This window comes from Streptomyces sp. NPDC058525 (assembly GCF_042719495.1).
Classification (GTDB): Bacteria; Actinomycetota; Actinomycetes; order Streptomycetales; family Streptomycetaceae; genus Streptomyces.
Genome location: NZ_JBHXNP010000003.1, coordinates 1 through 54,695 on the forward strand (window position 1 = coordinate 1; position 54,695 = coordinate 54,695).

General features: G+C 70.9%; 54 protein-coding genes, 1 tRNA gene and 4 pseudogenes (1 of these 59 running past the window's edge). 29 read left to right on the top strand and 30 right to left on the bottom strand.

Annotation, left to right across the window (positions count from 1 at the left end; all coding sequences use genetic code 11):
* Window position 1 precedes the first annotated feature (1 nt).
* Window positions 2-78, top strand: a tRNA-Met gene (locus tag ACFWP3_RS02175).
* 102 nt (window positions 79-180) lie between these two features.
* Here ACFWP3_RS02175 and ACFWP3_RS02180 read toward each other — a convergent pair.
* Window positions 181-579 carry a heavy metal-responsive transcriptional regulator gene (locus ACFWP3_RS02180; protein WP_384215511.1) on the bottom strand — a complete coding sequence of 133 codons (399 nt, stop codon included), beginning with the start codon at window positions 577-579 and terminating at the stop codon, window positions 181-183.
* Between the two features lie 82 nt (window positions 580-661).
* Here ACFWP3_RS02180 and merB point away from each other — a divergent pair, with 82 nt between their 5' ends.
* The 4 genes from merB (at window position 662) to ACFWP3_RS02200 (ending at window position 4,188) form a co-directional block, all read left to right on the top strand.
* Window positions 662-1,744, top strand: coding sequence for an organomercurial lyase (merB, locus tag ACFWP3_RS02185; protein ID WP_384215512.1), 1,083 nt, complete (start codon window positions 662-664; stop codon window positions 1,742-1,744).
* A gap of 526 nt (window positions 1,745-2,270) precedes the next feature.
* Entirely contained in the window at window positions 2,271-3,323 is a 1,053-nt protein-coding gene (locus tag ACFWP3_RS02190) for a TerC family protein (RefSeq protein WP_384215513.1), read from the top strand.
* Window positions 3,324-3,517: 194 nt separating this feature from the next.
* Entirely contained in the window at window positions 3,518-3,775 is a 258-nt protein-coding gene (locus ACFWP3_RS02195; protein ID WP_384215514.1) for a hypothetical protein, read from the top strand.
* Between the two features lie 185 nt (window positions 3,776-3,960).
* Entirely contained in the window at window positions 3,961-4,188 is a 228-nt protein-coding gene (locus ACFWP3_RS02200) for a hypothetical protein (RefSeq protein WP_384215515.1), read from the top strand.
* Window positions 4,189-4,250: 62 nt separating this feature from the next.
* On the opposite strand, the gene ACFWP3_RS02205 is transcribed toward ACFWP3_RS02200, so the two are convergent.
* Entirely contained in the window at window positions 4,251-4,361 is a 111-nt protein-coding gene (locus ACFWP3_RS02205; protein ID WP_384215516.1) for an RICIN domain-containing protein, read from the bottom strand.
* Window positions 4,362-4,598: 237 nt separating this feature from the next.
* Between ACFWP3_RS02205 and ACFWP3_RS02210 the strand changes: the two genes are divergently transcribed.
* Window positions 4,599-5,189, top strand: coding sequence for a hypothetical protein (locus ACFWP3_RS02210; protein ID WP_384215517.1), 591 nt, complete (start codon window positions 4,599-4,601; stop codon window positions 5,187-5,189).
* Between the two features lie 87 nt (window positions 5,190-5,276).
* On the opposite strand, the gene ACFWP3_RS02215 is transcribed toward ACFWP3_RS02210, so the two are convergent.
* The 5 genes from ACFWP3_RS02215 to ACFWP3_RS02235 all read right to left on the bottom strand — a co-directional run bounded on the left by ACFWP3_RS02215 (window position 5,277) and on the right by ACFWP3_RS02235 (window position 11,192).
* Window positions 5,277-5,531 carry a hypothetical protein gene (locus ACFWP3_RS02215; RefSeq protein ID WP_384215518.1) on the bottom strand — a complete coding sequence of 85 codons (255 nt, stop codon included), beginning with the start codon at window positions 5,529-5,531 and terminating at the stop codon, window positions 5,277-5,279.
* A gap of 129 nt (window positions 5,532-5,660) precedes the next feature.
* On the bottom strand, window positions 5,661-6,845 hold the full coding sequence (locus ACFWP3_RS02220; RefSeq protein WP_384215519.1) for a hypothetical protein: 1,185 nt from the start codon (window positions 6,843-6,845) through the stop codon (window positions 5,661-5,663).
* Between the two features lie 227 nt (window positions 6,846-7,072).
* Window positions 7,073-7,963, bottom strand: a complete 891-nt coding sequence (locus ACFWP3_RS02225; RefSeq protein WP_384215520.1) for a DUF4436 family protein — start codon at window positions 7,961-7,963, stop codon at window positions 7,073-7,075.
* Between the two features lie 28 nt (window positions 7,964-7,991).
* Window positions 7,992-9,608: an alpha/beta fold hydrolase gene (locus tag ACFWP3_RS02230; protein WP_384215521.1), complete on the bottom strand. Its 1,617-nt coding sequence runs from the start codon at window positions 9,606-9,608 to the stop codon at window positions 7,992-7,994.
* A 12-nt stretch (window positions 9,609-9,620) separates the two neighbouring features.
* On the bottom strand, window positions 9,621-11,192 hold the full coding sequence (locus ACFWP3_RS02235) for an alpha/beta fold hydrolase (RefSeq protein ID WP_384215522.1): 1,572 nt from the start codon (window positions 11,190-11,192) through the stop codon (window positions 9,621-9,623).
* 343 nt (window positions 11,193-11,535) lie between these two features.
* Between ACFWP3_RS02235 and ACFWP3_RS02240 the strand changes: the two genes are divergently transcribed.
* The 4 genes from ACFWP3_RS02240 (at window position 11,536) to ACFWP3_RS02255 (ending at window position 14,251) form a co-directional block, all read left to right on the top strand.
* Entirely contained in the window at window positions 11,536-11,853 is a 318-nt protein-coding gene (locus tag ACFWP3_RS02240) for a hypothetical protein (protein ID WP_384215523.1), read from the top strand.
* A 118-nt stretch (window positions 11,854-11,971) separates the two neighbouring features.
* Window positions 11,972-12,604 (top strand): NAD(P)-dependent oxidoreductase, encoded by a 633-nt coding sequence (locus tag ACFWP3_RS02245; RefSeq protein ID WP_384215524.1) that lies wholly within the window; start codon window positions 11,972-11,974, stop codon window positions 12,602-12,604.
* Between the two features lie 251 nt (window positions 12,605-12,855).
* Window positions 12,856-13,557 carry a 2-phosphosulfolactate phosphatase gene (locus ACFWP3_RS02250; protein ID WP_384215525.1) on the top strand — a complete coding sequence of 234 codons (702 nt, stop codon included), beginning with the start codon at window positions 12,856-12,858 and terminating at the stop codon, window positions 13,555-13,557.
* Between the two features lie 115 nt (window positions 13,558-13,672).
* Window positions 13,673-14,251: a dienelactone hydrolase family protein gene (locus ACFWP3_RS02255; protein ID WP_384215526.1), complete on the top strand. Its 579-nt coding sequence runs from the start codon at window positions 13,673-13,675 to the stop codon at window positions 14,249-14,251.
* A 39-nt stretch (window positions 14,252-14,290) separates the two neighbouring features.
* Here ACFWP3_RS02255 and ACFWP3_RS02260 read toward each other — a convergent pair whose 3' ends face one another.
* Complete coding sequence (locus ACFWP3_RS02260) at window positions 14,291-14,797, bottom strand: DinB family protein (protein WP_384215527.1); 507 nt, start codon at window positions 14,795-14,797, stop codon at window positions 14,291-14,293.
* A 155-nt stretch (window positions 14,798-14,952) separates the two neighbouring features.
* Here ACFWP3_RS02260 and ACFWP3_RS02265 point away from each other — a divergent pair, with 155 nt between their 5' ends.
* Complete coding sequence (locus ACFWP3_RS02265) at window positions 14,953-15,300, top strand: PRC-barrel domain containing protein (protein ID WP_384215528.1); 348 nt, start codon at window positions 14,953-14,955, stop codon at window positions 15,298-15,300.
* Window positions 15,301-15,374: 74 nt separating this feature from the next.
* On the opposite strand, the gene ACFWP3_RS02270 is transcribed toward ACFWP3_RS02265, so the two are convergent.
* The 3 genes from ACFWP3_RS02270 to ACFWP3_RS02280 form a co-directional block, all read right to left on the bottom strand.
* Window positions 15,375-17,717 carry a polysaccharide lyase 8 family protein gene (locus ACFWP3_RS02270; RefSeq protein ID WP_384215529.1) on the bottom strand — a complete coding sequence of 781 codons (2,343 nt, stop codon included), beginning with the start codon at window positions 17,715-17,717 and terminating at the stop codon, window positions 15,375-15,377.
* Entirely contained in the window at window positions 17,702-17,935 is a 234-nt protein-coding gene (locus tag ACFWP3_RS02275) for a hypothetical protein (RefSeq protein ID WP_384215530.1), read from the bottom strand. Before ACFWP3_RS02275 ends, ACFWP3_RS02270 begins: the two co-directional genes overlap by 16 nt.
* 61 nt (window positions 17,936-17,996) lie before the next feature.
* Window positions 17,997-20,435 (bottom strand): polysaccharide lyase 8 family protein, encoded by a 2,439-nt coding sequence (locus tag ACFWP3_RS02280; protein WP_384215531.1) that lies wholly within the window; start codon window positions 20,433-20,435, stop codon window positions 17,997-17,999.
* 218 nt (window positions 20,436-20,653) lie between these two features.
* On the opposite strand from ACFWP3_RS02280, the gene ACFWP3_RS02285 reads away from it, so the two are divergent.
* Both ACFWP3_RS02285 and ACFWP3_RS02290 read left to right on the top strand, forming a co-directional pair.
* Window positions 20,654-21,127 carry a GNAT family N-acetyltransferase gene (locus tag ACFWP3_RS02285; RefSeq protein WP_384215532.1) on the top strand — a complete coding sequence of 158 codons (474 nt, stop codon included), beginning with the start codon at window positions 20,654-20,656 and terminating at the stop codon, window positions 21,125-21,127.
* 89 nt (window positions 21,128-21,216) lie between these two features.
* A pseudogene (locus tag ACFWP3_RS02290) lies at window positions 21,217-21,709 on the top strand (FAD-dependent oxidoreductase); the annotation flags it as partial.
* A 150-nt stretch (window positions 21,710-21,859) separates the two neighbouring features.
* On the opposite strand, the gene ACFWP3_RS02295 reads toward ACFWP3_RS02290, so the two are convergent.
* On the bottom strand, window positions 21,860-24,889 hold the full coding sequence (locus ACFWP3_RS02295; protein ID WP_384215533.1) for a LuxR C-terminal-related transcriptional regulator: 3,030 nt from the start codon (window positions 24,887-24,889) through the stop codon (window positions 21,860-21,862).
* A gap of 375 nt (window positions 24,890-25,264) precedes the next feature.
* Here ACFWP3_RS02295 and ACFWP3_RS02300 point away from each other — a divergent pair, with 375 nt between their 5' ends.
* The 4 genes from ACFWP3_RS02300 (at window position 25,265) to ACFWP3_RS02315 (ending at window position 28,631) form a co-directional block, all read left to right on the top strand.
* The gene (locus tag ACFWP3_RS02300) at window positions 25,265-27,007 is read left to right on the top strand and encodes a putative Ig domain-containing protein (RefSeq protein WP_384215534.1); all 1,743 of its coding nucleotides are present in this window, start codon (window positions 25,265-25,267) and stop codon (window positions 27,005-27,007) included.
* 126 nt (window positions 27,008-27,133) lie between these two features.
* Window positions 27,134-27,304: a hypothetical protein gene (locus tag ACFWP3_RS02305; protein ID WP_384215535.1), complete on the top strand. Its 171-nt coding sequence runs from the start codon at window positions 27,134-27,136 to the stop codon at window positions 27,302-27,304.
* A 179-nt stretch (window positions 27,305-27,483) separates the two neighbouring features.
* Window positions 27,484-28,368: a lipase family alpha/beta hydrolase gene (locus ACFWP3_RS02310; protein ID WP_384215536.1), complete on the top strand. Its 885-nt coding sequence runs from the start codon at window positions 27,484-27,486 to the stop codon at window positions 28,366-28,368.
* Window positions 28,369-28,451: 83 nt separating this feature from the next.
* Window positions 28,452-28,631 (top strand): hypothetical protein, encoded by a 180-nt coding sequence (locus ACFWP3_RS02315; RefSeq protein ID WP_384215537.1) that lies wholly within the window; start codon window positions 28,452-28,454, stop codon window positions 28,629-28,631.
* Between the two features lie 39 nt (window positions 28,632-28,670).
* Here the strand turns inward: ACFWP3_RS02315 and ACFWP3_RS02320 are convergent, their stop codons facing one another.
* Window positions 28,671-29,981 carry a hypothetical protein gene (locus tag ACFWP3_RS02320; RefSeq protein WP_384215538.1) on the bottom strand — a complete coding sequence of 437 codons (1,311 nt, stop codon included), beginning with the start codon at window positions 29,979-29,981 and terminating at the stop codon, window positions 28,671-28,673.
* Between the two features lie 155 nt (window positions 29,982-30,136).
* On the opposite strand from ACFWP3_RS02320, the pseudogene ACFWP3_RS02325 reads away from it, so the two are divergent.
* A pseudogene (locus tag ACFWP3_RS02325) lies at window positions 30,137-30,226 on the top strand (DUF6191 domain-containing protein); the annotation flags it as partial.
* Between the two features lie 82 nt (window positions 30,227-30,308).
* On the opposite strand, the gene ACFWP3_RS02330 reads toward ACFWP3_RS02325, so the two are convergent.
* The 5 genes and pseudogenes from ACFWP3_RS02330 to ACFWP3_RS02350 all read right to left on the bottom strand — a co-directional run.
* The gene (locus ACFWP3_RS02330) at window positions 30,309-31,211 is read right to left on the bottom strand and encodes a hypothetical protein (protein ID WP_384215539.1); all 903 of its coding nucleotides are present in this window, start codon (window positions 31,209-31,211) and stop codon (window positions 30,309-30,311) included.
* A 238-nt stretch (window positions 31,212-31,449) separates the two neighbouring features.
* On the bottom strand, window positions 31,450-31,941 hold the full coding sequence (locus ACFWP3_RS02335) for a 2'-5' RNA ligase family protein (protein WP_384215540.1): 492 nt from the start codon (window positions 31,939-31,941) through the stop codon (window positions 31,450-31,452).
* 159 nt (window positions 31,942-32,100) lie between these two features.
* Complete coding sequence (locus tag ACFWP3_RS02340) at window positions 32,101-33,111, bottom strand: TauD/TfdA family dioxygenase (protein ID WP_384215541.1); 1,011 nt, start codon at window positions 33,109-33,111, stop codon at window positions 32,101-32,103.
* Window positions 33,112-33,152: 41 nt separating this feature from the next.
* A complete protein-coding gene (locus ACFWP3_RS02345) occupies window positions 33,153-34,022 on the bottom strand; it encodes a hypothetical protein (RefSeq protein WP_384215542.1) in 870 nt (289 codons plus the stop codon).
* A 386-nt stretch (window positions 34,023-34,408) separates the two neighbouring features.
* Window positions 34,409-34,579, bottom strand: a pseudogene (locus tag ACFWP3_RS02350) (esterase); the annotation flags it as partial.
* A 1-nt stretch (window position 34,580) separates the two neighbouring features.
* Here ACFWP3_RS02350 and ACFWP3_RS02355 point away from each other — a divergent pair.
* A pseudogene (locus ACFWP3_RS02355) lies at window positions 34,581-34,871 on the top strand (MarR family winged helix-turn-helix transcriptional regulator); the annotation flags it as partial.
* A gap of 21 nt (window positions 34,872-34,892) precedes the next feature.
* On the opposite strand, the gene ACFWP3_RS02360 reads toward ACFWP3_RS02355, so the two are convergent.
* Window positions 34,893-35,234, bottom strand: a complete 342-nt coding sequence (locus ACFWP3_RS02360; RefSeq protein ID WP_384215543.1) for an antibiotic biosynthesis monooxygenase family protein — start codon at window positions 35,232-35,234, stop codon at window positions 34,893-34,895.
* 170 nt (window positions 35,235-35,404) lie between these two features.
* Here ACFWP3_RS02360 and ACFWP3_RS02365 point away from each other — a divergent pair, with 170 nt between their 5' ends.
* Window positions 35,405-35,908, top strand: a complete 504-nt coding sequence (locus tag ACFWP3_RS02365; RefSeq protein WP_384215544.1) for a hypothetical protein — start codon at window positions 35,405-35,407, stop codon at window positions 35,906-35,908.
* Window positions 35,909-36,006: 98 nt separating this feature from the next.
* Here the strand turns inward: ACFWP3_RS02365 and ACFWP3_RS02370 are convergent, their stop codons facing one another.
* The 5 genes from ACFWP3_RS02370 to ACFWP3_RS02390 all read right to left on the bottom strand — a co-directional run bounded on the left by ACFWP3_RS02370 (window position 36,007) and on the right by ACFWP3_RS02390 (window position 40,602).
* Window positions 36,007-37,167 carry an MFS transporter gene (locus ACFWP3_RS02370; protein ID WP_384215545.1) on the bottom strand — a complete coding sequence of 387 codons (1,161 nt, stop codon included), beginning with the start codon at window positions 37,165-37,167 and terminating at the stop codon, window positions 36,007-36,009.
* Window positions 37,164-37,796 carry an HAD-IA family hydrolase gene (locus tag ACFWP3_RS02375; RefSeq protein WP_384215546.1) on the bottom strand — a complete coding sequence of 211 codons (633 nt, stop codon included), beginning with the start codon at window positions 37,794-37,796 and terminating at the stop codon, window positions 37,164-37,166. The genes ACFWP3_RS02370 and ACFWP3_RS02375 overlap by 4 nt, the downstream gene beginning before the upstream one ends.
* Window positions 37,777-38,673, bottom strand: coding sequence for an alpha/beta hydrolase (locus ACFWP3_RS02380; protein WP_384215547.1), 897 nt, complete (start codon window positions 38,671-38,673; stop codon window positions 37,777-37,779). Before ACFWP3_RS02380 ends, ACFWP3_RS02375 begins: the two co-directional genes overlap by 20 nt.
* On the bottom strand, window positions 38,666-39,688 hold the full coding sequence (locus ACFWP3_RS02385; RefSeq protein ID WP_384215548.1) for a glycosyltransferase: 1,023 nt from the start codon (window positions 39,686-39,688) through the stop codon (window positions 38,666-38,668). Before ACFWP3_RS02385 ends, ACFWP3_RS02380 begins: the two co-directional genes overlap by 8 nt.
* 401 nt (window positions 39,689-40,089) lie before the next feature.
* Window positions 40,090-40,602: a ricin-type beta-trefoil lectin domain protein gene (locus ACFWP3_RS02390; RefSeq protein WP_384215549.1), complete on the bottom strand. Its 513-nt coding sequence runs from the start codon at window positions 40,600-40,602 to the stop codon at window positions 40,090-40,092.
* Between the two features lie 291 nt (window positions 40,603-40,893).
* Here ACFWP3_RS02390 and ACFWP3_RS02395 point away from each other — a divergent pair, with 291 nt between their 5' ends.
* Window positions 40,894-41,802, top strand: coding sequence for a ricin-type beta-trefoil lectin domain protein (locus tag ACFWP3_RS02395; protein WP_384215550.1), 909 nt, complete (start codon window positions 40,894-40,896; stop codon window positions 41,800-41,802).
* A gap of 32 nt (window positions 41,803-41,834) precedes the next feature.
* Here ACFWP3_RS02395 and ACFWP3_RS02400 read toward each other — a convergent pair whose 3' ends face one another.
* Complete coding sequence (locus ACFWP3_RS02400; protein WP_384215551.1) at window positions 41,835-42,806, bottom strand: DUF4185 domain-containing protein; 972 nt, start codon at window positions 42,804-42,806, stop codon at window positions 41,835-41,837.
* Window positions 42,807-43,236: 430 nt separating this feature from the next.
* On the opposite strand from ACFWP3_RS02400, the gene ACFWP3_RS02405 reads away from it, so the two are divergent.
* On the top strand, window positions 43,237-43,968 hold the full coding sequence (locus ACFWP3_RS02405) for a hypothetical protein (protein ID WP_384215552.1): 732 nt from the start codon (window positions 43,237-43,239) through the stop codon (window positions 43,966-43,968).
* Between the two features lie 102 nt (window positions 43,969-44,070).
* Here ACFWP3_RS02405 and ACFWP3_RS02410 read toward each other — a convergent pair whose 3' ends face one another.
* The gene (locus ACFWP3_RS02410; RefSeq protein WP_384215553.1) at window positions 44,071-44,403 is read right to left on the bottom strand and encodes an amidase family protein; all 333 of its coding nucleotides are present in this window, start codon (window positions 44,401-44,403) and stop codon (window positions 44,071-44,073) included.
* 201 nt (window positions 44,404-44,604) lie between these two features.
* On the opposite strand from ACFWP3_RS02410, the gene ACFWP3_RS02415 reads away from it, so the two are divergent.
* Together ACFWP3_RS02415 and ACFWP3_RS02420 are read left to right on the top strand one after the other, a co-directional pair.
* On the top strand, window positions 44,605-45,165 hold the full coding sequence (locus tag ACFWP3_RS02415; RefSeq protein WP_384215554.1) for an RNA polymerase sigma factor: 561 nt from the start codon (window positions 44,605-44,607) through the stop codon (window positions 45,163-45,165).
* The gene (locus ACFWP3_RS02420; protein ID WP_384215555.1) at window positions 45,158-45,469 is read left to right on the top strand and encodes a hypothetical protein; all 312 of its coding nucleotides are present in this window, start codon (window positions 45,158-45,160) and stop codon (window positions 45,467-45,469) included. The genes ACFWP3_RS02415 and ACFWP3_RS02420 overlap by 8 nt, the downstream gene beginning before the upstream one ends.
* A 336-nt stretch (window positions 45,470-45,805) precedes the next feature.
* Here ACFWP3_RS02420 and ACFWP3_RS02425 read toward each other — a convergent pair whose 3' ends face one another.
* From ACFWP3_RS02425 to ACFWP3_RS02440, 4 genes are all read right to left on the bottom strand, one after another.
* Window positions 45,806-46,621 carry an RNA polymerase sigma factor gene (locus ACFWP3_RS02425; protein WP_384215556.1) on the bottom strand — a complete coding sequence of 272 codons (816 nt, stop codon included), beginning with the start codon at window positions 46,619-46,621 and terminating at the stop codon, window positions 45,806-45,808.
* Between the two features lie 139 nt (window positions 46,622-46,760).
* Window positions 46,761-47,807 (bottom strand): hypothetical protein, encoded by a 1,047-nt coding sequence (locus ACFWP3_RS02430; protein ID WP_384215557.1) that lies wholly within the window; start codon window positions 47,805-47,807, stop codon window positions 46,761-46,763.
* Window positions 47,795-49,222 carry a M48 family metallopeptidase gene (locus ACFWP3_RS02435; RefSeq protein ID WP_384215558.1) on the bottom strand — a complete coding sequence of 476 codons (1,428 nt, stop codon included), beginning with the start codon at window positions 49,220-49,222 and terminating at the stop codon, window positions 47,795-47,797. Before ACFWP3_RS02435 ends, ACFWP3_RS02430 begins: the two co-directional genes overlap by 13 nt.
* A 236-nt stretch (window positions 49,223-49,458) precedes the next feature.
* Complete coding sequence (locus ACFWP3_RS02440; protein WP_384215559.1) at window positions 49,459-50,082, bottom strand: TetR/AcrR family transcriptional regulator; 624 nt, start codon at window positions 50,080-50,082, stop codon at window positions 49,459-49,461.
* A 123-nt stretch (window positions 50,083-50,205) separates the two neighbouring features.
* On the opposite strand from ACFWP3_RS02440, the gene ACFWP3_RS02445 reads away from it, so the two are divergent.
* From ACFWP3_RS02445 to ACFWP3_RS02465, 5 genes are all read left to right on the top strand, one after another.
* Window positions 50,206-51,156 (top strand): alpha/beta fold hydrolase, encoded by a 951-nt coding sequence (locus ACFWP3_RS02445; RefSeq protein WP_384215560.1) that lies wholly within the window; start codon window positions 50,206-50,208, stop codon window positions 51,154-51,156.
* Window positions 51,157-52,560: 1,404 nt separating this feature from the next.
* Window positions 52,561-53,400 (top strand): NAD(P)H-binding protein, encoded by an 840-nt coding sequence (locus ACFWP3_RS02450; RefSeq protein WP_384215687.1) that lies wholly within the window; start codon window positions 52,561-52,563, stop codon window positions 53,398-53,400.
* Window positions 53,401-53,443: 43 nt separating this feature from the next.
* The gene (locus ACFWP3_RS02455; RefSeq protein WP_384215561.1) at window positions 53,444-53,980 is read left to right on the top strand and encodes a hypothetical protein; all 537 of its coding nucleotides are present in this window, start codon (window positions 53,444-53,446) and stop codon (window positions 53,978-53,980) included.
* Between the two features lie 74 nt (window positions 53,981-54,054).
* Window positions 54,055-54,414 (top strand): hypothetical protein, encoded by a 360-nt coding sequence (locus ACFWP3_RS02460; protein ID WP_384215562.1) that lies wholly within the window; start codon window positions 54,055-54,057, stop codon window positions 54,412-54,414.
* Window positions 54,411-54,695: the 5' portion of a hypothetical protein gene (locus ACFWP3_RS02465; protein WP_384215563.1), read on the top strand. 147 nt of this gene lie beyond the right edge of the window; only the first 285 of its 432 coding nucleotides appear in the window; its start codon is at window positions 54,411-54,413; the stop codon falls past the right edge of the window. Before ACFWP3_RS02460 ends, ACFWP3_RS02465 begins: the two co-directional genes overlap by 4 nt.

Below are 54,695 nucleotides of genomic sequence, written 5' to 3' on the forward strand. Positions count from 1 at the left end.
ACGCGGGGTGGAGCAGCTCGGTAGCTCGCTGGGCTCATAACCCAGAGGTCGCAGGTTCAAATCCTGTCCCCGCTACCACTCGGAAGGGCCCGGATTCTCAGCAGTTGTTGAGAATCCGGGCCCTTCTGCTCTCGCGCCGGCCGCGTACGCCTGTGACGGGTGACGGCGTCCGGCACCGCGTCAGTGCGGCGACAGGATGGTGCAGATGCCGTTCTGGCCGCAGGTGTCCGGGTCGGTCTGGGACGCCCGCTGGGCCAGATCGCGCAGTGCGGTGCGGGTTTTGCGGAGTTCGGCCAGGCGTCGTTCGATGTCGGCGAGGTGCTGGCCGATCAACGCGGTGACGTGCCCGCAGGGGGATTCGCCGTCGTCGCGCAGGGCGAGGATCGAGCGGATCTCGGCGAGGGTGAGACCGGCGCCCTGGGCGTCGCGGATGAAGGCGAGCCGGTTGACGGCGTCGCCGCCGTAGTCGCGGTAGCCGCCCGCCGTACGGGGCGGCTCGGGCAGGAGTCCGGCCTGCTCGTAGAAGCGGATGGTCTTGGCCGTCAGCCCACTGGTCGTGGCAAGGTCGCCGATGCGCATGGCTCCAGGCTACGCCTTGACCTTCCAGCGCACTGGAACGTCTAGCGTCGGTGGCACAGAGTCTGACCTGGAAGGACACGACATGCGCATCACCGTACTGACCGTCCCGGACTGTCCGAACCTGCCGCTCGCACAAGAACGGATCGCGGCCGCGCTGGACGGCCGGGCGGCGGACGTGGAACTGGTCGAGGTACGGGACGAGGCGGAGGCCGCGCGGTGGGGCATGGCCGGCTCGCCGACGATCCTGCTCGACGGAGTCGACCCGTTCGCACCCGAGGGCGCGGCGCCGAGCGTGTCCTGCCGCCTGTACCGGGACGCGGACGGCTCGGTGTCCGGGGCGCCGAGCGTGGCCGCCCTGCGCCGGGCGCTCGCGGGGGCGGGGCGGGCCCAGCCCGCCGTAGCGGGCGGCTGCTGCGAGAGCGAGGCCCCCGACGCCCCCGACGCCCCCGACGCCCCCGACGCCCTCGACACCCCCGATGCCCTCGACGTGGTCGGCCGGGGCGGCCGGGGGCGGCTGGCACCCGCCGAGCGGGGGCTGCGGGCGGTGCACCAGGCCGTGCTGCGGCACTTCGCCGCGACCGGGGCCGCGCCGGAAGCCGTCGTACTGGAGCCGGCGGCCGCCGAGGCGGGGCGCTCGGCCCGGCAGGTGCTGACCGAGCTCGCCGCCGAGGACTTCCTGACCCTCGACGACCAGGGGCGCATTCGCGCGGCCTACCCCTTCTCCGCCGTACCGACCCGGCACCGGGTGCGGATCGACGGCGGAGCCGACGCGTGGTCGATGTGTGCCATCGATGCGCTCGGTATCGCCCCGATGCTCGGCCGGGACGTGGTGATCTCCTCCACGGACCCGGTGACCGGCGACGCGGTCACCGTCACGACCCGGGGCGGCGCGTCCGTCTGGGAACCCCCGGGCGCGGTCGTGTTCGTCGGGCAGCGCCCCGGCGGTGGCCCCGCGGAGACCACGTGCTGCGAGGCATTGAACTTCTTCACCGGCGACACCTCGGCCGGCGCTTGGGCCGAGAACCACCCGGAGGTCCCCGGCTGCGTCGTCGGCCAGGCCGGCGCCGAGGAGATCGCCCGGCGAATCTTCGGCCCGCTGCTCGTCGACCAGACCGCGTGCTGCGGCACCGCTGCCGATCCGGCCCCGGGTTCCTGCGCCTGTTGAGTCGCGGGCCAAAACGACTTCAAATTCGGGCAAAGCAGACGTAAAGTCGGTGTATGTACGGAGAAAAGCACCCTGCGGGGACTCGTCCGGGGCACCTGTGCCCGTCCTGCAAGCAGCCGCTGCCGGCAACGGTCCAGCGGTCCAAGACGATGGGGGTCTACGTTCCCCTGTACGCCGATGCCCGCTGCACGAACCCCGACTGCCCCGCAGCCGCCGCGCCTGCGGACCGGAGCATGCCGGAGGCCGGCCAGCGTGAGCGGAGTCAGGGGTAGTGCCCCATCGCACAACGTTGATCTACGGCGCCGCGGCCCTGGCGTGCGTGGCGATGGCCTTGGCTTTCGCCGCTCGCGTCGGCCGCGGCAGCGCTGAGTCGCCCTCCCGTTGCGTTCGGTTGCGGTCGGGCATGGGGATCAGCGCGCCGATGGACCTGCGGGGCCGCGCACGACGTGCTCGCGGAGGCTCCGTCCTGGACACTGCGACATAGGGGCCGGCTCGTTCCGTATGGCCCACGGTGAGGGTGTTCCGCGTGCTTGAAGTCCCGCTCTGGCTGTGGGGGGCGTTCGCCGCGACGGTGGTGGTGTCGCTGGCGGTCGACCTGCTGGCCCACCGCGACGTGCACGTCATCGGCTTCAAGGAGGCGGCCGCTTGGAGCGCCGTGTGGGTCAGCCTCGCCCTGATCTTCGGTGCGGTCGTGTTCCTCATGCTGGGGGTGACCGCGGGCACCGAATACACGACGGCGTGGCTGCTGGAGAAGAGCCTGTCGGTCGACAACCTGTTCGTGTTCGCGGTGATCTTCGCCTATTTCAAGGTGCCCCGCGCCTATCAGCACCGAGTGCTGTTCTTCGGCGTCATCGGCGCCCTCGTCTTCCGCGGCATCTTCCTCTCGCTCGGCGTTGCCGTCGTGAGCCGCTTCACCGCCGTGCTGTTCGCCTTCGCGGCCGTGCTGTTCTACAGCACCTACAAGCTCATCAAAGACGAACAGGACAGCTTCGACCCGGGGAAGAGCTTCGCCGTGCGCATGCTCCGCAAGGTGATCCCGGTCCGGGACGAGTACGCCGGAGCCAAGTTCTTCGTCAAGGAAGCCGGAAAACGGGTGGCGACCCCGTTGCTCGCGGTCGTCGCCGCCATCGAAGCGGCCGACCTGATCTTCGCCGTCGACAGCGTCCCCGCCGTCCTCGCCGTCAGCGACGACGCCTTCATCGTCTACACCAGCAACGCGTTCGCCATTCTCGGCCTGCGGGCCCTGTACTTCATGCTCGCGGGACTCCTGGACCGGTTCCACTACCTGAACAGGGGCCTGGCGATCATCCTGGGCTTCATCGGCGTCAAACTCATCCTCCAGGCATCCCACAAACTCATCAGCCCCGACATCCCGGAGATCCCCTCACCGGTGAGCCTGGCCGTCATCGTCGTCGTCCTGGCCGGATCCGTGGTGCTCAGCATCAGAAGGCCGACGCCCGCAGCCCAGTCGGCACCGGCCGCCGACGAGGCCGGCACCCGCACCCCGGCCCCTGATCCACCCGACGCGCCCGCCGCGCCACCGGCCGTGGACGACCCCGAGCACCCAACCGGGACCTGAAGTCCGACGACGCGGTCCGACGACGCGGTCCGACGACGCGGTCCGGCAGTGCGGTCCGGCAACACGGTCCGACAACGCGCACTCGACTCGGCGCACGGCGGGGAGGCAGACTCGGCGCCGAGGAAGGGATCTCCGAAAATGAGCGCACAGTCCGCAAACCTGCAACACTCCCCGCCGGCCCCTTCGACCCGTCGGTGAGCGACACCTGGCCCGCCCGGCTGGCACCGCAGGCCGCCGCCTACCTCGCCGCGCTCGACCCGCCCGTCCAGGAGATGGTCCGCGACCTCCTCGACATCGCCTCCCGGTCCCCGTGGTCCTGGCCCGAGTGGGACCACACCGACCCGGAGGGGGAGGACGTACGGCGTGCGTCCGTCGGCCCGCTCACCGTCGTGTACTGGGTCAACCGCAGCCTCGGACACCTGCGGGTCCTTTCCATCGTCTGGATGGGATGAGAGTGGCCCCCATCGATACCTGACGGCCTGCCCGCATGCCTGTTTCGGTCACATGAGAGCTGGTTCGCGCCGGTAATGGCGAATCAGGGGGTTCTCGGGTGGTCCGCTCGTCAACGTAGTTGGACGGCAGGGACCGTGCCCGTGGGGGGCGAGCGCCCGGGCAGCAGAAACAGGGGGCTCCAACGGTGGCTTCTCTTGTTTACGACATCCTCAGCGACCCTGCTCCGCTCCAAGTACCGGAGGCGGGCGAGGAGTCCTTGGGGGCTGTGTACATCGACGCCGAGGGCGAGGTGAACGCCAACCGGCAGCTGTCGGTCCGCACCGACGGCGCGTGGATCATGCACGTCAACGACGACCTGGTGGCGATCCAGGGCAACCTGCGAGTCCACGGGGCGTTCCGCTCCGACAGCTGACCCCCTGATGTGACGGCCGCCCGGCCAGGGCAACGAGCCCGGCAGGGCGGCCGTCACGCGAACTACAGCACGTAGATCGACCAGTTGTGGTCGTCGGAGGGCCCGTCCATGCAGGGGTACAACTGCAGCCTCGCGTCATTGCCCGCGTTCAGCCCCGCAACGTCCAGGCACATGCCACTGACTTCGTTCCGGATCCAATGACGTCCGCCGGGCAGGGGCTGAAGGTAGAAGCGCTGGTTGTCCACCGTCGACGTATCGCAGGCCAGTACCGACCGTGGGTGATGAGCGCCCGAGATGTCACATCCGCCCCGTCTCCCACCCCGTTCACGACCTTGGAGGAATCGGATGACAGCCCCCTGACTCCGTGGCACGTTGTACGCCGTCAGCACGACGGAGGGGGACACCCGTTCATGCCCAAGTACGCCGAGAACGACGAAGACGCCAACCAGAGCCTTCTGGAGTACTGCGAATCGATCGGATTCGACCCCGAGTGGATCACGCCGGAGACCTGGGCCACGACGATCCGGATCGCCCGGTCGAAGGACAAGGGCTACGTCGAGGCATACAAGTCCATCGACACCGACCGCACCGAAATGATCAAGTCCGGGGCGCGGGAGGTCCGGAAGCAGAAGCTCGACGGTGACGCCGCCAACCTGCTCGGCAAGATCAAGACCCACTACCTGCTCAAGGACTCGCTGGTCCTGACGGTCCTGCAGCAGTGCGCGGCCACCTATGTGGGCGGGGAGCGCGTCAACCTGGGCCTGGGCGGCTCTCCGATGGACCCCGAGGCCTATGCGGAGCTGCGCGAGGAGTGGGGCAAGGCGGCCCCGCTGGCCACGGGCGGGATCTTCACCGACTTCCACAGTTTCCCGCCGCAGAACAAGGCCGCGCTGGGCAAGGGCAACGTGGGCGGCACCCTGGCCAAGCGCAAGGTGCAGGGCAACCTGCTGGTGAAGGTCGCCGGGGTGCGGTTCAACATGCACATCGACATCGCCGAGTAGCAGGCCTCCCCCTCGTCCGGCGTGTGCGCATGCCCGTGCTGGACGAGGGGGAGGTGGCAGTGGGAGCGCCGAGCCGTACCGACCGGGCTAAGGGTTGCGACTGCAGAAGGCTTCCACCCGTTCCCTGCATTCCCTGACCTCTTCTTTGGCTGCCAGGAGCTGGTTATGGGCGCTTTCGACCGCGATCTCTTCGGCTGCGATCGCCTTCGGGTCCGGGGGCTGTGCCGCCCGCAACTCGGTGAGCGCCGCCTTGGCCTCGCCCCATGCCGTCTGACGGCGATTCTTCAGCTGCTTGGCACGCTCGAGGTCGGCCTTGGCCGCCTCGCACTGCTCCTGAGGCATGGCATGTCCTCCCTAGCCTGACGATGACGCTTCAGCTTCACGGCCAGGCAGTCGACGCGCATGCCGGCTTAGGCCGACCGGCCCTTCGCGCTCCCGTGTGTTTTCAGGCCGGCCAGCGGCTCCGCCGGGCTACAGCAGTTGGCCTTGCGCGGTGACCGTGTACGCGCGGCCGCGGACGGCAACGCCTGAGGTGTCGCCTGCCGTACCGCCCTCATCGGCCCAGGCCAGCAACGCCGTGTCGCCCTCGCCACCGTCGAACACCGCGCCTGCGGACAGGTGCCGGTGCTCGGTCGCCGTATCGGTGTCCGCCCTGACCTCCGCACCGAGCGGTCCCTGGACGGTGTCGAAGACCCGCGCCCGGACGCTGGGAGCGGCGCCCGCGCCGTCGCTCTGGACCCAGGACACGAGGTACTTCCCGTTCGACAGGGTGGCCAGGGCCGGGGCCGAGGAGGTGATGCTGGGCGCGTCGGTCGAGGGCATCGGGATCACCTGTTCCGTCCCGTCGACCCCGTACACGCCGGCGTACACCCTTCTCTGGCCATCGGCGAACGCCCGGACGTAGGCGAGGGCGAAGTTGCTGCCGAATGCCAGCTGGCCGCCTTCGAAGAAGGGCTGGTGCAGGGCGGCGATGGCCTTCGGGCCGGCGAATCCGGTGAGGTTCGGCTTCTTCTCGTCCGTCACCGCCGAACCGTCGGGCTCGAAGATGCGGAAGGCGAGCCGTCCGCCGCCCACTCCCTGGGGGCCGGTGCGCCAGGCGATCACGTAGTTCCTGCCGCCCAGGGTGGTCGCGATGGGGCTTTCGTGGAGGCCCTCGCCGGTGTTGATCTGGAGCTCCGAGCCTTGCGGCCCTCCGTCGGGGCCGAAACGCCGTGCCCTGATGCGTTGGTCCGGGCTCCAGTCGAGCCACGCGACGACGAATCCGTCGCTCACATTGGTCAGGGCAGGGTGGAACCTGGGGTCGATCTCGCGGGTGTTCACCGTGATCTCGTCGCCGATCCTGTTCACGGCCTGGTCGAACCGCTGTACCTTCACGAAGTGCTGACCGGGGGTCGTCGGCTCTTCGATCCAGGCGACCACCGGACCCGAGGGGGTGTTCGCCGCTGTCGGGCAGGTGCGTCTCACCGGGTGTGCGGCGGGTCCGTTGACGACGAATTCAGGCTCGGAAGGGGTGCCGTCGGCGTGGAAGGTACGCCCCTTGATGGAGCCGTCGTTGGTGTCGCTCCAGCAGACCAGATAGTGCGTCCCGAACAGGTCGGTGACCGTGGGCCGCTCCTGGCTACCCGTGGTGCTGGTGTTGACCAGGAACTCAGACATGCGTACCTGCTTCCGTGGGTGATGTCCCTGCTCACGCTACGGAGTGTGGCGGCCCGAATCTGACAGTTCGTCGGGTGAGTGGCGAAGGGTGACGATGTTCGCGCAGGTCAGGGCAGCCGGTAGGCCGTGTGCACGGTGTGTCGGGAATGGCTCGGGGCGGCACTGTACGGTCCGTGACCGCCACCGACGCCAGGTAGCCGTGCCCGAAGCAGCCCACAACCTTGCGCTCAGGGCGGAGGGGTTTCGTCGTTCTGGAGGGCGGTGTGGACGCCGGACAGGACCACGGCGATCAGGCAGAGGGCGATGATGGTTTCGGCCCACAGGAAGGCGAACCAGTCGAGCACGCAGCCGATCGGTGGTGTGCCGGGGGCGGTGTTGCGGAACGCCGCCAGGGCGAACAGGGTGGCGGCCATCCAGGCGAGGGCGGGCCACACCAGGCCCTGCCGGCGGGTCGTCAGGTACCAGGTGCCGATGAGCACCGAGGCCGCCAGCGCCCACATCACGATCATCATGAAGACCGCGAAGACGAGCAGGCTGCCCGATCGGGTCAGCTCCAGCCCCAGGGCGGCTTCCTGTCCGGCGGCGGGCAGGGGTGTCGTGGAGACGGAGAAGAGCGTGTCGTTGTTGGAGAGCAGCATCCGGACCGGCACCTGCTCGCCGTCCAGCTGGGCCCAGAACTCGATGTCGGTCTCGTAGCTGTCGAACGGGTAGTCGCTGACCGACCCGCCCGTGATCGCCACCTGCACGTCCCTGGTCGGGATCCGCTCATGTGCCTTGAACGCCAGGTCACCGAGGGTCTGCGCGGAGGTCTGGAGGCTGAGATCGGCCACCGGCGCCGTCCCGTCCTCCTCGCCGAGGGTCCCTCTGGCGGTGACCTGGACCCGCAAGAGCAGCTCACTGGCCGTGGCGTCGACGCGTTGGACGGTGGCCTTGACGTCCACCCGGTCGGCGGCTTGGGATCCCACCGTGCGGACCGTGTCGAGCGCCTGCCGCTCGGAGAACTGCAGCCACGACCCCACGGCCACCGCCACCACGATCAGGAACGCGATGGGCAGCAGGACCGGCAGGAGCGAGGTCCCGGAGCGGTGCGGGCGGCGCGCCTCCCAGGTGGGGGCCATGGCGACTCCGTCGACGTGGGAAGCGGCCTCAAGGGCCGATCTCGAACTTGGGCGGCTCGAGGCTCTTCAGGCAGTCGGTCTTCGGCGCGGTCGGGTTGTCGAAGAACGAGGCGGTGATCTCCTGGGCGCACTTCGAGGTGGCGAACACCACGTGCGGCTCGTAGGGGATCGTCACCACCGTGGCCTTGTCGAGCGTGCGGGCGACGTACGGCCCGTTGTCCGCCCCGGTCTGCGCGTCGAACGCACCCGACAGGGCGAGGGTGGGGATGTCGCCGCGCGTGACGTCCCGGATCGAGCGCGGCGCCGCGGGAACGTTCCAGACGTCGCAGTCCGGACGGAGGAAGGAGAGCAACGGGGCCTGGGCCTGCACCGAGCGCGGGAACGATGGGAACTGCTTCTGCCCGCCGCGCAGCGCCGCGTCCTCGCTCTCGTACGGCGTCCACTCGCTGCAGAAGACCCCGTAGACGAGACCGTGCGCGACCCTTCCCATGGCCTGAGGGCTGAGCTTGCCGCCCGCCCACTGCTGGGCGATCCGCTGCGGATCGCCGTTCGCCAACTCGTCGAGGGCCGCCGGTACCTGGGTCGCCACATGGGTGGCGGAGACCAGCCAGTTCACCAGCGCCCCGCCGTCCAGCACGACCTTGACCGCCTTGTCCTGGCCGGGGAGGGTGACGGTGGTGGTGACCGGACGGGCTTCGAGCTCGCGGACGAGCTTGTCGAAGGTGGCCGACAGGTTCGGATAGCGCTTGTTGCACGCGGGCTGGTCCGCGCAGGCCTTGAACAGGCCGTCGAAGCCCTGCCGGGCGCTGCTCCACGTCGACTCCTCGCCGGACCTGGACGGCGGCAGGATGCCGTCGATGCCCACCGAGCGGAGCCCCTCGGGGTGCAGGCGCATGTAGGTCAGCGCCAGGTGGGTGCCGTAGGAGATGCCGTACAGGTTCCACTGCTTGACGCCCAGTGCGGAGCGCAGGTCGTCGTAGTCGGCGGCGCTCTCGATGTCGTCGTAGGCGCTGAGGTCGACCCCGCGGCCGGCGAGTTCGTCCCGGCAGGCCTTCGTGGCCTCGACGTGCAGGCGCCCGGTGGACGGCGCGTCGTAGACGAGGCCGACCGCGCGTGCGTTGAACTCGTCGATGTTGGGGCACAGCAGCGCCGGATCGGCCGAGTACGTACCGCGCTGGGACATGAAGATCACGTTGCGGTCGCGGTTCAGGCCGCCGTCGATCGCCATCTTCGCCTCCCCGACCGCGTCGTCGCCGGGTCCGCCCGCGAGCCACACGATGGGGTCGGGTTTCGGCGTGTCGGACACCGCCGGCACGATCGCCACACCGAGTCTGATCGTACGACTGCCGGGTTCGGCGCGGTTCTCGGGCACGGTGAGCGTTCCGCAGCGGGCCCCGTCGAGGGCCTCGATCGGCTCGGGCGTCTTGGGGCAGGGGCCCGGCTCGTAGCGGGCGTCACCCACCGTGCGGGCGGTCGTGCCGATCGGCGCCCCCGGGCTGGGGCTGGGGGTGGTTTGCGCGCGGGGCTGTGCCTGGGCGGGCGCTGCGAGCAGGCCGGTGACGAGGAGACCGGCCGCCAGGCCGGCCGACGTCGCCTGCAGCCGCCGTACGGTGCGCCGACGACGGGGCGCGTGCTGGAGAGTCATCTGCCCTCCCGGTCATTTCGGGATGATCGTGAACGGCTGGGGCTCGAGATCGTCCACGCAACCGGTGTCGGGCGCGTCCGGGCGAGCGAAGAAGGAGGCCAGCACGCGCTGCGCGCAAGGCGACTGCGGAACCACCCAGTGGCCGATCCCGGGCACCTGAATGGCAGTCGAGCCGGACAGGTCGCGTGCCACGCCCTGCGCCCAGCTCGCACCGGTCTTCACGTCGAACGTGCCGGAGATGACCAGCGCCGGCACCGAGCTGACCGTGGCCACCCGCTGCACCGACGCGCGGTCCGGAACGTTCCAGATCCCGCACGCCGCGTACTGGAACGGCAGCTGCGGCACCTGCGCCAGCACCGAGTCCGGCCACCCGGGGAAGGCCTTCTGCCCGGCCTTCAGCACGTCGGGTTCCGAATAGCCCGGAGCCCACTCGGCGCACGCGATCGAGTTCGTCAGGCCGTGCGCGAAGTCGCCGACCTTCTGTACCGAGCCGGCCGCGCGCGCCTGCGCGAAGCGCTCCGGGTTGCCGCGGCTGAGCTCGTCGAGCGCCGCCGGCATGTCCTTGGGCCGGGGGGTGAAGGCGACGATCAGGTTCAGCAGCGCGCCCCCGTCGAGAACGGTCTTGACCGGCTTCCCGCCGTCCGGCGGAGTGACGTCCAGCGTCAGCGGGTTCGCCTCCAGCTTGCGCACCTGCTCCGTCAGCATGCGCGGGAGGTCGGGGTACCGGTCCTTGCAGGCGGGCTGCGCCGCGCACGCGTCGAAGATGTTGCGGATCCCCTCGGCGGTGCTGCCCCAGGCCCATGGCAGGGTCACGGACTGGGGAGGCGTGACCGAGTCGATCGCCATCGCTCGGACGCCCTCCGGGTGCAGGCGCAGGTACGTGAGGGCCAGGTTGCTGCCGTACGAGTACCCGTAGACGTTCCACTGGGCGATGCCCAGCGCATTGCGCAGGTCGGCGAAGTCCGCGGCGTTTTCCGTGGTGTTGTATGCGCTCAGGTCGGCGCCGTCGGCCGTCAGGCGGTCCCGGCAGTCCTGTACGGCCTTCAGGAAGAGCCGTTGCGCCTGCTGCGCGTCGTAGCCCAGGCCGACGGCCCGCTCGTTGAACCGGTCGACCTCCGGGCAGGCGAGGTTCGGCTGGTCGTACAGGTTGCCGCGCTGGGCCATGATGATCAGCTCGCGGTCCTTGTTCAGACCGGAGTCGATGAGGAAGGGGATGTCGTCGATCGTGTCGGAGCCGGGGCCGCCAGCCATGAACACCACCGGGTCCGCGGCGGGCCGTGCGGAGACGGCCGGGATGCGGGCCACGGTCAGCTCGATGGTGCGGCTGCCGGCGCGTGAACGGTTCTCGGGGACCTCGAGGACACCGCACTGTGCGCCGCTCAGCGCTTCGATGGGCTCGGGCGGCTTCGGACACGGCCCGGGCACGAACCGGGACGGGGCTGCCGGGGCATCGGGGCTGGGCTGCCCGGCGGTGGGCTGGGCAGCCGACGAGGCGGCCTGGGCGCCGGCGCCCGTGGAGGCGAATGCCACCAGGCAGACCACCGCTGCCGCGGCAGCCACGGCGTGCGTGCTGTGCTTTGGCATGTGATCCCGTTCCTCTGCCAGCCGACATCGGCAGCGACCCTGCCGGGCCGGGCCGCAGCGTATTGGGCGGAACGCACCCTTTCGACGCTACCGGGTGGCTGCCTCGCATGCACCCGGAGTGGCCGCGACCCATGATCGGGCCGCCCGCGGCATGCTGCTCCGACACCGCCGCGCTCGGGCACCTCTCCGTACCACCCGGTGGCGTTGACTACGGCATCGGCCATGCGCGCCACCCTAGAGAGGCTCCGCAGTCGACGCCTTGCCTCCATGCCGGTCCGCCGAACGGGGCACTGAGCGGTGCGTCGGCTTCCCTTCCCGAATCGAACAGAATTACGTTTCGAAGGTGAGCGACGAGACCGCCTTCCCCAGCGCCCTCATTGAGTTGCAGGAGCGCCTCCACCGCGCGCATGCCGAGCACCGCGCCTACCTGGCGGGCCTGCCGCGGTACTCCCACCGCGGAGACGTGCCCGACAGCCCCGGTTGGACAGACGAACAGGAGACCGTGGACCGGATGTGGGTCGAGATCCGGCAGCTGTCGATCGAGGTTGCCGACCACCCGCATTGGAAGACCGTTCCCGCCGACCTCTTGATGAGCAGCCGTATGCAGCTCAAGCGACAGGCCCGCCCGGCCGAATTCAGCGAAGCAGCAGGGGCGGCGTAGCCCGTCATACTCGACCGCCCGCATGGGCCGATGCGATCAGGGGCCGAGCTGCATAGCCTGGGCGTATGGGGCGTATGGGGCGAGGGGGCCGTCTGGTGGGGCAGAAGGAGGCTCGACCATGCAGCTCACTGTCCTCGGCGCCACGGGCCCCATCGGCCAGCAGGTACTCCAGCGGGCCCTCGCATCCGGGCACCGGGTCACCGCACTGGTCCGTGACGCGGCCCGGCTGCCGCAGAACGGCGACGAGCGCGTCACCGTCGTCATCGGCGACGCCGCATCCCCCGCGGACGCCGAAGCGGCGGTTCGCGGCAGCGAGGCCCTCATCTGTGCCCTGGGGCCCGGCAAGGACTACAAGTCCACGCTCGCCACCCGCACCGCCGGCCCCGTCCTTCAGGCCATGGCCACGGCCGACGTGCGGCGTCTCGTCTGGCTCTCCGCGCTCGGCTCGGGCGACACCGCCCGGCGCCAGTCGCTCTTCCAGGCCGGGGCGGCGAAGCTGGTCATGGGCAGGCTGATGGCGGACAAGGGCATCGCCGACGAGACCATCGCCCGCAGCGACCGCGACTGGACCATCGCGCTGCCCGTGCTGTTCGGGAACGGCGAGACCACGGGCGACTACAAGACGATCCCGCTGGACGGAACCCGAGGACGCGTCGGCGGGCGGATCAGCCGTGCGGACGTCGCGCACTTCCTGCTCTCCGCCGCGACCAGCGGTCAGTGGATCCGCAGGCGAGTCATCCTCACACGTTGAGCCGTCCGGCGGCACCGCAGGCGTACAGCCCGCAGACACGGCTGATGACGACGGCCGGCAGGCGAAGGCCCTGTGCCCAACAAGGTTGGGCACAGGGCTTTTTCCCGCCTCAGGGGCCGGGCATGGACCGGCGTACCGACCGCCGGCCCCGCAGCTCTGCCCCGAATAGCCCGCCGTGCGATCCTCGCCGATACCAGCACGGCCTGTATCTCTCTGGCGCCTCGGGGCGGTCATGCGTGATCATGACCGGAATGGACGCTCGATTCCTTGGTATCGCTGATCTGGCCGAAACCCCGTCCGTGGTCGTTGTGGTCGACGTGATGCGGGCCTTCACCGTGGCCGCCTGGGCCTTCGCCCAAGGGGCCGAGAAGATCGTTCTTGCCGAGTCGCTGGACGAGGCCCTGGCGCTCAAGGCCCGCAACCCCCATTGGGTGGCGATCAAGGACGGTCCGCCCGGAGCCGGGTTCGACGCCGTGAACTCGCCCGGTCTGCTGCGGTCCATCGACCTCGGCGGACGGACCGTCGTGCAGAAGACCACGGCAGGGACCGTCGGCGCCCTCGCGGTCAAGGACGCGCCGCTGGTGCTGTGCGCCGGCTTCGTGGTGGCGGAGGCGACGGCTCGGGTCTTGCGGACGTGCGGGAGCGACAGCGTCACGTTCGTGGTCACCGGCGAGGACGGGCGGGCCGACGAAGATCTGGCGTGCGCTCAGTACATCGCCCGGAGGGTCACCGAGCCCGGGACGGACGCCGCTGAGTTCCTCCTCCGCGGTTCCACGTCCCGCGCCGCTGCCGAACTGGCCGAGGGGAGGCGTCAAGGAGCCCACCCCGATGACGTTCCGCTCTGTCTCGAGGTCGACCGGTTCCCCTTCGCCATGGTGGCGACCTTGGAAGGCCCGCTCATGGTCCTGCGTCCCCGCGCGATGCCTTCGCTGACCGATGAGGACCGGATGTGACCAGTCCACCGACCCGATCCCGTCCGGCCGGCCGGACGAGGTCCGTGGATGTCAGTGCCGCAGGCCATACTCGTGCCGCGGCGCCGTCCGGGCGTCGCAGGACGAGGGGAGCGACATGGCTGAGGTGCTGGTCTTCCACCACGGGCACGGGCTGACCGACGGCGTTCGCCAGTTCGCCGAGCAGTTGCGAGGGGCCGGACACACCGTCCACACCCCGGACCTGTACGAGGGGCAGGTGTTCGACAGCCTCGAGGAGGGCGTCGGTTACGCCGAGCGGGTCGGGTTCGACACGTTCATCGCGCGCGGAACCGCCGCCGCCGAGGGGCTGCCCGCGGAGCTCGTCTATGTCGGCATCTCGCTCGGCGTTCTGCCGGCCCAGAAGCTGGCCCAGACCCGCCCCGGCGCGAAGGGCGCACTGCTGCTCGAGGCATGCGTCCCGGTCGCGGAGTTCGGCGGGGCCTGGCCCCAGGACGTCCCGGTCCAGATCCACGGCATGGACGCGGATCCGTTCTTCGCCGGAGAAGGCGATGTGGACGCCGCCCGCACGCTCGTCGAGACGGCACCGGACGCCGAGCTGTTCCGCTACCCGGGCGGCAGCCACCTGTTCACCGACAGCAGCCTGCCGACCTACGACGCACAGGCCGCACAGCAGGTCAACGACCGAGTGCTCGGCTTCCTCGACCGAATCAAGTAGAAGGCGACAACAGCCGGCCGGCCGCGGGCGCTCGGCGTCCTACTCGCCGACGGTTCCGTCGATCGCCTCGCGCAGCAGATCGGCGTGGCCGTTGTGCCGTGCGTACTCCTCGATCATGTGGGTGAGTACGTAGCGCAGTGAGATGGTCTCGCCGCGGAAGTCGACGGTGTCATCGAGGGAGCTGAAGGCGGCGACGACAGCGCGGGCGCGGGCACACTCCTCCTGCCAGACCCTGAACGCCTCGTCGACATCGGCGTCCTCGACGTGGAACTCGGCGAACGTGCCGCCGACCTCGCCGGGCCAAGGCGTCTTGACGTCCTCGGAGTGCAGGGTGACGCGGAACCAGCCACGCTCGACCGAGGCCGCGTGGCGCACCAGGCCCAGGAGGGTCAGACCGGAGGTCGGGATCGCCCTCTGCTTCAACTGTTCGCCGGTCAGCCCCGCGCACTTCATGGCCAGGGTGGCCCGCTGGTAGTCGAGGAACGAGGTCAGCGACGCACGGTCGTCGGCCGCCTTCGAGGGGTGTATGCGCTGGTCGTCTTCCACCGGACGATCATGCCACGAAGGTTGGTGACCAGTTCAGGGCTAGCCTGTGGTTCTCATCCGCCTTCGGTTGCGGGGCGGGTGTCGGGGAATGTGACCAGTCTGTACGGGTCTCCCAGACCCGTTGTGTGGGTTGTCGAGGATGAGGAGGTCGCTCAGTGGGGACTGTGTGGGCATACGCTCAGGACAGTGGCTACGTGTTCGGGCAGTCGCTGGTGGGTTTCACGGTGGAGGCCGCCGACGGAGTCATCGGGCATGTTGACCGTCAGCAGGACCGGACCGGTATGCAGCACCTGGTGGTCGACACCGGTGTGTGGGTCTTCGGCAGGAGCGTGGTGATCCCGGCCGGCGCTGTGACCGCCATCGACACGGAAGCGCAGACGGTGAGCGTCTCACCGAGCCGGGAGCAGATCAAAGCCGCGCCCCGGTTCACCACGGACAGCGACACTGCGGACCCTGCCTACCTGTCCGCAGTCGGCGAGTACTACCTTTCCGCCCGTCTCTGAGCCGATCCCGGCGGCCGGCCCGAGCTGTCTTCCCGGCACCCCGGGCCGGGGTGCCGGGAAGACACCCCGCTTCGTCAGCCGAGCTTGACCTTGATCTTCTGGGGGGCTCCGTAGGCTCCGGTGAGATCGCCGAGGGAAAGCCCGAGCGAGGATCCGAGGGACACCGCCGTAACGGTCGAGGGCTTGGCGAGTACCTTCGTGACCCTCCCCTTCCAGGTGATCTCCAGGGACGTGGCCTGGCGGGCGGGGTCGGAGACGACGATGGTGGCCGTTCCGTCGCGGTGTTCGCGGACGAGGACGGAGGCCGGGGCGCTCGCGGTGATCCCGCCGACCGTGCCCCCGGCCCAGAAGTTGACGGCCGTCAAGCCGAGCCTGGGCGCCCGAACACCCTGCTGGCGGGGGTTGTTGGCGAGGATCCGGAGCCAGCCGTGGTCACAGGCGCGCTGCTGCGTCGTTCGGACGCCGGCGCCGGGGAGGAGTACGTACGCGTAGGTGCTGTCGACCGGGTCGGGGCCGTGGTCGGTGACGAGGGTCAGGTAGCGGCGGGTGATCGGGTCGGTCGGTCCGCCGGCGTTGACGTCCCGCCATGCGCCGGTGCGTTCCTCCCGGACGGCGGTGAACGAGGAACCGCCGGGGAAGAGATAGCCCGCCTGGCCTTCGATGTGCGCCCACTCGGCCCGGTCGAAGGTCTTCGTCCACCCCTGGTCGCGCGGTTGGGCCCTGCCGTCCACCGTCAGCACGGGAGCACCGGCGGTACCCAGATGGCGGTTGTCGACGGTGGTTTCGACCCTGTGCCCGTCGGTGGAGGTGATGCCGGCACCCAGGCAGACGACGGAGTCGTCCAGCCAGAACCAGGACTTCTTGGCGCTCATGGTGGACGACAGCCCCTTGAGGTGCTGTCCGGTGGCGCCGAACTCGCCGTCCGTGGTGCCGCCGACCCATGCGGCATCAGGGGTCGGTCCGCCCCACTCGCCGCCCTCGCCGTCCGCGAGCGGCTTGCGGGAGGCGGTTATCCCGGGCAGCCGGTAGGGGTCGACGGTGGGCCAGTACGCGTCGGAGTACTGCTCCAGGCCGAAGTCGCTGCCCCACCACTGCAGCCAGCCCGCCCCGGTGTGGTAGCCGCGCTTGTGCTCGCCGTTGCCGAACTCGTAGTGCGCGATCCGTTTGGATGCCATCGAGACGGAGGCGCACCAGCCCGGGCGGCGGTGGGTGGCCCGGTCCATGTGGTGGAAGAGGCGGTGCTCGACCGGCTCGGGGGCCGGTTTGACCGTGCTGTCGTTCGCGAGTGAGTGCAGGTGCGCCGCGGTGATGAGGCTCAGGCCCGGATTGGCCAGGGGCGGGGCGTAGTAGTCGCGCCGCATCCAGCCCTTCACCATCGCCCGCCATCGCGCGTTCTCCTCGGCGCTCGCGCCCTGGCCGACCAGCAGGATCGTCGCCATCAGTCCCGGGCCGCGCAGATGGTCCGAGGTGCCGGCGCGGCTGATGCCCCTGCTGGAGACGTTGTCCATGACCAGGCCGTTGTGGATGAACGGCGCGATGGCTTTCTCGACGGTGTCGAGGAAGAGCTGGGTGTTGGGGTCGTTGAGTTCCCAGGCGGAACCGCTCAGCAGGGCCAGCAGCCGGCCGACTCCGTCGTGCAGCACCGAGCCGTAGCCGCCGATGTACGGGACCCGCACGTGCTGGATGAACGAGCCGTCGGTGTAGAACCCGTCCCCGGAGGTCACGTACGGGAAGACCGGCGACAGCGCCCCCGCCGCCAGCGCGACCTTGTCCGCGTCGTCGCCCACGATGCCCCGCACGATGACGCCCCGGCACAGATCGACCCGGTTCGCGCCGGTGCTCGTGCCGGTGTAGCTGTCGAACACCGAGGCCGGTACGAAGTGGTCCACGGCCCTGCAGTAGCGGTCGATCCGCTCGGCGGTCAGGTGGTCGTAGACCAGGACACAGGTGTCCATCAGCGCCTGCGGCGCGCCTATCTGGAAGTTCCACCAGTTCCCGTACCGGGTGGTGTTCTCGTTGAACACCTGGGTGTTGACGTGGTCGAGCCCGGTCAGGACGGCTTGCAGCAACGCGGGATCACCGGTCAGCCCCGTACCGGGCTGCGCCCACGCCTGGGCCATCGTGCGGAGACGGCCGTAGCTGTCGTTCATCTTCGCCGAGAAGCCGTACGACTCCGCGTCGAGGTCCGGCTCGGGGTCGAGCCACACCGCGTCCGGCCACAGCGAACCGTCGGCCGGCGCCATCGTCGCCAGCAGGCCCTGCGCGGTCTGGCCGAGCTTGGCGAGCAGTGTCCGGAACGGCTCTGCCGTCGGGCTGAACCCCGTGCCGAGGATCAGGTTCGAGTACGAAGGAGGAGGAGGCTCGGAGCGGGGCGGTGTCCGCTCGGCCCGCCCGTGGACGGCTAGCGCACCTCCCACTGCTCGACGTTCTCCAGCAGGACGGCCGCGCGGGAACCGCCGCCCTGGATGCGCGGCTCGGCGCCCGTTCCGTACGCGTCGACCCGCACCGGTGCGCCTTCGACCCCGGAGCCCGGCCCGCTGCCGTCGGCCTGCCCGCTCGCCTGCCCGCTCGCCCGGGCCGGGTACGTGCCCGCCGCAGCGCCAGCACCACGGACAGCAGCACCCTCGCGGCCCAACTGGTCATCCTCATAAAGCCGTTCTCCCCATGCTTCCGAAACGGTGACGGGGTGGCCGTCGTCAGCCCAGTGCGACGGTGATCTTTTGCGTGGCTCCGAGGGTGCCGCTGAGGTCGCCGAACGTGAGGCTCAGCGAAGCGCCGGTGGCCGATCCGGTGACGGTGGAGGGCTTGGAGATCACCGAGGTCACCGCCCGGTTCCAGGTGAGCGTCAGGCCGGTCTGCATGCGCATCGGGTCGCTGACGCAGATCACCGCGGTGCCGCTGCTCTTCTCGGAGATCATCACCGCGCAGGGCGCGCTCGCGGTGAGGGTTCCGACCGTGCCGCCGAACCAGAAGTTGACCCCGGTGAAGCCCAGCGAGGGTACGCGGACGCCCTGCTGGTTGTCGGTGTTGGCGAGGATCTGCAGCCATCCGGTGTCGGCCGCGCGCGCGGCGGTCTGTGTGGTGTTCGCGCCGGGCATGAGGAGGTAGGCGTAGGCCGCATCCGACGGGTTGGTGCCGTGGTCGGCGTACAGGGTCAGGTAGCGCCGGGTGATCGCGGTTTCGGCCATGCCGCGGTTGATGTCGCTCCACTTGCCCGTGCGCTCCTCGCGCAGAGCCCTGACGGTCGCGCCGCCGGGGAAGACGTACCCGCCCATGCCGCCGATGTGCGCCCAGGTCGCACCGGTGAGGTTCTCCGTCCAGGGGTGGCTGACCGGTTTCACCGTGCCGTCGACGGTGAGCGGATGGACGCCGCTGCGTCCGAGGTTGCGGTTCTCGATGACCGATTCGACCCCAGTGCCGTCGGTGCACTTGATGCCCGCGCCGAGGCAGACGATTGAATCGTCCAGGCAGAACCAGGACTTCTTGGCCATCAGGGTGCTCTGCAGGCCCCGGAGGTACTGGCCGATCGCGGCGCGGTTGCCGTCGGTGGCGCCGCCCACCCAGTTCACGTCGGGTTTCGGTGCGCCCCAGTCACCGCCGGCCGCATCCGCCAGCACCTTGCGCGAGTTGGTGGTGCCGGGTAGCCGGTAGGGGTCGACGGTGGGCCAGAAGGCGTCGCTGTACTGCCCGTTGGCGTAGGAGTCGCCCCACCAGTAGAGCATTCCGGATCCGGTGTGCCAGCCGCGCAGGTTCTCGCCGTTGCCGGTCTCGTAGTGCGTGATCCGCTTGCCGGCCATGCTGATCGAGGCGGCCCAGTGCGGCCGCCTGTGTGTGGCCCGCGCCATCGCCGGGAAGAGCCGGTGGCCGGTCGGCTCGGCGATGGCCGCGACGGAGGTGTCGTCCACCACGGACTTCAACCAGGCCAGACCGACCAGACCCAGCAGGGGATCGCTCAACGGCGGGCTGTAGTAGTCGCGTTGCAGCCACCCCTTCACCAGCCCGCGCCACCGCGCGTTCTCCGCCGCGCTCGCCCCCTGGCCCAGCAGCACGATGGCGGAGAGGATGCCGTGGCCGCGCAGATGATCGTCCGCCTGGACCTGGTGGGGGTCGTCGCGGTGGATGCCGCGGCTGATTCCGCGCCCGGAGACGCTGTCCATGATCAGCCCGTTGTAGAGGAACGGCGCCCAGGCGTTCTCCACCGCGTCGAAGACGATCTGCCGGTTCGGATCGGTCACCGCCCAGCTCGAGCCGGCCAGCAGCGCGAACAGGCTCCCGAGGCCGCCCAGCATGACCGCACCGTACGTACCGGCATAGGGGACGGAGGTGTGCTGGATGAAGGACCCGTCGGCGTAGAGGCCGTCGCCGGAGCTGACGTACGGGAACACCGGCGAGAGCGCGCTCCGGCCGAGTGCGATCTTGGCCGAGCTGCCGCCGACGATGCCGCGCAGGATCAGCACCCGGCACAGGTCGACGCGGTTGGCACCGGTGCTCGTGCCCGAGTAGACGGCCACGGCCGAATCGGGCACGAAGTGGTCAACGGCCCGGCAATAGCTGGCGATCTGAGCCGCCGACAGCTGCTCGTACATCAGCACGCACACGTCGAGCAGCGCCTGCGGGGCACCGATCTGCCAGCTGTAGAAGTTCCCGAAGCGCGTCTGCCCCTCGTTGTAGATCCCGGCGTACACGTGGTCCAGCCCGGCAACGATGTCAGCCGCCAGGGCGGCGTTCCCCGTCAGCCCGGTGCCCTGCTGGCAGTACGCCTGCGCCATGACGGACAGCCGGGAGAAGCTGTCGTTCATCCGCTGTGAGTACCCGTACGACTCCTGGTCCGTGTCGGGCTCCGGATCGGCCCACACCAGCTCGGGCCACAGGGACCCGGTGGCCGGGGCCATCGTCGACTGGTACTCGGCGGCCCGGGCGCCGAGCTGGGCCAGTCTGCCCTTGAAGGGCTCGGCAGTGGGGCTGAAGCCCGAACCGAGTATCAGGGAGCGCCATTTGGCACGCAGATCACTGAACTCGTCGGCGGCCGCGGCGGCGGCCTGACCGTTGGCCAGAGGGCTGGTGGTGAGGCCGAGGGCGAGTGCCGTGCCGCCGGTGGCACGAAGGAAGGTGCGACGGGTCGAGAAACGCGTCACTGCGGTCTCCAGGGGGCTGAAACCCGGTCATGGCTGGCTGGTTTCTAACACGTACCCGCTCAATCGATCCATACCGATGACAAAATTGAGCGTTTCGATCGTTTTCGTAGGAGACTTCGCTGCATTGAACAGGTGGTGCCGACGGCCGGCACGGAACCCGTGATCTAGTCGGATCGACAGCTTCAGCCAGCGATCGATCGAGAAGGGCGGTCCGTGCCGTGTCAACCAACGGTGCCTGGCGCATCCGACGCGCCGAACCCGAAGAGGCCGGCGAGCTCGAAGAGCTCCAGAGCCGATCGGCAACCCACTGGGGTTACCCACCGGGCTACTTCGACTGGGCGGGTGACGCTCGGGCGATCCCGGACGCGTACGTCCGCGACAACCCGGTCTTCGTCCTGGAGGAGGAGGAGGGCAGGAGCCTCGGCTTCTACGGGTTCACCGAGGAGGACGGAAACCTGCTCCTGGACAAGCTCTTCGTCGACGCCGATCAGATCGGCAAGGGCTACGGCAAGCTTCTGTGGCAGCACGCGATCCGGACCGCGCGCGAGCTCGGACGACAGGAGTTCGTCATCGCCTCGGATCCGAACGCCGCTCCCTTCTACGCGGCCATGGGGGCGATGGAGTACGCGACGAAGCCGACCCCCGAGCCCTCCTGGACCCTGCACATGTTCCGGTACCCCCTCTCAGACTAGGCAAGACCCCCCGTTCCACACGGGCAACCCCGGCCCCCTCCGCGCCCCTACGGTCGTCCCCAGAAGCCAACCCGGACAGGAGCTCCGTCATGTCGCACTCCTACGACGTCATCGTCATCGGCCTGGGCGGTATGGGAAGCGCCGCCGCAAGCCATATCGCAGGACGCGGGCAGCGGGTGCTCGGCCTGGAGCGGTTCGGCCCGGCCCACAGCCTTCTACGAGCGCCAGGCGGGAGTGGTGCGCCCGGAGCTCACCGTCGCCGCACACCTGCGGCTGGCTGAACGCCGCGGCGCCGAGCTGCGCTTCAACGAGCCGGCCACCCGGTGGGAGGCCCTGCCCGGCGGCGGGGTCCGGGTGACCACGGCCGGAGGAGCGGCCACCGCCGAGCGCCTGGTCATCGCACCGGGAGCCTGGGCGCAGCGGCTACTGCCGGACTTGGCCGTCCCGCTGCGGGTGGAGCGCCGTGCCACCTACTGGTTCGCCCCGGAGGGCGGCGTCGCACCGTTCGACACAACCCGCCATCCCGTCTACATCTGGGACACCCCGGGCGCCGAGATGTACGGGTTCCCCGCTCTCGACGGAACCACACACCACCCCATCCCGCTCTTCGACGCGTCCCGCCCGACGACGTTCGGGTCCCTGAACCCATGACCCGCCGGACGGGCCCGCTCGGTGCCGTCGGAAGCCGACCGGGTGGGGTTATGGGCTGCTGACCAGTCAAAGCAGCCACTGCTACCGGGCGTTGCCGCGGCCCGATGGGTCAAGTAGGGCCATCCTGGGGGCGAAGGCGGCCGTCAGCTGGGTGCGGTTGCGGACGCCGAGCTTGCGGTAGATCCGGCTGAGGGTCGACTCGACCGTCTTGGTCGAGATGAACATCTGCTGCGCCGCCTCCAGGTTGGTGGCGCCCGCGCAGACGAGGCCCGCGAGCCGCAGCTCGTGTTCCGTCAGCTCCGGCGCCGCCCGCCCGCGCGTCGGCGTACCCGGTGCACCCGGCGTGCCCGGCGCGGGGGTCTGGCCGGTCAGATGCGAGAGGTGGTCGTCGGTGAGCGCCGTCCAGGGCACGGCCCCGGCCTCCTCGAACACCGTACGGGCCGTCTCCCACGCGGTCCGGGCCGCCGCCGCACGGCGGCGCCGCCGCTCCACCCGGCCCCGGGCCAGATGGGTGCGCCCCTCCTCGACCGGGCGGCCCAGCGCCGCGAAGGCACGGGCGGCGTCGTCGAGGAGTTCGACGGCGTCGTCGTTCTCGCCCTCCAGGTGCAGGCAGACCGCCCGGGCCCGGGTCAGGGCGGCGCGCAGGGCGGCGTGGCCGCTGTGCGGGCCGACGGCCTCGTGCATGCGGTCCAGGAGGGCGTGGGCGGCGGCCGTCCGGCCGGCGGCGGCGAAGGCCTCGACGGCGTCGCCCTGCCAGCGCAGGACCGACGGATCGGCCGCCCCCGCGAGTGCCTCGAAGGCGTCCACCTCGGCCAGCGCCGTCGCGGCCTGCTCGACGTGCCCGTGGTGCAGGTGCACGGCGCCCAGGATCCACAGGCTGCGCGTGGTGTGGAGGGCGTCGTGCTCCTCGCGGGAGGCGCGCAGTCCCTGGGCGGCGTAGCGCAGGGCCTGCGCGAAGCTGCCGCCGTGGCTGTGGGCGAGTGCGGCCGTGTACCAGGCGGGCCCCGGCGACAGGCCGGCCGTCGCCGTGAGGTCGACGGCCTGCGCCGCCCACTGGAGGGCTTGCGAGCAGGCGCCGAGTCCGCAGTCGACCTCGGCGAGACTGCGCCAGATGTCGACCAGGTCCTCCGCCTCGCCGGACGCCTGCGCGGCCGGCAGCAGACCCGTCAGCGTACGGCGGGCCTGCGCCAGCCGGCCGTCGAAGACCGCGTGGCGCGCGGCCAGGTACTCGGGACTGTTGCGGATGCCGATCCGGGGCGGCGGCACGGCCAGCGCGAGCGCCGCCGCCAGCGTCACCGGCGCGGACTCCAGGCGGCCCAGGACCCGCTCCATCCGCGCTGCCATGGTGAGCGCGGCCGCCTCCAGCGGTGCGTCGCCGCACTCCCGTGCCAACGCGGTCGCCGCGTCGGCGTGTCGCAGGGCCAGGGCGGCATTGCCCGAGGCCACGTTGGCCTGCACCGAGCTGCGCAGTTCGACGGCGGCGAGCAGCGCCGGGTCCCCGGCGGCGGTCCGGCGGGCGGTGACCAGCAGGGATTCGGTGCGGGCGGAGTCCTGGCCCCGGGCGTCGGCCACCGCCAGCAGGGCGTGCACCTGCTGCGCCGCGGTGCCGCGGCCCTCGGCGATCAGGTCGGCGGCCTGCTGCGCGAGCTCGGCGGAGCCGGCCGCTGCCGCGTCCCGGGCCGCGTCGGCCAGCCGGTCCAGCCGTAGCGCGGGCCGGTCGACGGGCGTGAGCCGGGCGGCGAGCAGCATCAGCTCGGTGGCCAGGAGCCGTTCGCCCGCTCCGCGCGCGACGGCCGCGGCCTGGGCGGTGTCCTCGGCCGTGCCCTGGTCGGGGGTGTCCTGGGCGAGGGCGCGGTGGCGGGCGCGGTGGACGGGATCGTGGACCGCGCCCGCCAGTGCGTCGTGGATCCGCCGCCGCTCCCCGGCGGTCGTGGCCGCCACGGCGGCCTCCGCGAGGGCGCCCGCGGCGAAACGGGTCCGGGGCGGAACCGTGCCGTGCGGTCCGGACGTGTCGGCCGGGGTGAGCAGGCCCGCGCGGACGGCGTGTTCGAGGTGGTCCTCGGCCTGGGGGCGGCCCGCGCGCCGCAGCAGGTCGGCGTCGGGGTGCCGGGCCAGCGCGGCGAACTGGAGCGTTGCCTGCACCTCGGCGGGGACGGTGGCCAGCCACAGCGCGGCGAGCTCGCGGACCTGGCGCCGCCGCCCCGCAAGCCCGCGGTCGCCGGGGCCCTCGGCGGTCCCGGCCGTCGTGCTGCCGTGGACACCCGTGCCGGCGTACGTCTCTCCGTACGCCGGGCGGCCGGGCTCGGACAGGCCCGCCGATCCGGCCGGCGCACGGCAACCGGCGTCAAGGAGCGCCCGGTTGCCACCGCAGTACCGGTGCACGGGCGCGGCCCACCGGGCGGGCAGGCCGGACCTCTCCAGGGCCGTCGCGGTCTCGATGCGGTCCGCCGGAGGGATCCGGACGACGGGCGGGTGCCCGCCGAGCAGGCGGGCCGCGGCGGCCGGATGGCCCGCGGTGCGCTCGGCGACGACGACGGCCAGCCGGCCGGGAGACAGGGTGCGCACGCAAGAGCCGAGCACGTCCGCGCTGGCGGCGTCCACCCACTGGGCGCCGTCGACGAGGAGCAGTACCTGCCCGGGGACGCTCCCGTCACCGCCGAGGAGTTGCGCGAGCGCGAGGCGTACGGGCAGGCGCAGAGGGGTGTCCCGGTCGGCGGCGGCGCCGGTGTGGTCGAAGTCCGGAAGGGCCTCGGCGCCGAGCAACTGGGCCAGCGCCGCGTACGGGACGTCCTGGTCACCGTCCTGCGCGTGGATCTCCAGGCAGCGCCACGGGGTGGCCGGAGCGCTGAGCGCCGCGCGCGGGCCGCGGGAGGTGCGCGGGCCGATGGCACCGCGGGAGGAATGGGCGGCGCCCGTGCGGTCGGCGGCCCGGCCCGGCCCGCCCAACTCGGCCAGCAGGGTGGTCTTTCCCGCGCCCCACGGACCGGCGACCGCCAACCGCCCGTACCGCTCCAGCAGGCCGCGTGCCGTGCCGGCCAGGGCGGCCCAGCCCGCGGCGCCCTCCGCACCCTCAGCGCCTTCCTCGACATCGGCGCCCCTGTCAGCGTTCACTCCCGCACGGTAGGCGCCCCTCGGACCGGGGGAAAGGCGCCGACGGCCACCGAGCCGACCGCAAGGGATTCCCCCGATCCCCACGGCGGCCGAGGGCGCTCCGACCGCCCCGCCGCTTTGCCCGACTTCGTACGCGCTCCCGCGGCCGGTACGACACCGGGGCGGGCGCCCGGCGTCCGGTATCCGGGACCGGTGACGCAAGGGCCTGCCCGGATACCACGGAGGGCGCCGGGCCATGACGCTGTGGGCCGATCCGGGTGGCGGGCAACGACCCCGTCTCCTCCCCGCGCTCCGCTCCCCGGACACGACAGCCCGCCCCTGATCTCCCGTCACCGGCGGCCCCCATGCCCGATGTCCGAAAGGAACGCTCCGCCCATGCGCGTTGCAACCCACCGGTCCGTCCTGGCCGGCCTCGCGACCGCGGCCACCCTGGCCGCGCTCGCCGCCGTACCGGCCCACGCCACCACCCCCGCCCCGACCCCCGCCACCTCCGTACCCGCCGACGTACAGGCCGCCATGGCCCGCGACCTCGGCCTGACCGCGGACGGAGTCCGCGACCGGATCTCCGCCGAACGCGAGGCGAACCGAGCCGCCACCTCGGTGCGCGCCACCGTCGGCGACCGGATCGCCGGGCTCTGGTTCGACGCCGGCGACGGACGGCTGCACGTCGCCGTCACCGGCGACGCGGACGCCTCCGCCGTCCGGCACACGGGCGCCGTCGCACACGAAGTGCGCTACGGGCGCGCCCAGTTGGACGAGGCCGCGCTGCTCGTCGGTCGCTGGGCGGAAGGCGTACCCGGGCTGCTGTCCTGGGGCACCGACGTACGCGGCAACCGGCTCGAGGTCACCGTGGACCCGGCCCGCTCCACCGCCGCCACCACCGCGCTGCGCACCCGCCTCGCCGAACTCGGCGACCTCGTACGCGTCGTCGAGTCCCGGGACCTGCCCCGGCAGCAGGGCGGCAACGTCGTCGGCGGCGAGAAGTGGATACCCGGGAGCGAGAGCCCCTGCTCGATCGGCTTCCCCGTCACCCGCACCACCGGCGGCCCGCGCGCCTTCCTGACCGCCGGCCACTGCACCAACGACGTGGACCAGCCCGCCTACGGCAAGGACGGCAGCCGCGTCGGCACCTCCAACAAGGGCGGCACCGGCAGCGTCAACGCCCGCGAGGGCGACTTCGGGATCGTGGACGTCGACCAGGCCGCCTGGACCCTGACCCCCACGGTGTCCGGCTGGGGCCAGGGCGACATCGCCGTCACCGGCTCCGCCGAGGGCGTCGTGGGCACGGCCGTCTGCCGCTCCGGTCAGACCACCGCCTTCCAGTGCGGCGAGGTCACCAAGGTCAACCAGAGCGTGAACTACGGCAACGTCGTCATCGACGGCCTGTCCTACTCCAGCGCCTGCTCCGCCGGCGGCGACTCGGGCGGCAGCTACGTCACCGCGACCGGGGGCAAGGCCGTAGGCCTGCACTCGGGTGGTGGCCAGGCCACGTGCAGCAGCGGCAGCGGGGAGAAGTACACGATCTTCCAGCCCGTCAACGAGGCCCTCACCCGCTTCGGCGCCTCGCTGGTCACCTCCACCCCGCAGCCGGGCGAGGTCACGGTGGCCGCGGTCTCCGCGAAGACCACCGCCACCGGAACCCCGGTCGACCTGAGGAACACCGCCGAGGGCGGCACCGCCCCGTACACCTGGTCCGCGACCGGGCTGCCCGCCGGGCTCGCCATCGCGGCCGCCACCGGAACCGTCACGGGCAGCCCGACCACGGCCGGCACCAGCCAGGTCACGATCACCGCCACCGACACGGCCGGCAAGAAGGGCTCCACCACCTTCACCTGGACCGTCACCACCCCCGGCACGGGCGCCCCGACCCTCACCAACCCGGGCAGCCAGAACGTCTACGCCGGCCGCCCGGTGAACCTCCCCCTCCACGCCACCGGCGGCACGACCCCGTACACCTTCACGGCGGTCAACCTCCCGGCCGGCCTGACCATCAACGCCACCACCGGCGTGATCTCCGGAACCCCGAGCGGCTGGGGCTTCCGCAACGCGACCCTGACGGTCACCGACGCGTCGGCCAAGAAGGCCTCCGTGACGGTCACCTTCACCGTCTGGTCCTAACCCACCCACTGCCGTCGTCTCCTGAAGCCAGGGGGCAGGAGACGACGGCGCTCTCGGCCCTCCCGGGCTTGCGACGGCGTCGCGGGGGCATACGGGCAGCATCCTTCGACCCGAGAGGAGCTGTTCATGCTCGGCATAGCGGCAGCGGTACTTTTCTTCATCGCGTTCCTGATCAATGCGGCGGCCATCAGCACCAACGACGCGTTCTCCTCGACGAACGTGACGCTGCTCGGCCTGATGGCCCTGGCCCTGCACGTGGCGGGCATCGGCTCCGGCCGGCTCTCCAGACGACGCTGAACCCCTGCGCCGGGCGGTGAAGGTGACTCACCTTCACCGCCCGGCCTCATTTCAAATGCCCTTCGTCGCCCTCTGCGGGACAGCGGGACAGCGGGCCAGCCGGACAGCCCTTAGTTCACGGCCCGAGTCGGCTGGGTAGGAACCCGGCGCGAATTCGCCGACGGTGGGGGAGAGCTCGTATGGCTGACGGGGACCGGCTGGGCGTGGTGTTCGTCCACGGGTTCGCCTCCGGGCCGAAGGTGTGGGACCGGTTCCTCTCCCTGATCGGCGAGGACAAGGACCTCGACTTCGTCGACACCCGGACGCTGGGCTACGCCACCGGGTTCGGCCGGCTGCGGCCGGACCGGGCCCTGCCCTCGCTGAGCACCGTCGCCGACCACTTGAAGACGCTCCTGGAGACCGAGCCCGCCCACCGGCCGCTGGTGCTCGTCGGCCACAGTATGGGCGGCCTGGTGATCCAGAGATGGCTGGTGCGGATGCTCGCCGAAGGACGCGGCCGAGAGCTGGCCCGCATCCGCCGGGTCGTGCTCCTGGCCTGCCCGAACGCCGGATCCGACCTTGCCCGCGGAGCGCGCAGACAACTGCTCGGCGGCAATCCCCAGGAGCGCCGGCTGCGCACCCTCGACGAGGACGTAAGGGACACGCACACCGCCGTGCTGCGCGACATCGTCGGCGCGGCCGCCATCAGCGACCGCACCTGCCCGATCCCCTTCTCCGTCTACGCCGCCGAGAGTGACGCCGTGGTCCCGCGAGCGTCCGCCCAAGGGGCCTTCCCCCGCAGCGGCGTGCTGCCGGGGGACCACTTCAGCGTCGTACAGCCCCGCTCCCGCGAGCACGCCTCGTACGCCACGCTGCGGCACCTGCTCCGCGAGGAGGCCAGCGGCAGCGACCCGCCCGCCGCACGACCCGTCTCGGCATTCACGCCCAAGGCCCTCGAAGTGCACGGCGCGCCGCTCCTCGAAGGACGGCCGGAAGACGCCGCCGACGGACCGCTGACGCCCTACCTGCTGCGGACGCACGACGTGCGGACGCCGGGGCAGTCGCCCTGCTGGTTCGGGGCCTGACGGACGCCGGGGCGAGCGGGGCGCTGCGTGCGCTGCTGGACCGGGAGCCCGCCGCGCACGTCGGGACGACGGACGGCGGGGGAGTGGACGAACTGCTGACGGCGCTGCGGGACGCGGGGGCCGAGGCCGAAGCCGAAGCCCTGACGGAGCGGGCGTGGGAGGCGGGCACGGCCGTACCCGCCCGCCTCCTCCCGTACGGGTGCGGACCGGACGGCCGTCCGGCGCCGCCATGGACCTGGGACGACCTCCCGCAGCTTCCCTGACCGCAGTGCCCGCGAGCGCGAGCGCGAGCGCGGCTGCGTCTATGCGGGCAGTGCGGGGAACACGACCACCGAGCCGTCCTTGTCACGGGCGATCTCAATCGCCACGTCTGCCGTGCGGCCGTAGACCGTGACGCCGTCGCCCAACATGTGAATCCGGTGTGCCGCGCTCATGAGGCGGTCGACTTCACCGGTCGTGTAGACGGGCAGCAAACCGTTCGGGCGTGCCAGTTCCAGTGCCGACAGGCGTACCAGGACCCCGGCGATGCTCAACTCCAGTTCATCGAGGCGCTGCTGATCGCGTTTGAGTGCGCGGGTGAAGCTCTCGAACGGGTTGCCGGTGTCGTTCTGGGCGTGCTCGACGGCCTGGAGGACGACCACCCGCCGCTTCAGCGCGATGGCCAGAGAAGCGAGTTCGAGGTGGGTGCGGAACGTGCCGCCCTGGTCGTCTACGCCGGGGAACGACTTGGTCACCGTGCCGAGTTCGACGGCCTTGCCCTCGGGCAGTCTGTCGAGCGCGCTCTGCCATCGGGCAAGGCGGCGATCGGCCTTTCCCAGCGCCGTGTTGATGGCGTGCACGGCCGAGTCGAGGCCCAGCGAGACACCGGGCTTGCCCTGGTCGAGGAGAACGGCAGTGGCTTTGTCGATGGCGTCCCGGCAGCCGTCGAGTTCGCTGTGCTCGTCGTCGAGCTTCTCCTCCTGAAGCTGCTCCAGCAGTCTTGTGATCTGTTCGATGGCCTGCTGGCGCTTTCGGTCGGCGTGCGCGCTCACCCCCACCGCCACGGCCATGAGCACGAGCGGAGCGGCCACGGTGAGCGCCGTCCCGCCGGCGGCCGCGGCACCGGCGGTCGCACCGGCCCCGCCGACCGTGCCGGCCGCTGCCGCTCCTTGGACCGGTACGAACCTCGCCTTGGAGGCGATCCTGCCCGTCGCGTTCACGAGCTCACCGTAGATGCCACCGGCCGCGCCCTTCGCCACCATCGGGCGAACGATGCCCTGCCCGAACTGGGCGGCGACCTTCGCCGGGACCACCATCCGGTACAGACTCTCGCCGGAAGCGGTCGCTCTGGCCACCGTGAGGGAGCTTCGCGCCGATTGCGTGACGAACTGTGACAGGTGCTGCGCCAGGGGACTCGCGGCATCGAGCGGGATGCCACGGCTGCGGTCGATCGTGTCGGGCAGCGGATGTACCTCAAGGGTGACGATCGGCTCGTCGGCCAGGACGGCCAGTACTCCGCGCAGTTCGGCCAGGCGCTCGGCTGTCAGCGAGTCGCCCGCGGTCAAGCCCGGCACTCGGACATCGGCGGTCGCCAGCGTCCACACGGGCACGGTCGTCTTGCGGTCGTCGGTCATCGTCTCCCCCTCGTTTGCCGACAGCAGCCTACGTCTGACGCCGAACGCGAACGGCGCATGGGGCTACGGCGGCACTGACCGGGCGCATACGACCGCCGCACGGTGACTGTCCGTACCGTGGGCCGGATGCTGAGAGCATGCAATTCATCGCCTTCATGACCCTGCCGGGGCTGGTCATCCCGGACAACGAGGACGACGGGGCCCCGCCGAACAGGACGACCGTGGACCTGGCGGCGGGAACGGCGGTCGTACGGATTCCGCGTTCCGGGGCGGTAGGAGGAGAGTGGATCCTCGGAGCACGGGATCGTTCCGGTTCGGTCGGGGTCGCTACCTCCGCCGGTGGGGGATGGGGCGGGTGTAGCGGCGGCACAGTGCCTCGCGTGCGGCGTCGAACTCGGCCCCGGCCGCCGACGCCGATCCCTCCGCACCGTCGGCGTGCGCACGGACCCCGGCATGTTGCTCCGCGGCCACGCTCTCGCAGGCCCGCAGCACACCGAGGGTGTGTGCGTGCGCGCTGACGACCAGGACGGGTGCGTCGGGGGCGGCGGGCAGTCGGCGGGGGACGGTGACCAGGGTCAGCCTGGCAAGCATGTCCGCGCTTTCGGCCCGGGCCCGTACCGCGTGCGCGGTCGCGGCGAGGTGGCCGCCTGCCGCCATCACGTCGTGCAGCAGCCGCGCGGGGCCTGTCTCCGTGGACCGGCGCGGCCGCCGGGGCGCGAGCGCGTCGCGGGCGGTCAGCTCGTTGCAGCCCAGCTCCAGGCGACGGGCCCATTCCAGATCCTGATGGCCGGAGGCCAGGGTGATGGCGTGCCGGGCGACCTGGTCGATCAGGTCGTCGAGCGGCAGCAGCCTGAGGGTGCGGGCCCTCAGCAGCCACGGCACCTCCATGCGGTATCGGCCCCTCGGGTCGACCGCCTCCAGTTCATGGCCGCTGTGCCATCGGACCTCCACCCGGTCCCGCGGGCCGCCGCTGGATGAGACGTCCACATGTACGTCCGCCACCGCCCAGCGGTGGCCGCCGTGCTCGACGACCGGCAGGCTCTGCTCTCCGCTGGGCGTGTGCCTGTCCGGCCGGGCCCAGCCGGTCAGCGAGGTGCTGCCCGTGGGGTGTTCGGTCACCTCGGCGTCGTCGAGGGCGACCGGAGCAAAGCCGCCGGCGAAGGTCAGCATCGCGCCGCCCGCGGTCGCCGTCATCGCACTGCCCCCGCCGGGGAGCTCGGTCCGAGCCATACCCACCTCCACAGGCAGTGTAGGGAGAGCCGAGCCGCTGCCCCGGAGGAGTCGGACGGCGCGCCGGTGCCCTCGGGGGTACCACCGGCCGAGCGGGTGGAGTACTCGGTCACGGCGAGGGCGGTCCCGTCGGGCTGAGCAAACCTTTCCCCTCCACGGGCGCCCGGCCGCAGGGAACGACAGCGCGCGGGGAGCACCGAGGCAGGGCGAAGCCTGGGTTGCGGGGGACGGGCGGCTCTCACGACCCGTCCGGGACTCCGAGCGGCACGGAGAGCCGGGACTGCCAGCCCTGCTCCGTCAGCGCCACCAGCTGCACCGCCGCCGCACGGGTGCGCAGCGGCAGCAAGCCGTCGACCGCAGCGCGGACACCGGCGGCAGCCGTCGGGTTGTCCGCGCCCATGGCGACCGTGACATGGGCGGCGGGCCGCGTCCCGAAGCGGCCCTTGTACGGGCGCAATTCGGGCCACTGGGCGTGGAACGCATCGACGATCGGCTGGAGCCCCGGAACATTGACGCCGACGAAACCGGACGCGGTCACGACCTCCTCCAAGAGCAGTTCAGCTACCGGGAAACGCGCCGCCAGAGAACGCACGTGCTGCTCGTCCTCACCTGTCAGCGCCGGTTCCGGTATGAACGGGTAGAGGAGCGAGACGTGCGCCGGCACCCCACGACGCACCAGGGCAGGATCGATACGCCACGCCGCATCGAGGAGCGGCGCGGCCTCGGGCAAGACGATGACGACGGCAGTGGTCCCTGGCTCTGGCACGCCGCCATCATCCCAGGCCGGTCCACTGCTGCACCTATCGCCTCCGAGGCGGGCGAGGGCGGCGAGTCGGGCATGGTCGAGGTGGTCGCGGCCCCTTGCCGCTCGGCCAAGCGCGGAGGCTGGTCAGCGCGCGAGTACGTGGCCGTCGTGGGGGCGGTGGTCGCGGGAGCGGCGGAGGTCGGTGCTGACGTACGTGCGTTGCAGCCAGCGGTCCGCTCCGTCGTAGCGGGGGTGGAAGGCGGTGCGGCCATGGACGGTCACGCGGTTGTCGATGATGACCAGGTCGCCCGGGTTCAGGCGCAGGGTGCGGGCGGTCGCCTCGCAGGCGCGGCCGAATTCGGTCAGCGCGGCCGCGGCCCGAGGGGTGAGCGGGGTGGTGACGAGTTGGGCCATCCGTATGTCGGGATCCTCGACCGCTCCCGACAGCACCGGTCGGGGTTCGACGTCGGGCCCGCTCGCGGCGGCGTCCGGCCCGAAGGAGGGCGGTGGTGTGGTGATGAACTCCGGTGCGAACAGGGCCTGGCGGCTGGCTGGGGTGAGCAGCGGCAGCGCTTGGCGGATGCCGGCGACGCGCATGCCGGCGATCCGGTCGTGGTCGGCGCGCAGGCACAGGAAGACCACATAGTCGGGTGGGTGGGGGTGGAAGCCGTTCTCGGTGTGGAAGGACAGCGGCACCGATCCGGCGTTGCCGTGGAAGTCCTCCTGCCCGGGCACGGGCACCACGTCCTGCACGAGGGCGCCGGACTTCTCCGCCCGGTAGGCGAGTGGCTCGCCGAGCCCGCAGGCCACCATGGTGAGCACCGCGGCCGGGACGGTGGCCCGGCGCTGGACCGAGCCGGGTACGGACGGTGTCGCGGGCAGGGCCGTCTGATCGACGGGCAGGCCACCGATCACCCAGGTGCCGTGCGCGCCGGAGTCCCTCCGGAACCGGCGCACCCCACGCCGCAGCGGGACCGGAGCGTCCTCCCAGGCGTCCCGGGCGCGGGCCACCCACTCCGGGTCGTCGACCTGGTCGGGCTCGCCGGTGCAGAGGGTGCGGGCGAGGCGCTCGCACGCGTCGGTGTCGGCCGGGTCGAGTAGCCGGTCGGCGGCGACGGCAGGGCTTTGGGTGGTGCCGGGCGTCGTCTCGGGCATCAGGGTCTCCTGCCGGAGGTGTGGGCGGCGGACAGGCGGACTCACGAGTGGCGCAGGCCGGCCACGGCGTCGGCGATGTAGTGGTCCCCGAATCGGATCAGGGAGGCGTACTGGGCTGCGCGGCGATGGCGCATGAGCCGTAGTTCGGCCACGGCGTTGTCGGGGCCTTCGGGTTTCTGAGCGATGGAACGGCGCAGGTGCACCATCGAGTACGCGAGGGTGACGTGCCGTTCGCCGTCCACGATGTCCGCTTCCAGGAGCGCGCCCCGTGCCTCGGCCAGCTCCGGGGCGCGGGCCGCCAACTGCTCGTAGGAGTCGGGAACCAGGGACACCAGGTCCTTCATCGCGGCCCGGAACAGCTTGTATCCGCGGTGCTGGCGCCCGCTCAACGGCACGTCCACCGACGGGGGCGCCATGGTGTGGCGTATCGACGCCATGTAGTAGTCGGCCGGGACCGTACTCGCATGGGTCATGGCCGCCGGGAAGCCCCGTACGTACACCGTCGCATCGGCCAGCCGCGTCAGCGCGGCTTCGCCGTCGCCGCGCCGTAGATGGCGGGTGGCGTCGGCCACGGCGACCGCGGCGCAGATGTTGAACAGGACGTGGACCTGGTGCCCGATGAGCCACCGAGCACTCCACACACTTTCCATCGAAGCCCCCGCAGCGGGCTCGGGGACGGCCACCAGCGGTACGGAGTCAGCGTCGGCGCCCGGCGCCGCGCCGGTGAGGTCGAGCACAGCGTGCCGCATCCCGGCCGTCTCCAGCGCCAGGTCGGCGCCCGACAGCGGAGCCTCGCACACGTCTTCCAGACCGCGGTGTACGACCAGGAGGCCGTGCAGGGCGGCCTGCTGATCCGTCAGCTCCCGCTCACGGACCCGGAAGAACGACTGGCTGGTCGACTCCGCGGGCATGGCCTCACCGGACACGGCCGGCGCCAGAACCGATAGCGCGGCCACCAACTCACCGGCCGCCGCGGCGGCCTGCCGCAGCGCAAAGACCCGCTCGCCGGGCCTTGCATGGGTCGCCAGCCCGCCCAGTACGCGTGCGGTGCGCCGTGCCTCGGCCTCGACCCGTGGACCCAAATCCGGGAGGGGCCGCCCGCCTCGGGGCTCACGGAACACAGCGACAGCAGGATGACCGGCAACCGGCGATAAGCCCATGGTGGAAGTACTTCGCCAACAACGCTCCGCACGAAACCTGATCAACGAGCTTTGGCAGCAACGATCTCGTCGGCGTACGGGGCTGGGATGCGGCGGGCACGGCGTCGACGACGCGGGCCCGCCGCGGTCCGGGCTGCTCAGGCGGTGGCGAGTGCGGTGCGCAGGGTGCTGGTGGCGAGGTCGATGGCGGCTTGGGCGGCGTGGGTTTCGCGCAGGGGGTTGAGCATGACGAAGTCGTGGATGATGCCCTGGAAGCGGACGGCCGTCACGGGGACTGCCGCGGCGCGGAGCTTGTTGGCGTACGCCTCGGAGCGGGACTCCCTTTCCGTACGGGACCTCGGCGCCGCGCTCCAACTGGAGTCCAGCACGCTCTCCCCGCTGCTCAAGCGCCTCGAAGCGAACGGCCTGGTCCTGCGCGAGCGGCGCGTGGACGACGAACGCTCGGTCGCCGTGCGCCTCACCGAGGCCGGCGCCGACCTTCGGGCCAAGGCCCGGACCGTCCCGCTCGCCATCGGCGACGCCATGAGCCTGACTCCGGAGCAGGACGCCACCGCCAGACACCTGCTCCGCCTGATCGCGGCAAACGTCTCCCACACGTGAGAGCCGCCCAACGGGAGATGTCTACCGCTGCGGCCCGGTCGGGTCGGCAGAACGGCCGGCGGCACCCAAAGACGCCGACGTGAAGTGCCGTACCTGAAGCGGTGCGACGAGGTACTCCTCCTCGCCCGGCAGGACCACCGGCTGGTCGCGCCACTGCTCGCCGGCGTAGTCGACCAGATCCTGCTCGCTGCGCCAGCGGCTGACGTACAGCAGCGAATCCGGCGGCGCGAGCAGCACCTCGTGGTCCACCAGCCCCGGATAGCGGCCGGGAAACTCGCTGACCGCAGACACGATCATGTCGTGGAACGCCTCGAAACGGCCAGGACGTACGCGCGCCTCACTCACCCTGATGATCACGGTCACCAGAGTGTCACGCACGTGGTCGCGACGCCACGGTCCTGACCCCCGCCGGAGCTTGTTGCGGCGGTTGCGGTTGTGGTCGCCGTCTGCTCGCACCCTTGCCGTGGTGGCGGTCGTTGGTCGGCCGGGGTGATCAACGAGGCACCCCCGCATCCGAGCAGAGGTGAACCGGAATGATTCGCAGAACAGTCCGCCGTTCCAGTGTCCGTCGTCGGGCGCTGGTGGCCGGCGCGGCCTTGCTGGCCGTCATCGTGCCGACGACCACCGCCGAAGCGGCCCTGGCGTCCAACTCCGACCTGGAGGTGGTCCGGTTGGACCCGGACGCCGCCGCCCCCGGAGGCACCTCGACGGTGCACGGCTTCGTCTCCAACGCGGGCCCGGAGCAGACGGCCTCGCCGTTCACCGTGGTGGTCATCCTGCCGGAGGGGGCAACGGCGGAGGGGCCGTTCTTCCCGGGGGACTGCGCCGTGTCCGAGAACGGCCACCGGGTGCAGTGCACCTTCCCGGCCGGGCTCGGCGTGTTCCGCAGTGCCACCGCGCTGGTCCCGTTCAAGCTCGCCCCCGAACTGCCCCTCGGCAGTCTGGAAGGCGGCTCCGTCGAGGTGACCGGCGACGACGACCGGAACCCGGCCAACAACCGACAGCCCTTCGTGATCGAGGTCGTGGAGACCGCCTGATCGGGGCGGATGCCCTCCCGGACGGCGGCCGGTGCCACGAGCTCGGTCCCTCCCCTGGCCCCGCGCCCACCCCTCTGGAGAACCTCTGAAGCGAACGCTCAACGCCGTTCCAGCAGCTTTCGCTGACGCGCCGGGGCAACTGTCCTGCTGCTGCTCCATGAGGCAAGGACATAGGGGCCGGTCACCGCGAGGAGCGCGGCGAGTGCCGCGGGAAGTGCCAGCGCGGCGGGCAGGGAGGTGGCGGCCGCGATGTAGGCGATGGCGGCCGGGCCCACCAGGCTGCCGCTGTAGCTGAGCGTGGTGATCGTGGAGAGCTGACGCGGCGTCCCGTGGCCGGCGGTGCTGGCCAGGACGGGCCAGATGAGCGCCATCCCGGCACCGGCCAGCGCCCATCCGGCGAAGGCGCCGAGCGGGCCCATGGTGGACGAGGAGATCACGAGCAGCAGTCCCGTCGCGGTGGTGAGCCCCGCGGTCCGCAGCGTCGTACCCGGACCCAGCCGGGAGTGGAGGTGGTCGCCGGCGAGGCGCACCACGGTCATGGCCGTGAGAAAGGCCGTGTACGTCAGGGACGCGACGGCCGGCGTGACATCGAGGACCCGGCGGGCATGGACACCGGCCCAGTCGGTCGCGGCCCCTTCGGTGAGGAACGCGGCCGCGCCCAGCAGCCCCATGGCCACCACCAGCAGCGGACTGCGGCGAGCGGTGGAGCCAGGCTCGGCGGGACGCGGGACGGGCGGCCTGGCCCGGAAGGTGAGAACGCCCATGGCGGCGGCCAGTGCGAGACCGCTGAAGGACAGCAGGGCCTCCACTCCGACACCGGCGTGCAGGGCGGCGGCGACGGCGAGGCCGCCGCCCACCGCGCCTACGGTCCACATGGCGTGCAGTCGGGACATGATCGGCTGCCGTTGGGCGTGCTCGGCAGCGGCCGCGTGCAGCGTCAACACGACATTGAGGCCGCCCAGGAGCAGCCCGAGGGCCCCGGCCGCGACCGTCAGCGTCCAGTAGTCGTCCGCGACGGCCGGGCCGGCGAGGGCCAGGGCGGTCGCGGGGGCGGTCCAGGCGAGCAGCGGTCGGGTGGCCAGGCGCCCGGCCGCGGTCATGCCCGCCATCGCGGAGATGCCCATGGCCAGCAGCACCACGCCCAGCCTGCCCTCACCCAGGTCCAGGCGGGCGTCCAGGGCGGGCAGGCACGCCCCCCACTGGGCGTTGACCACACCGGTGGCCAGGTAGATCAGGCGCAATCGCGCGAAGTCGGTCACCGTACGACTCGTAGGACGTCCAGGCCGGTGACGAGGTGGTCGCCCAGGCGGGGCCGGCCGGTCGGCACGGGGCGGATCTCGATGGTGGTCATCCCGGCCGCCACACCGGCGTCGATTCCTGCCGCCGCGTCCTCCAGCACCACGCACCGCCCGGCCGCCGCGCGCAGGCGGCGGGCCGCCTGAAGATAGCCCTGCGGGTCGGGCTTCCCGGCCGTCACGTCATCGGCGGTCACCAGTACGTCGGGTATCGGCAGGCCCGCGGCCTTGAGGCGGGCCTGGGCCACCGCGCGCCGGCCGGAGGTCACCACCGCCCAGGGCCCGGCATCCGCCAGGATGCTCCTCGCCCCCGGGGACGCGGAGATGCCGGCGGTGTCCTCGACCTCACGGACCAGCAGCCGGGCCTCCTCCGCGGACGAGTCCAGGCCGGGCGCCACGAGTTCTATCAGTTCACGGGTGGTACGGCCGCCCGACAGTTCGTGCACTTTCGCGGGGTCGAGCCCGTGCTCCACCGACCACTCGCGCAGATGGCGCTCGATGGTGGGCAGGGAATCGACCAGCACTCCGTCCATGTCGAACAGCAGCGCGTCGCAGGACAGGCGGATATCGGGTTCAGCGGACAGCAGCAGCATGGGGGAGGAGCCCTTCTTCAGAGGGACGGGTGTGGCCGAGGATGTCGTTGATGACCTGAGCCCGGTCTCCGGGGTCCAGGCCGTGACCGCCCAGGGGCAGGGTCGTCATGTTCGCGCCCGGAATCTCCCGGGCGAGGGCCAGGCCGTGTGCGAGGGGGAGGAGCGGGTCGTGCGCGCCATGGATCACCAGCGTGGGCACCCGAAGCCCGGGCAGACGACTCCGCCAGGGGGCGACGGGCTCCACGTAGTAATGGTTGGTCAGGCTGGACTCGATGTTCCCGGCCCGCTCGACCACCTTGCGCGCCCGGTCCCGGGAGGAGCGCTCGTCGAAGGCTCGCCCCGATCCGGCGTGCAGCCGGTCCAGGAACACGATGTAGTCCGCGACCGAGCCTTGGTCCGACCACTGCGGCCAGGGCGCGTTGTGCAGTTCGAGCTGGGTCTTGAGCGGTGTCGGCGGCAGGGTCGGGTGCTCGGGATCCGCGTCGCCCGGACTGCTGGAGATGAGCGTCAGTGAGGCGACACGGTCGGGATGGGCGAGCGCCACCAGCTGGCTGACGGCTCCGCCTTGGGACATCCCGACCAGATGGGCCGCCCCGGCACCGAAGGCGTTCAGGATGCCGATCGCGTCCGAGGCCAGATCGTGCAGGTCGTAGTCGGGCGAGCCCGGTGGGCAGGTCGTCGCCCGCCCGGTGTCCCGTCCGTCGTAGCGCAGTACGCGCCGCCGCCCGGCCGCCATCCGGACGCAGAACTCCCGGTCCCAGGCGAGCATGCACGCGCCGGTGCCGGAGACCAGGAGGACCACGGGATCCCCCTCCTCACCGAACGCCTCCACGAACAGTTCGCGGCCGGGGAGGCGGACCGTCGCGGTCTCACGCATGGACGCTCCTCCGGGCCACGTGCTGAAGGACCTGCGTGTACGCCGCGGCCTCGTCGGGGAGGGTGTGCCTGCTGTCGATCATCCGGCGGGCGTTCGTCGCCAAGGTGGTTGCCAGCGAGCGGTCTTCCAGCAGCCGCTGCGCCTGCTTCCGGAACTCGTCCGGGCTGTGGAACAACAGGCCGGTGATGCCGTCGGCCACCAGGCAGGTGTTGCCCGGAATGTCTCGGGCGACGACCGGGGTGCCCAGGTGCATGGCTTCCAGCACCGCGTTGGGGCTGCATTCGCTGATCGAGGTGTTCAGCACGGCGGTGGCTTCCCGCATCGCCGCGTGCAGGTCGCGGCGTTTCAGGGCGCCGGCGTAATGGACGCCGCTGTGCCTCTGACATCGGCGACGCAAGATCTCTTCGAACCCGTCGTACGGCACGCCCGCTATGACCAGCCGCACGCGCGGGTCCTCCCGGTGCCACTCGTCCACACAAGCGGTCAGGAAGAGCGGGTCCTTCACCGGGCGAAGCCCCGCCGGCAGGAGGAAGACCTCCGCATCGTCCGGCAAGCCGAGCCGCTCCTTCAGCGAGAAATCGGACGGGTCGGTATCCACCGCCTGGGGAATCGAGTACAGCTTCCTGAGGGTGTCCGGCCACAGCGCCAGGCAGCGCAGCACGAAGTCGTCGTTGAACGCCACCAGCGCGTCCGCACCGGCCACCGCCTCGGTCATGACCGCGAGATGGGCGGGATCCAAGGAGAACTCGTTGAGATCGGTGCCGCCGAACACCACGACGTACGGGACGGTCAGACTCCGCCGGATCTCGCCCGCGGCCACGGCGTGGGTCACGATCGCCGCATCGAAGCTCCGCCCCCCGACCCCGTCGGCAAGGGCATCCGGGAGGGCACTGGCTTCCACGAGCCGCACTTCATGGCCCACGCTGGACAAATGTGCTGCGATCCGGCGGATCGTCGTGTCGTTTCCGGTTCCTGGAGCACTATCTGCGATAGCCGCAATGATCATCGCTCGCATGACCTTTCGTCAGAAACGGGGCTCGCGACGGCGTCGGAGAGAAGTCCCTATGCGGTGCCCCGGCGGGCCCCTGCGGGCGGGCGGGGCACGGGCGGTGCCTCCACGGATGGTTCGAGCACGGACGCGGAGTTGGACCAGCCTCCAAACGACATGCGAACAGTTCTCGACAATGTCCCGTCCGCTCCTCGAGAGCCCTTTGAGCCGGACCTGAGGACGTGCTCACCGCGAGAGCGCTCGTACCGCCCCAGGCCCGCCGGAGAAGGTCGACTTGGTCCACCGGCAGTCAATTTCGCCATCCCACGCCGCGAAGGAGGACAGGCAAGGGGGGCGGGAAGCCATACGGTTCCCGCCCCGCCTCGTGCCTCATGGTGCAGGCAAGGCCGAAGCTGCCTCGCCCATCGTCAGCGCCAGGTCTGCTGGGGGCTGTTGTTGCACGTCCACAGCTGGACCTTGCCGCCGTTGCGGTTCTCGTTGGTGTCGTGGTCCAGGCACTTGCCGTTGTACTTCGAGCGGATCGTGTTGTTCGCTCCGCGGTACCAGGCCTGCTGCGGTTGGCCGTTGCAGGTCCACAGCTGGACCGTGCCGCCGTTGTTGTTGATGGTGTTCGTGTCGGCGTCCAGGCACTTGTTGTTGTTGAAGTCGACCCTCAGCGCCCCCGACGGCTCGAGGATCCAGCGCTGGTTGGCGGCGTAGTTGCAGTCCCACACCTGCGCTCGCCCGCCGTTGTTGTTGATCGTGTTCGTGTCCGCGTCCAGGCACCGATTGCTGAGCTGGACCTGATAGACCACCCCGGCGGTGGGCGCCGACCGGGTGTCGGCCCCGGTCTCCGCGGCGCCTGCGGCTGTGGCCAGGGGGATGAGCATGAGTGCCAGGCCGGCCGACAGGAAACGGGCCTTGCGGGTGTCGAAGCGCATGGTTGATGGACCTTTCGCTCGTGAAGGGTCGGCGTTGGCAGGCAGACCGGTGCCGCGATGGGGGCGGTAACGGGAGCCGCGTGGTTCACCTCGAGGGGTGAACTGCCGACTGGATGATCCGAGTTTGTGGTGGTCCGCCAGGGTCTCGCAACGTTGTCCCTGTTGCTTCACCTATATCGGGATCCCTACCCTCCTGACCTGCCGGGATGTGCGCGTCCCGGGACAGGGTGCGCCGCTGCGGGACACCTGGACCACCGCCTCGGCGGCCTTCCCCTGGGAAAGAGGGCACACATGAGCCACCTTGACGGCGCTGGTCGGCACACCGCGGCCGCCCGCCGGCTCGGTGATGCCCTGCGAGCGCTGCAGCAGCGGTCCGGAATGACGCTGAGGGATCTGGAACAGCGGGCGCTGATCAGCGATTCCTCCCTCTCCCGCTACTTCCGCGGGTCGACGGTGCCGCCCTGGCCCGTCGTGCGGGACATCTGCAAGGCCATGGACACCGATCCGGCGCCGTACCGAGCGCTGTGGGAAGCGGCCGACCGGACGCAGAACCGTCCGCCGCCCAGCCCGGCCGCGGGTGCGGTGACGGCCGCGACGCCGGCCGGCCTTGTCCCTGCGCCCTCGCCAGAGCGAGATGAGCCGACGGAACCACCGTCGATCCACCAGGGCGCGCCGCCCCCCGCAACTCGTGCAGCTCCTGCGGCTCCGCGAGAGACTTCCCCGACCCGAGGCAAGCGGGACCGGGCTGCCACCGGGCGCTGGTGGTGGACGACGGCCGGGTTCCTGGCCGGCCTGGCCTTGGGCGTCGGCGGCACGCTGCTGGCGGCTGAGCCACCGGCGTCCGACACGGCCCGCGTCTTTCGGAACAAGGCCACCGAGACCTGTCTGGACGACAGCGTCGAGGGTTTGCGGAGTTGGCCTTGCAATGGCCTGCATTACCAAGAATGGGAGTTCCGCTCCCAGGGTTCCGGTCCTGGAGACCTCCGCAACCGGGCGACCGGAGCCTGCCTGGACAGCAGCGGCACGGCCCCGCGCGCCCGTTCGTGCGACAGCTCGACCCACCAGGACTGGACGGTCACAGCACGGGAGGACGGCACGGTCCAGCTCCGCAACCTGGCCACGGGAACCTGCCTGGAGGCGGCCCCCGCGTCCCTGACGGCTCGGACCTGCGACGGCTCGGATCGGCAGCGCTGGTCCTGACCGGGTGGCCTGCTCCGGCCGCCGCTCGGTGGTCAGCTCAGTCCCAGTCCCAGTCCTCGGATCCGGTACTGCATCACCCGATAGGGCCAGCCGGTCTCCGTACGCCACTGGCTGACCGTCAGGTGCAGGTCTTCGAGACGTGAGCCGGGGATGACGTAGCCACCGTAGGGCTGGGCGACATGCGCACCGCCCTCCTGCCCCCAGGCGGCACCGTGGATCAGAGTGCGCCGGTACGCCGCGGAGAGGTCCGCGGTGGGCCGATCCACGATGAGCGCCTCGATACGTGCCCCGGCGGCGTTGAAGCAGACCAGCAGCCAGCGCCCCTCGATCCGCCGCAAGCACACCTCCCCGAAGCCCCCTTCCAGGACGGGCGTCGGCGGGTTCCCCCAGGCCCAGGAGCCCGCACGGTACCCCCACGACGCGTACGCTGCGGGCTCCGCGATGGCATCCACCGCCACCCGGTGCAGCAGCAGCGGCCCGTTCCGCCCGTAACCCGTCGAGTACAGATAGACGTAACCGTCCTCGCCGAGCTCCCAGGTCACCAGCTGGAACTGTCCGCCGTGAGCGTCTCCTGGGAAGCGGGCCCCGATATGCCGCCAGGTCATGCCCGCGTCCTCCGAGCGCCAGATCTCGCTCCACAGCACATTGCCCCACCCCCGGTGCACGCTGACGTGCAGGAACAGGGTGCGGCCGATGAGGATCACATCGGACGGCAGCACAGTGCTGAAGAGCGGGTTGTCATGCTCGTACGCCCACAGTTGGCGGGCGTGCTCACCACCGACCGCCCCGCTCCAGGCGATGCCCTCGTCGAGACGGGACGTGGTGGAGTACAGGCCGACCGGGGAACGCCACCAGCCGCCACCCACCCTCGCCTGCTCGAAGGTGTCGCCGAACACGAAGAGGAGCCTGCCGTCCGGCACCCGGACCGGAATACCGAGGTCCGTGGCCTCCATACGGAATCGCGTCGTGATGCCGGGCCCCGTGAGATCGCGGACCTTCACCACCTGGAGACCGTCGGACCCGCCCGCCAGGCCACGATCGAACCCGGCAGGGCCCCGGCCGACAACCGGCCCGACCAAGCCGCCCGCCCCGAAAGCCGCCGAAGCGGCCGCCCGCAGAAACGTCGACCGGCGCAGCCCCGGCCCCCGCACAACCGTCATGCACCAACAACCCGACCGGCGGCCCGAGTGTTACGCCCCGCGCCACGTGGTGGCCAGCAGCCAGCAGCCAGCGGCCGGGGGCCGTCACAGGGGGTTCCGCTGGGCCAAACCGGCTTCGCGGGCGGATCCAGGTGATATGGATTGCTCACGTGCCGTCTGTCGCGCCGATCACCAGCATCCGAGGGGATCACAGCGCGCCCATCATGCGTTGAAACCGTCGAACGGAGCGCTCCGCGCAAGCGCGCCGTGTCGCCCATGGGATGAGGAGGATCCGATGAACGCTGCCGAGGAGAATCGGCAGGAGCTGGACGTGGTGAGCATCCTGAACGCGAAGACGACGCTGCTCCACCTGCTGGCCCGGGCAGGGGTCCCCTCCAGCGACGCGGAGGGGCTGATCGCCCTCGTCGAGGCGGGCGCGCTCGCCGGCGCGTACGGGGAGGTCGGCGCGTCCGGAGGGTCCGTGCCGGGGGACAAGGGCGAGCCGTACGAGTCCGGCTGGCTCGACGGCGCCCGTGCCGTCACCGACGAGCTCGGCGCGATCGCCGAACGGGTACTGCGGCAGGCCGTCGACCCCGAAGGGTCGAGCGGCGCCTCGGACGCCCGGTCACCGGTCGGGCGGATGGAGGTGGAGCGGGCGAAGGTGGCCGTCACCCCCCTCTACCTCGCCTTCACCGCTGCCTCCGACCTCGACCCCGAGGTCACCGAGCAGGTGCTCGGTGCCGTGCTCCGTACGATGACTCCCCGGCAGCGGGCCGGGTACGCGGGCCGGCTCGCGGCGTTCGCCGCGGCGCACCAAGCCCGGCTGGAGCGGCTGTACGTGGAGTACGGACCCGACAGTGCCACCGCCATCCACGGCCGCTACTCCCTCCTGCACTCCGCCACCAGCGTCGCCGTACTGGAGCGGCTCGCCACCACGGGGGCCGCGCTGCGGGAGGAGTGGGACGCCGCCGAACTGCCGCCCGCCTGGCTCGACGGCCTCATGCGGGCCTGGGACGCGGCCGCCTAGCAACCCGTCTCTCCCCCCCCGCACCCCACCAGGTGGCCGTGGCCGATTGGGCAGCGGCGGGCCGTATCCGGCGCGGCCGCCTACCGCGTCGATCGCCTGTGCTCAGGCGGTGCGGTACCAGCGTTCGGCGGCTGCGAGGAGTGTGGTGTCGGCGTGGTGGCGGGCGACCAGGTGGAGTCCGACGGGTTCGCCGGCCGGTGTCGTTCCCGCGGGCAGGGTGAGCGCCGGGTGGCCGGAGAAGTTGAAGGCCCAGGTGAGGGCCACGCTCATGAGGGTCCCGGGGCCGTCGTGGCCGTGCGGGGGGTGTGGTGTGGTGGGGCAACCGCCAGACCTCTTCCGGCCGACAGCGAGGACGCCCCGGTCCCGCCGGTGGCCCGCGGCCAGGGCCCCGGAATCCAGGGGCCGAGCCGGGTGTTGCGTCGTATTCGCTCTCATTCGGGCGGCCGCGTCTCCGTTCGTTTTGAGGAATCCGTGCCGGGGTGAATCCTTTGGAGGTGGTCGAGCCTCTCTTGCATGTGCGGACAACAGCGTCGGCACAGGAACCGGAGGTTGTCGTGATCATTGGTGCCGTCATCGGAGCGGCTGTGCTCATCTGCGCGTGCGTTGTCGTCGTGCGGCGTCGGCGGGGGCGCGCACGTGGCTGACTTCACTTGGCCCGGTGAGCGGTTGATCGCCGCGGCGCAGGAGGGCGACGCCGAGGCGGCGGCCGCTCTGGTGTCCGGCTCGCACCCGCATGTGCGGCGGTTCGCGTACTCCCTGTGTGCCTCTCCCCAGGACGCCGAGGATGCCGCGCAGGAGGCGCTGATCATCCTGTACCGGAAGATCGGGATGCTGCGGGCCTCCGGTGCGCTGGCGTCGTGGATGTTCCGCATCGTGCGCAACGAGTGCCTGCGGCGGACGCGGCTGGCCCTGCGCAGCGACGGACCGGTCCCGGACCGTGTCGTGCCGTCTTTCGAGGACGAGGTGTTGCAGCGTCTGGAGGCCGGCCGGGTGGCGGCGGCGATCGCGGGCCTGCCGGCCGACCAGCGGCGTGTGCTGATCATGCGGGACATCCAGGGCTACAGCGGGCGGATGGTCGCCGATGCGCTCGGCCTCAGCACCTCTGCGATGAAATCGCGGTTGCACCGCGCCCGCACCACGGTTCGCCAGGCATTGCAGGGAACGTCTGATCCGCTCCTGGGAGCCGGCCATGAATGAGCCTCAGAGCTTCGCCAGTTCTTCGCTGCCCCGGCACTTGGCCCGCGGCGCGCTGGGATTCGGCGCCCTGACCGGATCGGTCCTCCTGATCCCGGCAGTCGGGCCGGCCGGCCTGCTGCTGGCACCACTGGGCCTGCTCGCACTGCGCGGGTGCCCCCTGTGCTGGACGATCGGGCTCCTGCAAACCATCTCGAGGGGCCGTTTGCGGCGCTCGTGCGTGGACGGCCGCTGCGAGCTGTCCGTCGCCGGGCACGTCCAGCCGCCTGAGCAGGGGGCGGGGAAACAGCTGCGGAGCATCGGGTAGGTGGAGGGCCGCCACACGCCGTGCGGCGGCCCGCCACTCGCGCCCCCGCCGCGTCGCCACACACGTGCGACACCGCTCAGCGGACCGTACCGGGCAGTAGCTTTCGCGGCACCGGCCGCGGGCTCGCCGACGCAAGACCCGCGCGGTCACAACCAACCGAGCTTGAGCACTTCCAGCAAGATCACAACTACGGGCGCCCAGTCGGCCACGGCCTGCCGTACTGACAGACGGCGTTCGCACCGAACGCAGTGACGAGCCGGATCCATCTCTGTAGCCATTCCATCCTCCTCTCGATTCTCTTGAGCAGCTGCGCGGTGTGGTGCAACGGCGCATCGATCAGCTGTGTTCGGCCACGTCACCGTTCGGCTTCCGATGCAAGAGCCTGCGCATCCTGCGGGCGGCCGCCCACACGATCACACCGGAGGCGGCCGCGAGGGCGGCCGGGCATACGACGGCGAGAAGCACGGGCACTCCCAGCCAGGACAACACCGCCGTGGCCGCGGCCCACAGCAGCAGGCCCAGTACGAGCGCCGTCAGGACTTCGGCCCGTCCGAGACGGCCGCTCGGCATCCGGCCCTGGAAGGCGTTCCAGCGTGCGCGGACGGTATTGGTACCGCGGTGTGCGTGGACCCGAGCCGCTCCGGGGGAGCAGTCGATGTGGCTGCCGATCTCCTCGCTCGAGTAGGAGCCGGCATGGCGCATCTCCGTAGCGGCCGCCTGCTTGCCCGGCAGAGCCCGCACGTCCCGGATGATCAAGCGTGCGAGCACCTGGTTCTCGACCGAGGCCTGCGGCGGCAGCGACGACCAGTTCCCGGTGGCCTCGTACCCATCGAGTGCCTCGAGGTCGGCCGACGTGTACCGGCGTGCCTCCTTGCCGATCTTCGATACGAGATGGCGGGCTACGGTGTACAGGTACTTGTCCGGGGCTTCGACGGTGGGCCACTTCTCCAGCGCACGGGCGAAGGTCTCCTGCAGCACCTCGTCGACGTTCAGTGCGGACTCGGGCAGGCCGTGCGTCCTCGCTCGGGAGCGGATGAACCGCCTCAGGCCGTCTCCGTAGACCCGGTATGCCTCCTCGACCTCATCGGTCCAGCTCGGCCGCTGGGCTCGGGCCGGGGTGGGGAGGTCACGGTCGGAAGTCGATTCGCTCATCGCCGGCGGTCCTCTCGCGGCGTCATCGGCTCGTTCGTCATGGAATGGCCCTTCGCGGTGTGGCGGCGGGCCTTGGTGACCGGCCCTCTCCTGTGAAGAGCGTCGTAGGGCCGAAGTGTTAACCGCCGGGCCCGCCGTTTCATGCGAGCAGGAGCAGCACGACGAGCGTGACCGGGGCCATCACGATCGCCGCGACACCCAGTGCGACGGACTGGCCCGCCATCCTGGCCTCGACCACCGACCGGATCCCGAGTGCCAGGGCCACGGGACACATCACGGGACACAGCAGAGCCGTGGCCATACCCAATACGGCCCATCGGACGGGCTTCAACCCGGTACCGACCGAGTTGAGCCGCACCGCACGGTGCACGGCGGCGTCGCGGTCCATCGGCCGCTGCTGCCGCAGGCCTCGTCGACTCACGAAGTAGATGATCAGCGCGGGGACCGCCCACATGGCGCCGAAGGCATACCCCTCTTCCGGGTTGCCGGATGCGTAGCCGCCCACCACAGCGGCGAGTGGCGGAGGCACTACGATCCACGCCACAGCCTTGGCGTAGTTGACCTTGCCCGCTCCTTGCCGAACTTCTTCCACGACGGCCAGCTGCACGAGGGTCTCAGGTGCGTCCGATCGGACCGCGCCGACCGCGCCGACCGCGCCGACCGCGCCGACCGGGCCGACCGGGCCGGCCGGTTCGGCGGTACGGGACACGTCTTCGGCCCACTGCCGCAGCGCCCTGCGGGTGGCCGCCACGTGTTCCAGTCCCATGGCGGGGGGCGTCTGGCGTCTGGGCGTCCGTACCCTGCCCGGTCCGGCGTCCACAACGACGAGCTTGGTGCCGTCCCGCAGCAGCAACTCTGTGTTGGCTCGCGTGGGATGCCAGAGCCTCGCCGCGACGACGTCATCCAATGAAATGCGCAGGCGGTCACCTTTCACCGGTTCGTCGGCCATGGCCTGAACCCGGGCAAGAAGCCGCTCGCGGTGGGTCCACCAACGCGGGTCGCCAACGTCGAGACGGAAGAAATTCAGGGCGTGAGCCTCGACGGCCAGATCGTATAGGCCGCCGTTGAGGCGAACCATCATGACGCCGATCAGCTCGCTCCCGGGCTCGGCGATCCGCAGGTCACGTCGTCCAGCGCGGCCCTCGTCAATGCCGTGCTCACGAAGCCGGGCCCTCAGGCGGGGCATGCTTTTTCGGGGTGCGTCACCGCGGTGCCGGCCCAACCGGTGAACTCCAGGGGGCCTTGCCGCCCGATCGGCTCGGGGCCTTGTGGCGTACACGCCCAGTGAGCGGCGCCAGAGTTCTCGGCAGCCAGTGCCATGGCGTCGCGCAGATGCTCACGCAGTTCGAAGGCCGTGTTGCGTACGGGCGCCACACTGATCCGGGCGCACTTGAGCAGAGCGGCCAGGTCGCCCGCCCGACCTGCTGCGAGGAGGTCGAGTACATCCCCCAGCCTGGCTTGGGGGTTGCCGAGCACGCGCCCGGCGCAGCGGTACAGCGCATTGGCTCGCCTCTGTGCGCGCTCGCGTGCCACGCGGACGGCATGGTCGGGGAAGGGCGTTCCCGGTGTCCGCACGGTCCGCACGGTGCGCAGGGTCTGAGCGTCGAGGGCCTCGTCGTAGCGGCCCAGGAAAGGTGTCAGCGCTGTGGCAGGCCGGTGATCGGCGGGCCGGCGAGAGCTGTCGGAGCCCGCGGCCTCGATGACGCCGATGCGTTCCTCCAGCAGTGGGTGCGTGTCCCATGGCGAGGCTTTGGCGGCGTGCGTACTGCTGCCCTGCGAGGGGGCCGAGACGCTGTGTTGGAGGAAACCCTTGAAGCCTTCGGTGACTCCGGTGAGAGGCACCCCGTCTACGGTCACGGCCGCATACTGCTGCACGAACAGCCACCAGGCTTCGTCCAAGGCGTGGGCCCGCCGCAAGGCGCCGACCGCGGTGTCCTTCCCGGTCAAGGCCGCGGCGTTGAGATCGGCCAGGTGCTCCTGATACCGCAGGACCGAGAGCGACACCCTGCGGTACAGCCAGTGGTAGCCGTTCAGCAGCACGCCCCAGGGAACTCCGGCGCCCCGGACCGCGTCCTCGATGGCTTCCCAGCACGCATAGGTCAGGCCGGCGAGGCGGCTGTCACCGTGCGCGTGATGCCCCAGTTCGTGGGCGAGGATGAAGCGGAGCTGGTCGGACGTCAGGCCGACCAGCAGGCCGGCGCCGATGTAGAGGTAGCGCCTGCCGCCCAGGAGTCCGAGGAGCCTGCGGGGTTCGTACATGTACGCGTTGGCTTCCGGTACGAGACGCAGTTCGTCCGGAGCACGGCAACGAAGCCGCGCGCACAGGGCGTCCACCATTTCCCAGAGATCTGGTGCGGTGCTCCTGTCCACGGTCACGCCCGTATGCACGGGAGGCCTGTGGAGAAGCGCACGCCAGACGGACACGACCACCGCTGTGCCCACGAGCAACGCGAAGGCCAGCGCCTTCAGGCCCGCGCCGTCCACACGCTCGTTCAGTATCAGCACCGCGGCAAGCACCAGCCCGAAGACGAGTACCGCAGCAGTCACGAGATAGCCCACGAGCAGGGCAATGGCGAGCAGAGCTCGCGCCACGACGGACATTCGGCCCCCTCCGGACGCGGACCGCCGATGGCCGCACACCTACGGGGCGGCATCCAGAAGTATGGTCTGACGAAGACGTCCCTACGCCTCGATCGGTCCGGATCCCCGCTGGAGCCAGCGTCTTCGGCGGCAGAATGCCGGCGCAGACGCAGTGGACGGAGGCGGTAGGCAACCAGGCGCAGCCTGCCACGCCACGGGAGCGGGCCGGGAACGCACGTCCACTCTGCTGACCGCCGCTATGCGGGCGGAGGAGTCGGGCCGCCGTTGAAGATCCGGTCGAGGTGGTGGTGGAGTACCGCGATGGCCGAGTCGGGCGTCCGCTGGCCGACGAGGATGCTCGTGCCCATCGTCGCGGCCATGGCGAGCAGGCTGATCGCCTCCGTGCGTGCGTCGATCCCGGCATCCGCCAGGCCCGTCTCCTGTGCCTGCTCGAAGAGTTGAGTCAGTGCGTTCTCGGCGGCGTCGGGGTTGTCGATGAAGGGTTGGGCGGCGAGGGCGTCGTCGGTGACGGCGAGGATCGCGTAGGAGCTGTAGAGGAGGTGGAAGGTTCGGCTCTCCTCGTCCGTGGGGAGGGAGGCCAGGAGCAGCGCCTCGATGGTCGCTCGCGGACCTGGGTTCGGGCCGGCGGCGGCGAGGCGGGCACCGACGCGTGCGGTGAACCGGTCGGTCAGGTACTGGAGCCCGTAGAAGAGCAGCTTCTCCTTGGTCTGGAAGTAGTACTGCACGAGGCGCAGGGACACGCCTGCCTCGGCCGCGACGTCGCGCATGCCGACGGCGTGCAGTCCGCGCCGCCCGGCGACTTGGATCAGGGCCTCGGCGATCTGGGTGCGCCGTTCCTCGTGGTCCACGCGCTTGGGCATGTGTCGTGCCTCCGCCTGTCGGTGGTCGGTTCGCGTCCGGCGGTCCGGACTTTTTCATGGTACCGCCGTATCAGCAATGTGATACGTTCGTATCACGAAGAACGGATCTCCCGGAGGTGCCCCGTGCCCGAGAACACGACCCGAGTACGCCGCGACATCGGCCACTACGTGAACGACGAACTGCGCGACCGCTACTTCGCCGCCTGCGACGCCCTCTACGCCATGGGCGCGCCCGCCCGCTCCGAGACGGACGTGGAGACCAGCTTCGGCACCACCCACGTCTACCGGTACGGGCCTGCGGACCCGGCGGCCGCCTCACGCACCCCCGTGGTCCTGATCCACGGATCGGGAGGCTGCTCCGCCCAGTGGTACCCCAACACCCCCGCCCTCAGCGCCGAACGCCCCGTCTACGCACTCGACACCCCCGGCGACCCCGGTCGCAGCGTCCACCGCGAACCGATGTGGCAGCCCGAGCGCGCCGCCCAGTGGATGGACGAGGCCCTGGATGCGCTGGGCCTCGACAAGGTCCACCTCGTCGGCTCCTCGTACGGCGGCTGGCTGGTCATCAACCAAGCCCACCTCCGGCCCGAACGCCTCGCCTCGGTCACCGCCCTCGACCCGGGCGGCCTGGAGAAGGTGGGCCTGCGCTTCTTCGTCTGGATCTTCGTCAGCCTCTTCGCCACCTTCGCCCCCAGGGCGCTCCGCCCGCGCCTGGCCTCATGGCTTGAGCAACCGGTCCTCGTCGTGCCCGAGCTGCGCAGGTGCATCCAGGCCGGGGTACGGGCCTTCCGGATCCGCCGCCCCGCGCCGCTGCCGCTGTCCGACGAGGAACTGGGCTCCATCCGGACGCCGTTCTACCTGATCATGGGCAAGCGCAGCCTGCTCGTACACCCCAAGCGGCAGCTGGAGCGCGTACCGCGCCTGATCCGCGGCGCCCGCGCCGAGATCGTCGCCGCGACCGGCCACGGCCCGCAGATCGACCACCCCGAGCTGGTCAACACCCGGATGCTGAGCTTCATGGAGGACATCGACTCCCTCGATCCGGCACCGGCGCGGCACGCCGCGGACGCGTAGCCGCGAGGGCCCGCGGACGCGGACTCCCCAACAGGGCATGGGAGAAGCTCGGTGGCGGCTGGGGCGCGTGGAGGTGGACACGGCGGTGTGTGAGGATCACGGCATGGCCACACGTACCCCTCCACCGTCCGCTGTGCCGCACTCGCCGACCGCCCGTACGTCGGCCGTCCGCGTGCTGGCGGCCCTGTTGGACCGCTCGGTGGAGCAGATCGCGGAGGCCGCGGCAGACGTCCGCTGGTTCGACCGGGAAGCGATTCGTGCGGCAGCCAACGTGTGGGACAACAACGTGTTTCCGCTGTTCTGGGCCGTGAGCACGTCAGACGCCGATGAACGCGAGCGGCGGGCGGTCATCGCGCTGGAGTGGACGGCCGGCTTCGGCGAGCGGCGGCGCATGTGGATGACCGAGCAGGCCGCGATCGCCGGGTACGAACTCGATTCGCTCCTGGCGCCTAGCGAGCCCTATATCCCGGGCCGCGACTACCGCGGACACGTCATGACACCCCAGTGCCGGCTGACTCGGCAGAACGTGGACGATCTGCTCCCCGACTACGATCTGGCAACCGCATCCGTTCGCCACCTCCGGGTGGAACGCGCAGGCAGGCGCCTGAGCGGCTTCCTCCAGTTGGTTGTTGACCGCAGGTACGTCATAGAGGAGAGCGCACCCGCGTCACCTTCTCTCCTGGACGTGTGGCTGGATGAGGTCACCGACGTGGCGTTCGACCTCCGCGACACGCGGGGAGTGATACTGGACGCCGGTCCGCGGGGGATCGCGATGTCCCTGGGCACAGGCGGTCGCCTCGGTGCCGCTGCGGGCGAGTACCGCCTTGACGACGATTCATGGCACCTGTCGGCTGCGGGTCGGCGTACGGACGCCATCACCCCACCTCGCACCAACCGGTCGGGCAGGCTCCGCCAACCACCCGTTGGAGACTTGGGAGCTGAGGCTCGTGCTGCTGCCTTCCTGCTGCGCGGGGCCATGTTGCAGCTCCGCTCGGTGCGGTGTGCCCCCGCAGGCGGTCCTCACCATGGCCGCTTGGACCGCGGCGCACACCTGCTACGACTCGGAGCGGACGGCCACCGCGCAGCTCCAACTCGCCCTGCCGCCCCGCCCCGACGTGAACTCCTCAGCGCCATGGCGGCTACGTACCGTCAGCTGTACCGACCCGGATGCCTTCGCCCTGCACACCGATGCATTCCAGGGCCCCGGATCCCTCGTCCAGGTTGGCAAGCCCATTGCTGCCTGCAGCCTCGACCTGCACCAGGGGGCCTTGCTCGTCTCAGCCAGAGACGGGTGGAGTGCCGCAGTGAGCTGACCGCCGGCAGAGGCCGAGGATGTTGACCTCAAGTGTGATCGAGGTTCTAGTGTGTTGTCTGGTTGATCATCTGACGACGGGAAACATGCCCATGATCCTCGTGACCGGAGCCACCGGAAACATAGGCAGCGCGCTGCTCAAGGAACTGCACGCACGCGGCGCCGGGCCGCTGAGAGGGCTCACCCGTGATGCCGCGGGGGCCGACTTCCCCGAAGGGGTCGAGGCCGTGGAGGGCGACCTCGGGGAGCCGGCGTCGTTGAAGCCCGCGCTGGAAGGGGTGCGCTCGCTGTTCCTCGTATCGCGTCTGGGACCGGACGCCGACATCCTCGAAGCCGCCCGCCTCGCGGGCGTGGAACACGTGGTCCTGGTGTCGTCCATCACCGTCCAGACCCACCCGCACCTCGGCCCCGCCGGCGAGAACCTGGCGGTGGAGCAACTGCTCAAGGCGAGCGGCATGGCCTGGACGATCCTGCGCCCGACGCAGTTCGCCTCGAACTCCCTCATGTGGGCTGCCTCCATCCGCGCCCACGAGACCGTCAGCGCGCCGTACGCCGGGACCGCTCTGCCGACCATCCACCCTGCGGACATCGCGGCGGTGGCGCGGGTGGCGCTGACCGAGCCCGGGCCCGGTCACCGGGGACGCACGTACGCCTTGACCGGTCCGGAGCCCGTCTCCGCCCGACAGCAGGTCGAGGCCATCGGGGAGGCAGTGGGCCGGGAGATCCCGTTCCTGGAGATCAGCCGCCGGCAGGCACACGCACAGATGGCCGCGGTCTTCGGCGCCGAGGCCGCGGACGCGGTGCTCGACGTCACGGGCGGTGACGTGAACGACGAGCTCCTGATGGTGCGCGACACGGTTTCACAGATCACGGGAACGCCGGCCCGCCCGTTCCGGCAGTGGGCATCGGAGAACGTCGACGCCTTCCGCTGAACCGCCGGGCTCAGCTCGTCCGATCGGCGCGTAGGGTCCGGAGATGGACATAGTCAGTGGTGTCGTCGGGATCGAGTACTCGCACTTCTACATCGCCGAGCAAGTAGAGGAGGGGTTCGACAGTGTCGGTGATCTGCCGGACTTTCGTACCAGCGAGCCCGTGATCGTCACACCCGGCATGCTCACCGTCGTCAGTCGCGTCCAGTCGCACGACGCCTGGGTGACTCTCATGGCCGCCGATGCCGAGCCTGTGCAGCAGACGGACGCATGGCAATTGCTCGGGTCCTGGCCGTACCGGCCCGTTTACAGGGGGCGGATGGGAATCTCCGGCCCGACCACCGGCCCTGCCCTGCCGGCATTGGGCTGGCTTCCGGGCAGTCAGGGATACGCTCCAACCCTGGCGCTTGACCCAGCGACGATCTACGCGGTTCACGTCTATGCCAGAGGCCGAGAGGACTCGCGCGCCCGGTACGAAGCGGCAATGGCCCGTGAGGAGTGGGGCATTCACGAGGGGTTCGAGGCTTACGTCGCCATCTTCATCCCTGAGGGAGAGCAGGCCACCCCTCAGGCCGCAGCTTGAACGGCGTCTGACCTCGGAGGCTCTGGAACTCCGGCTCCGCCGACTGGACCTCCGCGGGGTGTAAGAGTTCTGTCATGAGAGGCGACAACACGAAGCAAGACCGGCCACACCTCGGGCGGCTGAGCCGTATGGCCACGGCCGGAGCGTTCGGTGCCGCGCTCGCCCTGGCCGCCGTCACCCCCGCGACCGCCGCAGACGGCGGTGGCAACCAGGCGCCCGCAGTGCCCAAGACCAACAGCCTCGCGACCGCCTACGCCTCCATCTTCGGCTCCGCTCCGAAGAACCGTATGGGCATCATTTGGGCGGACACCAAGCTGGACATGCAGTGCTGGGCGGAAGGCGCCTGGTCCAAACGGCACCAGCCGCTGGTTCTTCGTCAGTGCTCCCAAACCGATTGCCTTCGGCACCCGGCACGGTGTGACATGTGGGCATGAGCAGAATGGCGCAGGTCATCGTGTTGGCGCGATACGAGGACGAGGTGATGGAGCCGCTGACGCGGCCGGACGAGGCCCGCACCTGGCACGGCTGCTTCGTGCAGATCCCCTGGTTCGTCGGGGGCTGGCACGTCGAGTTCGAGCGGTGGAACGGGCGCCGAGGCGTGCTCCAGGACCTGGAGTCCCTGCCGTGGAACGAACCCGCCTGCGTGCAGGTCATGCTGCACGACGAGGACGACGACGTGTTCGGTCTGTGGATGTTCCGCGGCGGAGTACTCGTC

What these genes read in the sequence shown, in the direction of transcription:
- ACFWP3_RS02180 (WP_384215511.1), bottom strand. Translation starts at nt 579, where the DNA reads ATGCGCATCGGCGACCTTGCCACGACCAGTGGGCTGACGGCCAAGACC.
- merB (WP_384215512.1), top strand. Translation starts at nt 662, where the DNA reads ATGCGCATCACCGTACTGACCGTCCCGGACTGTCCGAACCTGCCGCTC.
- ACFWP3_RS02205 (WP_384215516.1), bottom strand. Translation starts at nt 4,361, where the DNA reads ATGTGCCTGGACGTTGCGGGGCTGAACGCGGGCAATGACGCGAGGCTG.
- ACFWP3_RS02210 (WP_384215517.1), top strand. Translation starts at nt 4,599, where the DNA reads ATGCCCAAGTACGCCGAGAACGACGAAGACGCCAACCAGAGCCTTCTG.
- ACFWP3_RS02215 (WP_384215518.1), bottom strand. Translation starts at nt 5,531, where the DNA reads ATGCCTCAGGAGCAGTGCGAGGCGGCCAAGGCCGACCTCGAGCGTGCC.
- ACFWP3_RS02220 (WP_384215519.1), bottom strand. Translation starts at nt 6,845, where the DNA reads ATGTCTGAGTTCCTGGTCAACACCAGCACCACGGGTAGCCAGGAGCGG.
- ACFWP3_RS02225 (WP_384215520.1), bottom strand. Translation starts at nt 7,963, where the DNA reads ATGGCCCCCACCTGGGAGGCGCGCCGCCCGCACCGCTCCGGGACCTCG.
- ACFWP3_RS02230 (WP_384215521.1), bottom strand. Translation starts at nt 9,608, where the DNA reads ATGACTCTCCAGCACGCGCCCCGTCGTCGGCGCACCGTACGGCGGCTG.
- ACFWP3_RS02235 (WP_384215522.1), bottom strand. Translation starts at nt 11,192, where the DNA reads ATGCCAAAGCACAGCACGCACGCCGTGGCTGCCGCGGCAGCGGTGGTC.
- ACFWP3_RS02245 (WP_384215524.1), top strand. Translation starts at nt 11,972, where the DNA reads ATGCAGCTCACTGTCCTCGGCGCCACGGGCCCCATCGGCCAGCAGGTA.
- ACFWP3_RS02250 (WP_384215525.1), top strand. Translation starts at nt 12,856, where the DNA reads ATGGACGCTCGATTCCTTGGTATCGCTGATCTGGCCGAAACCCCGTCC.
- ACFWP3_RS02255 (WP_384215526.1), top strand. Translation starts at nt 13,673, where the DNA reads ATGGCTGAGGTGCTGGTCTTCCACCACGGGCACGGGCTGACCGACGGC.
- ACFWP3_RS02300 (WP_384215534.1), top strand. Translation starts at nt 25,265, where the DNA reads ATGCGCGTTGCAACCCACCGGTCCGTCCTGGCCGGCCTCGCGACCGCG.
- ACFWP3_RS02305 (WP_384215535.1), top strand. Translation starts at nt 27,134, where the DNA reads ATGCTCGGCATAGCGGCAGCGGTACTTTTCTTCATCGCGTTCCTGATC.
- ACFWP3_RS02310 (WP_384215536.1), top strand. Translation starts at nt 27,484, where the DNA reads ATGGCTGACGGGGACCGGCTGGGCGTGGTGTTCGTCCACGGGTTCGCC.
- ACFWP3_RS02320 (WP_384215538.1), bottom strand. Translation starts at nt 29,981, where the DNA reads ATGACCGACGACCGCAAGACGACCGTGCCCGTGTGGACGCTGGCGACC.
- ACFWP3_RS02330 (WP_384215539.1), bottom strand. Translation starts at nt 31,211, where the DNA reads ATGGCTCGGACCGAGCTCCCCGGCGGGGGCAGTGCGATGACGGCGACC.
- ACFWP3_RS02340 (WP_384215541.1), bottom strand. Translation starts at nt 33,111, where the DNA reads ATGCCCGAGACGACGCCCGGCACCACCCAAAGCCCTGCCGTCGCCGCC.
- ACFWP3_RS02345 (WP_384215542.1), bottom strand. Translation starts at nt 34,022, where the DNA reads ATGCCCGCGGAGTCGACCAGCCAGTCGTTCTTCCGGGTCCGTGAGCGG.
- ACFWP3_RS02365 (WP_384215544.1), top strand. Translation starts at nt 35,405, where the DNA reads ATGATTCGCAGAACAGTCCGCCGTTCCAGTGTCCGTCGTCGGGCGCTG.
- ACFWP3_RS02375 (WP_384215546.1), bottom strand. Translation starts at nt 37,796, where the DNA reads ATGCTGCTGCTGTCCGCTGAACCCGATATCCGCCTGTCCTGCGACGCG.
- ACFWP3_RS02380 (WP_384215547.1), bottom strand. Translation starts at nt 38,673, where the DNA reads ATGCGTGAGACCGCGACGGTCCGCCTCCCCGGCCGCGAACTGTTCGTG.
- ACFWP3_RS02385 (WP_384215548.1), bottom strand. Translation starts at nt 39,688, where the DNA reads ATGCGAGCGATGATCATTGCGGCTATCGCAGATAGTGCTCCAGGAACC.
- ACFWP3_RS02390 (WP_384215549.1), bottom strand. Translation starts at nt 40,602, where the DNA reads ATGCGCTTCGACACCCGCAAGGCCCGTTTCCTGTCGGCCGGCCTGGCA.
- ACFWP3_RS02395 (WP_384215550.1), top strand. Translation starts at nt 40,894, where the DNA reads ATGAGCCACCTTGACGGCGCTGGTCGGCACACCGCGGCCGCCCGCCGG.
- ACFWP3_RS02405 (WP_384215552.1), top strand. Translation starts at nt 43,237, where the DNA reads ATGAACGCTGCCGAGGAGAATCGGCAGGAGCTGGACGTGGTGAGCATC.
- ACFWP3_RS02410 (WP_384215553.1), bottom strand. Translation starts at nt 44,403, where the DNA reads ATGAGAGCGAATACGACGCAACACCCGGCTCGGCCCCTGGATTCCGGG.
- ACFWP3_RS02420 (WP_384215555.1), top strand. Translation starts at nt 45,158, where the DNA reads ATGAATGAGCCTCAGAGCTTCGCCAGTTCTTCGCTGCCCCGGCACTTG.
- ACFWP3_RS02425 (WP_384215556.1), bottom strand. Translation starts at nt 46,621, where the DNA reads ATGAGCGAATCGACTTCCGACCGTGACCTCCCCACCCCGGCCCGAGCC.
- ACFWP3_RS02430 (WP_384215557.1), bottom strand. Translation starts at nt 47,807, where the DNA reads ATGCCCCGCCTGAGGGCCCGGCTTCGTGAGCACGGCATTGACGAGGGC.
- ACFWP3_RS02435 (WP_384215558.1), bottom strand. Translation starts at nt 49,222, where the DNA reads ATGTCCGTCGTGGCGCGAGCTCTGCTCGCCATTGCCCTGCTCGTGGGC.
- ACFWP3_RS02440 (WP_384215559.1), bottom strand. Translation starts at nt 50,082, where the DNA reads ATGCCCAAGCGCGTGGACCACGAGGAACGGCGCACCCAGATCGCCGAG.
- ACFWP3_RS02450 (WP_384215687.1), top strand. Translation starts at nt 52,561, where the DNA reads ATGATCCTCGTGACCGGAGCCACCGGAAACATAGGCAGCGCGCTGCTC.
- ACFWP3_RS02455 (WP_384215561.1), top strand. Translation starts at nt 53,444, where the DNA reads ATGGACATAGTCAGTGGTGTCGTCGGGATCGAGTACTCGCACTTCTAC.
- ACFWP3_RS02460 (WP_384215562.1), top strand. Translation starts at nt 54,055, where the DNA reads ATGAGAGGCGACAACACGAAGCAAGACCGGCCACACCTCGGGCGGCTG.